Genomic DNA, 50,358 nt, shown 5'->3' with positions numbered 1-50,358 from the left:
AGCTAAAAGCAGAATATCCTAGTGCCAACATCTTCACCAGTCAAAAGCGCAAGCTCGACTACCTCTACATCGAAAGCCTCAATGACTTTGAGAAGGCCATTGCCCGAATGAAAGAAATCAGGAACGACACCCGATTCAAAAACAGCTGGGTGCATATTGTGAGATTGAGTAGGTAAAATAGGAACTTAACAGACACAGAGAAGGGGCTACGGCATTTTTGCCGTAGCCCCTTTTTATTTGATCATCCACAATGAATACTATAAGGGCATAAAAAACCCTGATCGGTTTAGATCAGGGTTTCTCTAGAAAATCGTCAGTGCAAGTTAATATTGCTGAGAGTCATTTTCTCAATAGTACTTTCTTTGGTTTCTTATTCAGCCTTACCTTTTTTAGCCTTAACGGCCTCTGCCAGTTGATAAACAGCCATAGCATAAAGTGGGCTGTGGTTGTAGCGCGTAATTACATAAAAGTTATTCATGCCAAACCAGTGTTCTTCTCCTTGTTCGTTTTCAAGAATAATCATGGTGGCAGGGCTGTTTGCATTTAACTTTTCGGCTGGCTGAAAACCAATAGCGGTATAGTCGCTTACTTTGTTTTTAGGCTTAAGTACCTGTTTATTTAAGTTAGTGATTTTGCGAGTCATGGTAGCCTTTGAAGTTATTGGTTCACCTTTCTCCCAACGATGGACTTTCAGGTAATTGGCTACGGAAGTAATGGCATCTTCTGGCGAATTGATTAAATCTCTTGTGCCGTTATCTTCAAAGCTTTTGGCATAAGCACGGTAACTAGTAGGCATAAATTGGCTGTAGCCCATAGCACCCGCATAAGAGCCTTTTGTGGTTTCAATATCAAGTTTTTCTTCTTTAGCCAATATTAAATAAGCTTCGAGTTCCGAAGCAAAAAACTTGGAGCGTTTAGGGTAACCGAAAGAGAGGGTATAGAGTGCGTCAAGTACTTTGTAGCTACCTTTAATTCTTCCGAAGTAAGTTTCTACTCCAATGATTCCTAAAATAATGTGTTCCGGAACGCCAGTGTCGGCACTCACTTTTGCTAAAGTTTCACTGTTTGCTTTCCAAAACTCAACACCTGCATTAATGCGTTCATCAGTAATGAATATTTTACGATAGCGCTCCCAAGTCATTGTACCCTCAGCAGGCTTCGATATTTTCTCAATAATATCGGCTTGATAAGTAGCCTTATTTAGAATGGCGTTGACTTCTTCAATCGGTACATTATTCTTTTCAGAAAATGACTTAGCGAAGTTGGCAACAGCAGAATCATCGATTTGTGCGAAAGCGCCAAAAGAGATGAATAAAAGAGTAGTGAAAGCAAAAGATTTGATCATGTTCGAATTTAGGCTTTTTCGAACTTCATTTACAAATTTAGAGCCAGAGAAAGATTTGAAGCAAGGCTTTACTTACCTGATCCCAACACCGATTCTAAATCGGCTAATAAACCAATGGTCAAATTGCTATCAGAAAAATTGTTAACATCCACTTGTCCGTCTTTATATTTAAATAGCGTTTTAAACGGTGATTTTGGAATGTCTACTCCTAAAGCAATGCTATAATTTATTTTTAACTTTTGGTCGGGATTAATGGCTTCGCTGAAATCGTAATAGGTGTTTGATTCTATAATGATGGAATAGTTATCGAACACGGGAATATTATAGTAGAGATTGGCAAATACTTGACCAGACAGTTCGTTGCTCGATTCTGTTCCAATCCTCATATTATCAAATTCTTTGTACACTTTTCCTCCTATATTCAGTACAGGCTTTAGTCTGAGCCTATTGCTACCGTAGGTGAAATCGACCAAATTGCCGATGAGTTTTTCATAAGAGAAGTTGAAAGCCATTCTCCCGTTAGTGAAAGTTTGATTGCCCTCTACTCCAAACCTAGCCATCATTTGAGCTTCACTTGCTCCCGAAATATCAAAGTTTAAAGGATAGATATATAGGTAATTCAGTGAGTCTTTGGCATTGGTGCTTACTCTTCCTTTGGCATAAAAAACTAATGGCTTCTCATTACCAGCCTTACCTTTTGAGAGGTGATACGACTGATGAAAACTGAAGTCTGCATTAAGCTCCATTTTATTGATATCGCTTTCGCTTTTAGGGGTAAAACTCCAATTGAATGAATTATTTGCATAAGCGTATTCACCACCAAAGGCACCAAAATAGGTTTCCATAAGGTCATTGGTAATTAAAATTTTCCCTAATGATTGGGACTCCAAACTGGTTTTAGGAATGACTAGAGAGCCCGAATTAAGGGTTAGAGAAATGTCGGAATTGGAACTTAAATAAACATTGCTTCCTAAATTTTGGAGTAACACTAAATCGGATTTACTCACCTTCGTTAACTCTACCTGTATGGCATTGTTTTGAAAACGAGTTTTCACTTGGGCATCAGGGCTGTTCACCAAAACAGGTTTTCCATTGGAGTAAAAGTTGATGGAGTTTTTGATAGAATCATAAACTACTAACGAACGAATTTGATTAATAGGCGAACCGTTTCCCAAGTTGGAAATTACAATATTCACGGAAGGGACTAAAGGAGTATTAACTACCGTATTAAACGAATATTGAGCTTGTAAACTAAGCCCAAAACATAGGAAGAGAAAAACAAAGAGCTTTTTCATGATTAACGAGGGCCAGTGCTGTAATTATTTGTGGTGTAATCGATGCAGTCTTTTATGGTTACCCAACCAGAAAAAATTGAAGGATTTAGGATAATATCATACATGTACTGAGGATAAGGAGTTCCTCCATCGGTTACGGGAATACCATTTAAGGTAGACTTTATCTTGTTGAGAAATACAGATTGGTGTGTGGGCTGGAAGTTTGTAAAGCTGAAATCTTCAATATCTCCAGTGAAATCGGCTACTGATAATAAGGCAGGCTGTATCACCTGACTTTTAATTAAATCCCTTGTCAATGACATTTTGGTTGAAGTTTGTGTGACACTAATGTATAAATAAATCGTTAAATTTTATTTATACACGGAATGTTTTAATCTTGTACAGATGCCGTAGAATGGCAAAGAAACTAATTGGTTACCTCAGCCCCACCAAAAATTGCGGTCCCGCGGATTACAAGCTCTTTGTTTCCATCAGCTTGTGGATCTATAAGCTTTCTTCTGTCCGACATTCCTCCAAAAATACCCGTGACGTTCAATTGTACACTCCAATCTTGAGGTACTCGAATTTTAGAACCACCAAACATATAGAACACATCTATTTCATTTCGGCCATCGGCCAGTTTGGCTTGGGTAAGATCTATTGTTGACCCTCCGAAAATTGCGGTTAAGGAGCCACCTTTAAAGTTGGCACTGTTTACTACTTTGTCTCCACCACCAAAAATAGCAGTATCGTTTATTTTGTTTGCGTCTAAATTCCCTGTATTTGGGTCGTATTTATCGTCTTTTGTTTCCTTATTTCGGTTTACAATGGCTATTCCTGCCACTACAAATACAAGCGGCCATAAGTCAAAAATATTAACATGTAGATTGAACCATTCGTCAAAATTCAAGAGAACACCAATACCCATCAGAATCCCACCAGTCTTCACATTCTCTTTGTTGAGAATAAGTACAGCACCTATAATAATGAGAATATTTTCCCACTGGAAAATATAGCGTCTATAGTGCCAAGAAATAATGTCTAGGTTGTCTAATAGAAACACGGTGCCAATCAAAATAAAGATTAGCCCTACAATGGCATTTCTGTTTAGGTTATTCATAAACGCGTTTTTAAGAAGTTAAATGTAGAAAGGTTCCTGTCTATTTACAATTACATTGGTAGTAAATGGTGTGGGTCAATGTTTGAATTCAGTCAAAACTTCTCTACTTTTGCCATCCCTAAATTGGATACCAAGCGCACGTGGTGAAATTGGTAGACACGCCACCTTGAGGGGGTGGTGCATTAAGTTGTGTGGAAGTTCGAATCTTCTCGTGCGCACAAAAAAGCTCCAGTAATCGGAGCTTTTTTATTTGCCCTACCCTTCTTATAAATCTCTTAGACACACAAAAGATATATTGGAGAATATACCGTTTTGTAATATCTGTAGATGGCTAAATTCAATAATCTTTTCTATGGAAAACAAGTGAAATGTACCCTTATAAAGACGCTTAATTACTAGAGTCGATTTAGTAGTTTAAAAATTTTCTGATTTTTACAGTTCTAAAAATGCAATTGGTAGTCAAAAATGCCCTATATACATTTTAAAGGCGTTTTTTAACGAAAAGGTAAGTGCTTTTATTGTAGGAATTTAGATAGAGTTTTATATCTTTGAACATTACCTAACACCAAACGTGCTAACTCAATTGTGATCAACTGCTTTCTCAGGCTGTGGAGTTATATCTCCGTTACTGTGATTGGCGTACTGTTATTAACTGTTTGTACTCATACAAACGCTCAAACTAACAGTGTAGTCGCCAATGGATTCACGCTAACCTTTGTGAATGGTGCTACTATTGGGTCAGTTGATGAAGTTGCCACTAATGTTCTCCGAGTTAAAAACGGAACTTCACGTAGAGTAAATTTTAGCTTAGATATATCATCCCCAGCAGGGTGGTCAACCCTTACAAGTCGAGATAAAAACTACACCGTTGCTGCCAACGATTCCCTTTTCATTCCTGTACGTATTATTCCACAGAAAAACTCAGAAGGTAATGTAAATTACTTTGTAAATGCCTCTGCTGTATCTAGTCAGAATATACCTTTGGCAAGCACTCCTTGGAATTTAGAGATTAAGAAGTTTTCGCAATGGAGAGCGAATGTATTGGATAAAGTAGCTTATTTTCCCTCAAGTGGGGACAGCACTAGCTTTAGAATAAACTTCACCAATACGGGTAACTCCAATGAGGATCTATATGTGTTGTTTTCTCCCCCAGTTAAAGTGACAATTGCAGATGGTCAAGGTAACCCGATAGCGGAAAATGCTTTCTCGATGAATTTGCCAGTTGGTATAGATACAACTTTAAGGTTTGTGGCAAGGCTGACTAATGGAAAGCAAAAGGACGATTTCTTCTCTTCAAAACCAATGCTCGAAAAGGAGGCGGAAGAAGGTATATATCGTTTACAAATTCAGGTGAAAGATAATTCGGGCGGAAGTTCCAGTTCTGGTGGTAGAGTGGAATTACTTCGACTAAGTAATGAAATTAAAGTGAAGAGCGAAGCAGGAAACTCAAGCATTCCGCTTACCATGGAGTTCAACTCTTACAATATTCTCTCTCAGTTTACAAACTTTAGTCTGGACCTTTATGGAGACACTGATTTAGGATTAAACAAAAATCTGAGATACTATTATCAAACAATCATTTCCAATAGTGCTTACACAGGAACTCAATTTTTAGGCTCTTATCGCTTTGTTCAATATAGTACTCCAAAATATCAGTTTGCAGCAGGCGATATAGGTGATAATATGGAAATTCTACTTAATGGAACTGGAGTAAAGGGAAATTACAATTATGGGAGATTTAATATTGGTGGAATTTATGTTAGACGTCAACAAAATGGAAACCTGATGAACTACCTAACCAATATTGGTGCTCGTGTTGGTTATAAAGATGGAAAGAGTCTTCAAGTAGAAGCAGAAGCTGTAAGCCGTAAAGATGAATTCAATGATATTGATGGAAGCTTGGTTACCGCAAATGGTAGTTACAGAATAAGCGGTAGTCAAATACTAAAAGTAAATGCTGGGTTTAGTCAAGAAAGGCATACTCAGAGCACTAATCCATTTGAAACAACGGGTTATGGTTTTGGAGCTCAATACAGTGTAACCCATAAGGGCATCAGTTTGGCATCACAAGCAAGATTGAACAGTCCCAATTTCTTATCACAGTACCGAGGAACAACCTCATTGAATCTAAATTTGAGATACCCTTTTAAAGACGGGCAGTTCTTTAGTTTAAAGACTGATATGAATACCCGAAATGCGGAAATTTATAGCAAGGGTTTTCTTTTTCCTCAAAATAAATTCAAAAGAAATGTGTACGAATTTCAATATGGCTGGAGTACTGACAACGGTAATTTCGTACTGTTCCCTAGAATTCATGACGATGAAGTTTTAGGTATAAAAACATTTACTACAGGGGGAGGAGTTCTTTTTTCTAGCAATAGACAATCGAAATTTAGAGTTTATAGCCGATTTTATACAGGCTTTACAAAGGCCTTAGATTATGACGTAGACCCTTATTTGGTAGCACGTTGGGAAAACACGATTCGGTACAAAAACCTAAATGTAACAGCCAGATACTACTATGGGCCATACAATGTTTTGGATAACCTCAGGGTGGTAGAAGATGGTATTAATCCGCAATCGGCCTTTATTTCGGCCTTTGCCACATTGAATTTTCGTAAGGCACGCCTTTCTGTACGACCAACTTTCAATGTTAGTTATGAGTCAGTTTTGGCACGTGTTCGAAGTAATTTCAGTCCACAGCTAACATTCTATTCTAAAAACGATTTTCAGTTTACCCTTACGGGTGAACTCTTTAGAATTAACCAAGGGGAAAGCCCACTACCGAGTGTAAATGCTCTAGGAGATGGTGTTTTCAATACTTATACTCAGAGTAATTTCTTATTGCGTTTTGGAATTAAAAAGACCTTCAATGTTAAACGACCCGGCAGTAAGAGTCATGATTTAGAGGTAGTTGTGTTTAAAGATCTGAACGGAAATAACAGAAGAGATGTAGGAGAAGAGTTTGTTAAAGACGCCTTAATTACCGTAAAAGATATGGCCTTAATGACCAATGAAGAAGGAGTGGTTATTTTCAAAAACCTTATACAGGGCGAATACAAAGTAAAATCAGATGTATTATCCAATGTAGAAGGGTGGTTTAAAGGCGATGGACAATCTGTGATATTAGATAATGACCGAACCGTGTTTATTCCGCTAAAACGTGGAGTACAAGTAAAAGGCAATATTATACTTCAACAAGCTCAGTATTCCGCACTTGGAGCTGGGGGGATGAACTTATCGGGTATTCGGGTAAATATGACCGACAATAGTGGGAACAGTTATACTGCCTTGAGCGGACAAGGTGGAGAATTTAATCTTTATGTTCCTTTCGGTCTTTATACAATCCAGGTAAACGAGCAAGCCGTAGACGAGCAATTTCAGTTTGCCCAAAGCAGTTACACGCTGAATGTGAATAATGTAAATGTAAACTATCAAGTAACTTTTTACCTCATAGAAAAATCTAGGAGGGTAAATATTAAGAAGTTTGACAATAAAGACGACAACAAATAAATTGATTAACTGATGAAAATTGAACCTAAATCAAGAAGCACCAAACTACTTACAAAGCTGGCATTGGCCTGCCTGCTAATGTTTGTTGTTTTTGAAGGCTATGGTCAAAAAATATCTACCTCCCCAACAAGGTTAAACTTTAAAGTTTCGCCTGGAGGGAGCGGAAGAGGCAGGGTTACTGTAGCCAATAACTCAGAAGAAACTCAAACTTTTCAAGTAGACTTTGGAGACTTTGATGCAACCCGTAAAGGTAAAAGTCAATTTTTACAGAAAGGAGAGTTGCCTCGTTCTTGTGCCAACTGGTTGAGCGCAGAGCCCTCTTTCTTCGAATTGGCTCCTGGCGAACAACAAGAAGTAATGCTGGCATTGGATGTACCTCAAGACTCTACCGCTCTAATGGCACGATGGGCCGTTACCTATATTCGAATTGCGAATGAACGTCAAGCCCAAGAAAAAGGGGCTGATGGCTTGATTGTAAATCTGAATCAGTCTTACCGATTTGGAGTGTATGTTTTTCAAACGCCTCCAAGCGTGACTTACTCAAAAGGAGAAGTGATTGATTTTACTCATCAAGGAGAAGATTTGGTGCTTAGATTAAAGAATGTTGGAGAAACCTTTCTTAAGTGTAACTCCTATGCCGAAATCACTAACCTTTCGAATGGAGAAACGAGAAGATTGGAATCGAAGAACTTTACCGTATTGCCAGCAAGCAACCGTGATGTACACTTTCAAGTGCCAAAAGATTTCCCTCCAGGAAGATACTCAGTACTTGGGGTGTTAGACTATGGCAATAGAGACGAAGTGGCTGCTGCAGAAATTGAAATTACAATACCCGAAAGGGGTAAATAATCTTTTCATGGAAAAAAAGTTCATAAGCAAAACAAGCCTTTCAACCTTTCAGAAGGCGATTCTATTAAAAAAAGTAGAAAAATTTCTTGTGAATAGTTTTAGATATGAAAATAAGTCCATATATTCACCTGTCAAAACTTTTAACCTAAACATTAAATACTCATGAAAAAAGTTGCACAACTGAGAGTGCTGGCTATTGCCGCATTACTCGCTGTTACATCCGCTTTTCAAGCGAATGCCCAAGTCCTACCGGACGACAATGAATTCGTTTATGTAGCTATGGATCTTCAAGGTGTTCTTGATTTAACATTGGCTACAGACCCTAACGTGGAATTCACGTTCAACACAATCCCTAGTTATGTTAATGGTATTATTAAGCCAAACGTTACTGAATTAAGAGTAGAGTCTACTGTGCCTTGGGATTTGTATGTACAAGCAGAAACTGTTAACTGGGCTCAGTTACAAGCTTTCTCTAGTGCTGGTACTTCAACTGTTCCTTCTACATTATTAGAAGTAAGAGTAATTGACGGTGCTGGTTCTTCTGCCCTAACTAACTTTACTGCCCTAACTGATACTAGATTAGATATCGTAGGAACAGTAGGTGCTGGTGATGGTATTGCTGCAGGTACTTATTTGACTACTCCTGATTCTCACTTTTTCAGAGTAGACTACAGAATTATTCCTACTTTGACTGCTCAGTATCAAGCTGGTTTCTATGGCTTGAACGTGATTTACACACTAGCAGAAGATTTATAATAAAGAAATTACTTTTTACTAAGACGTAGTAAAAGTTAGTTCGATTTATGTTGATTGGTTAAAAGAGGTAGCATATTGCTACCTCTTTTAATTTTATATACTTTTATGCATGGTTAGGGGCTGGTGCTTCATATTTTTTCTTTCGCTAATTACCTCTTTTGCTCGATCTCAAAGCCTTGACATCAACATTACAAGAGGGACAGACCTCAATTTTACTTTTAACACCATCCGGCAATACAACAATGGAATTATCATGGCCGGAGCTACAGAAATCACAGTAGAATCTTCAGCACAATGGGATTTATATGTTGGTGCTCAAACCAATATTGCAGGACGGTGGGACTTACTCAATTCCTACTCAAGTGCTGGTACTTCAAATGTTCCAGTTTCTATACTAGAATTAAGAGCTTCTAGCCCTGGCGGAACCTCGCAACAAACAGCTTTTTTTCAGTTACAAGATAACTCATCACCTATTTTTCTGATTGGTTCAGCAGCCGATGACCCACTAACTGCAGGTGGTGTAGGAGCTAACGCACCTGGCGACCCAGCCAATAATGCTTTTACGCATAGATTTAGAATTGACTATAAACTAACGCCTACAATGGGCTACACTCCGGGAGTATATTCCCTGACAGTGGTTTTTACCTTGGCCGAAGACCTCTAATTCTCTTTTTCCCCTTTTAATTTAGCTCTATATTCGTGCATAAAATTGTACATCATATGAGCATTAATGTATCCCTCCTTAAGAAAATCTGTGAAGAAGCTGGAGCACCCGGTTTCGAAAAGAGAATTCGTGATTTAGTAATCAAAGAAGTTACTCCTTTGGTAGATGAGTTGTCGGTAGATAATATGGGCAACGTAATTGCCATTAAGAGGGGAGCTAATAATCCTGAAGGGAAAAAGGCCATGGTAGCGGCTCATATGGACGAAATTGGTTTCATTGTAACCCATATTGACGATAATGGCTTTGTGCGTTTTCATACTTTAGGCGGTTTCGACCCGAAAACATTAACTGCACAACGTGTAATTATTCATGGGAAGGAAGATGTAATTGGCGTAATGGGCAGTAAGCCCATCCATGTAATGTCGGCTGAAGAGCGTACTAAGTTGGCCAAACTTTCAGACTATTTTATCGATTTGGGCAGGCCCAAAGAGGAAGTAGAAAAGCTTATATCAATTGGCGATCCGATTACCAGAGAAAGAGAACTGATTGAAATGGGCGATTGTGTTAACTGTAAATCTATAGATAATCGTGTTTCTGTTTTTATTTTGATAGAGGCTTTGAGAAACCTGAAAAACCAGCCTTATGACGTTTACGGGGTGTTTACAGTACAAGAAGAAGTTGGTTTAAGAGGTGCAAATGTTTCAGCTCATAGCATCAATCCCGATTTTGGTTTTGGTTTAGATACCACAATTGCTTTCGATTTACCAGGAGCTCAGCCACACGAAATGGTTACAGAATTGGGAAAGGGTACGGCCATTAAAATTATGGATGCTTCAACCATTTGCGATTATCGTATGGTGGAATTTATGAAGCAAACTGCCAATTCGGAGAAAATTAAATGGCAGCCAGAAATACTTACTGCTGGTGGTACAGATACTGCTGGTGTTCAACGAATGGGCAAGAATGGAGCGATTTCAGGAGCGGTTTCAATCCCCACTCGCCATTTACATCAAGTAATAGAAATGGCGCATAAAGAGGATATTCAAGGCTCTATTGACTTATTGATCGCTTGCTTAATGAAGTTGGATAGTTATGATTGGAGTCACTAATTATTAGTTCAACTCAATCTTAACAACCTTGGAACAAGTAATCATTTGGGGCTGGTTCTCATTGTAATCTTTTAGTTCTAGAGGAAAATATTTGGACAGAATTTGACGACTATATTCAATTGGATGATTCTTGGCAAGAAACTGATCCGTTACATACATTTCCTTAATTCTTCTACCAAAGAGCATCTCAAATTCTTCGTCATCCTCTTGTGGATATTTAACGGTGATTTTGAAACAATCATAGCCGAGGATATTTTTCCGATTATTTCTGTCTTCAGTAATCTCTATACTGTCTTCAATATTCTGCTCTATTTTACGCTCATTTGAAATATGCCCAGAAATGAGTCTTGATAAGGTGTAAGTTTTATTGTCTTTATAACTAGTAATTGTATAGTCGCTTTTAACCTCACCATCCAAAGTCTGATAATAGACAGAAGAATCGGGAAAATAGACGGTGTGATGAAGCCATTTTTGTTCACCAGAATTCATTTGACCAAAAACAGAGGCCAAGAATGACCCATAATTCTCAATTTCTTCCATTTGGTTTTTGCTTAGTGTGTCTCCGTCTTCTTTTAAACCCTCTACTGCTATTTGAGTGAAGTTATTAGATAGCTCTTTGGCTTTGTCGGCACTAACTTGGGTTGTTGAAAAAAAGACTATTTCTCCACTGGTAATAGGGCTTTGCCCCAACATAGGTTTCCAACATGTACAGAATAGGCTTATACAGAATATATACTTTAAAGCTCGCAGATAAAACATAGGTACTTCTTTAAAATGTGTTAAATTATTAATAGTAAATAGATTACTTAAGCCATCTTAAAAACCAATATCTTTCATTCCCGTTTCTATTGATCAATTGCTTTTTTGTATGACTGGAGTCACTAATCAGGTGTTCTGAATTACCAATAGGGCTTTACTGAAATCTTGAATCTCCAGATCATCTTGGTGAATGCCAAAATAAGCCATTCCATCCCCTAAATAATTTTGAATATCTAAATTTTCATTTTCAAGGTCTATTTGTAGCAAGAGGTGGAATTTCTTTTCCATCTCACACAACTCTGTCTTTTGCTTTTCAGAATAAGGCGCTGCAAATTTTGAGTGCTCGGCAGCCCACCAATATTTAACTGTTCCTTGAAGGGCCAAGGGTTGTCCTAATATTTGGTGACATGGAGTATCAACATTGCCAAGGAGTAATTCTCTAATTTCAAACTCATTTTCATCTATAAAATCATCTAATTCAATTCCCTTATGAGATAAAACTTCCATTTCATGATCTTGGTAGGATGGGAAAGTATAATGCTGGAAGAATTTAAGGTTTCGCTCGGAAAGCATTAGATCATTGGCCGATTGAGCTCTCTGTAGGTTCTTTTTTTCAACATCCTCGTACATCACTTTAAATTCACCAGTTTGCTCAGGAAATCTATCTTTTAAGGCTGTATGAGCAAAAAAGTATAAAACTCCCGTTTTGGGTAACAAATGTGAAGGCTCATAACCCGTGATTTCTTCAAGAACAATCTGACAAAGAAATGCCATTGGTTTTCCCTGAAAGCTTGGCCAATTAAAGCCATTGGGGATGTCTGGAGAACCACCAAATTTAGAAGTCGCTTCTCTTTCCTGAGTTTTTTCTCCTGCCTTTATGCCGATTGTGGGCTTTACGAATTTTAAAACCTCACTAAAGTCTTTGGGAAATGATGACAGTATTAAATCTAATAGTTGCTTGTTCATTATACTAAAGTTCTAGAAAATCTATGCCTGTAATGCCCGATTCCTCCAAATGATCCCTTAATCTTTGTGAAACATAGTAGCCAACCCCAGCGCTTACAGGCCTTAAGAAGAGTAAATCCTTACTGTTGGGCAAAAAACCTAATTTCTTGATTAGAAACGAAAAGTCTTCACCGTATTCATTTTGTACTTTCTCTCTTAAAGTACGTAATTGATCCGTACTATAAACATTAATTTCCTTTACTTCCTCAAATACATCCTTTGTCAAAATTATTTGCGAATTGGCTAAATCCAGTGCTACATAGTCGAAAGTGTAGATGCTCATTACCCAGTACTTTTTTGCAATGGACTTTTGAACCACCTCTGTGGCAAAGAACTCCATGCCTTCTACCCTGTACAGTTCAAATATTTCCTTTAACCGTTCACTCACCAATAATTTTAATGAGAAGCCAATAGTGCTTGCACTTATCAGGTCGGTAAACTTGGCCCTTGGGGCAAGCTTGGCCTTCGCCATAATGGGCTCAAACTGGGCTTTTTCATAACGTATTCTATCTATAAATTGGGGGTGGTGAACACTTACAGGAAAGATACCCTCTTCAACCTGAGGGTATCTACCGACCATTTTAAGGTCTATGGATGCTTTAATTTTATAGTACATTTTAAAAAACGATATCGTTTAAGTGTGTGTTGGGGTTGTCCAGTATTGCTTGTCTTATCCTTTGTATTAAAGGCTGCAATTTGTTGACAGCTTCATCAGGAGTCAGGTTTGGAAATTGATCATTGATTCTATCCAATGCGTCTTTGATTCTATTATTATACAAGGGGTGGTTATATTGGTTTCTCCATGAGGCAACAGGAATGCCGTTCAGGGCATCATTCATATGAAATGGATTGGTAGATGATGATGCCGCCTTTTGGATTAAAGGATGCTGCCTTTCAGCCCACACAAGAATATGGTGTGCCTGTACGGTTTTATCCCCGTCAGCTAGCCCTAATATTTTCCGGAGTTTTGAACTTCGCCCAAAATCTATATAGTTATCGGCCTTTAATACCCAGCGGAGAGACCCCTTGGTAGCAAACTTTGCCCCAGTAGAAAACCAACCAGCAATAGGAACGGCAGAACTAAAGCTGAAAGCAGCATTAACCCCGTCACCTCTAATTAAATAAATCCCTCCGTTGAATACATCAAATACCTCACCTACAACAGGAGCAAGTCCACCCAAGTCTAATAGGGTTTGAAAGGCATTTAGTGCGGCTTCAAAATAGAGTTTTCGCTTATTCCATACTCTGTTTGGGAAATCAGTAAACCATTCTGGATCGTTACCGTGTTCAGCAACTAAAAAGGCAACCTCTAAAGATAGGTAGGCTGTAAATAAGGAAGGGTCTTGCAATTTTGAAGTATAAGGAGATATTTTAGAGACATAGGTAGGAGTATAGTTTCCTTCCAACAACCCACTTCTTGTTAAGTCTAATAATGACTGTACCGTTAAGGTTGTGGCTTCCGTGATGAATCCATTCTCATCAAGGTCTCCATTTTCCAAAATCATTTGCTGCAGATCAAAGGCAGCGGCAGGGTTGTTTTGTAACCAGCTTATTTGAGAATTATTAAGGGGAATAAGTGAGCTAAGGAATTGGACAGGTTCAGATAAATCGGGTATAAGTCCAATCTGGTCGCCCCCCCAATTATCACAGTTGCCGGTATTGGCAGCTCCTAAATTGTCAAGTTGGTTGCAGTCTATAAGTAAGATGACTCCGTTGGGGGTGCCTATGTGGTCACCGCACTCTGCGGCAGTATGGGGTTTGGCAGAATATTCTTTTCCTCTTCTTCGCTCAACTGGGCATGGAGGGTAAACGGTCTGCCAAGTGCATTGCCCCCCACCAGTAAAAATTGGAGGGGCAGGATCCCAGTTATAATATGGCTCTGTGCCAGAGGTTGTTCCCCCAGGGTCATTATTGCCTCCAGGTCCATCAAAGCCAGTTCCTCCATCGCAATCATTGTTGCTTAGGCTTTTACCTTCAAGATTTGCTGTACCATCTCTGTTGTTGTCGCCTCCATATAAGAATTGTCGGGTAATGGTGCCTTTAAAGGTTTGGATTGAAAAACCATGCTTAACGTAATCTATGAAATAGCTGCTGTCCATCTCGTACTTCATTAAGTAAGGGATCCTGTGGTCGTTTACTCCCATTGGGACTATGAGATTCGAAAAAGTCAGATGATTATTGTCTTGGTCGTCAACACTGAATGTGTAGTTGTCATTTCCCAAGGTGTCAATCACCTGCATAATTTCATCCATTCTTATTAGACCTATTGAGCTTTTGCTCTGATTGGCAGCCCCTGTAGTTCTTTCTATGCCCAACGGAGATTGGATTTTTTCCAAAACTTGGGGGATATCGTTGGCTGAAAAGAAATTAACCTGTGTTGTTTTTACTTCTGGAGAAGTTTCGGTTTTAAAGTCGTTTGTCTGACAACCGAATACTACTAGAGCAATCAGAATGATAAGGTGGGTTTTAAAAATTTTCATTGTATTTACTGTGAGATATTAAATTGAGTTATGTGGCGTAATTATTATTGCTCAATAATAGCTATAAAATGAAAATATCAGAAGAATTAATTATGTTTTTTGAAATATTTATAAAATAACCATTTCCTACCCTCTCGTAAATTTATAACCTAAGTAAGCAGCAATCATTCCAACTACAACACTGGCGGCTATATACAATAGAGCTTGTAGTGGTTTGTTTTCAAGTAAGAGCGTATTGCCTTCATAGGCAAAAGTAGAAAAGGTGGTAAATCCACCACAGAACCCAGCAATAAGCAAAAGGTTGATTTGAGGAGAAAGGAGCTTTTCTTGCGTGGCCCAGCCCATCAATAGACCGATAAGGAGGCAGCCTGTAATATTTACTACAAAAGTACCGTAAGGAAATAAATTTGGGTATTTAGAATGAATGGTATTCTGAATTACATACCGTAAGGCACTTCCTACTGCGCCACCTAAAGCCACAATAAGTGCGTTTTTAATCATTCTTTTACTTCTTTTTTGGGAGCTTTCTTTTTTATGTACTTGTACACCTTATCGTAATCGCTGTTTTCTTGATTCGATATTTTTACATAGCCCTTATTTATAAAAACCAACTTAAGCTGCTTGTATTCGGTTTTATTGGTTTTAATGATTGTCTCTTGCCAAGCACCAAGCTCAGATATTTCTTGAACGGATTTAAAAAAGCGAAAAGGATAGTAAACATGAACCTGATCGTAACCAATTTTCAACACTTTATAATTGAAGATGAGTTTGTAGAGCATAATGGAGCAGACCACTAATAAAAACCCCAATAAAACATAACGCCAAGTATCAGAAGGCTCTGCTAAAACTTGACGCATAAAGTAGAGTGCTCCCAGAATTGAAATCAGGGTGAAAACCGTTAAGGAAAAAATGGTCTTTCGTTTGGGCTTTGAAATAATCATGTGTTACGAATTAATCAAATCTTCTCTGAATTCGCTAATGTGCGATTGAATGTCAGGAAAAAATAGTCTGAATTCTTGCTCAAAAAGAGTGTAGTGTTTTGTTAAGTCCTGAATTGACTCATCCATTTTTGAGTCGAACTTGGTTCTTCTAGATAATCCTGAAAGCGCTCTGTGAATGCCTTTTAACTCTGCATAGGCCAAAAGCCAATTATTAGCTACCATATAAGGCAGCATGTGCTGAGCCCTAGCAGGCATTTGGTTTTGAAAGGCTACCAAGCGTTTAAAATGATTTTCCGAAAATGTTTTTAAATCTTCAGGATGAAACTCACTGAAGTTTTTGGCCAAAAAGTGGTCATAGAACATGTCTACTATTACACCTGAGTAATGTCTGTATTTTTCTGAAAGTCTTTTTTTACTCTCACTTACCACCTCGTGTGAATCGGTAAAACGATCAATTTCGCGATGTAGCAGCACACCTTTAGCAATATCAGGTTCATAGTCTTGATATTGGTTTCCCTTCACAAAATCTCCTAAAAAATTGCCAATGGCTATTTTTGAATGTGACCCCGAGAGATATAAATGTGCTAAATAATTGATAACCTTTTTATTAGGTCAGTAAGGTAACTACTGAATCTATGAATTACAATTAGCCTTTAGTGAAGATGTTTTTAATATTCAGGTAGTCGATAAAGTAAACCATTCTAATGGTGATCGAGTCTGAGTTAGGTGCTCCAAAAGTACTATTGAAATTATCGATAAAGCGTAATTGAGTATTGTAATCATTTGTTCCAATACTTCGCTTCCAAATGGCTCTAATCTCGGAACCAGGAGCAAATTGCCAGTTGTATTCCATATCGATATTGAAAGCATTGTAGTTTCGATTGTCTACCATTTCACCCGTTTGGGCGTCTACGCCAGTGTAGGTTGTACTCACAAGTTCATCACCTTCTGTAAGCTCATAAAACTCTTTATAATCTACACGACTCCAGTAATGACGTGCTCTAAACGTAACCCCCATTCTGTTTGTAAATATGTAGCTTCCGTTTAGGGTGTTAGTAAAATTTCTTACCTCTCTTCTTCCAAAAATAACAGCTTCTAAATCACCATTAGTATCGTTGTAGAGCCTTCTAGCATAACCTCTTTCGTTATCTCTACTACTTACTTCAACATTATGGCTAATCTCTGCCCTTTCTCCAATTCTAACTCTTGCAGAAAGATTCATAGACTGGTCAGTCTGATCCCAATCTGGTCTTCTTCCAAACCTTAAGTTACCAGACATTCTCACTTGCTTGCGGCTGTCGGTGTTTAAATTGATTCTTCCGCTATAGCTACTTGGCTTTTTGAATACATAACCCGCAACTCTCGATTCAAAAAAGTCATTACTAATTCCTGGGCTACCGCCAAACTCAGTGCTGATGTACCAAAAGTTTTTTAACTGCCCACCAGTATTTACACTATATCGCCAAGAAGAGAATTCTTTTGGCTCATATAGCATTTCATGATTTGCGTTTAGCCGAATATTATAATTGTTGAAAATACCTACTGGCTCGAATTGGTTAAAGGAGAAATCTGCCCTATGCTCAATTTGATTTGACTGACGTAGAAAACCTAAATCGTTAATGTCATAAGTATCGCTCTCTACATTTCGGTTGATACCATACTGAAACTGTCCTCTGTTCTTATCAATTCCAATATTGTATTTAATCCCAGCCTTGGTGTCTTTAACCCCATTCTGATAAGAAGCTATGTTGCTATAACCAAAAAATCCAGTGGTACGCCAATTTCTATTTGCATCATTAAGAGAGAAATTGAACGCGGTTACATTGGCATCATCTCCATTTTTTGCTCTTGTTACATTAGTGTTTGTCAGCGTTACACTTGAATTGTTCTTAAGGTTTTGATCAAGTACTATTACATTAAAGTTAGTAAGCGGATCTGCTTCAACTTCCGTTTTTTCTCCCGTATCGGTGTTTTCTACTTCTAAATAAGTGGGCTTAGTAATGGCATTAAAAAAGCCAATTCCTAACCCTCCATTTGTTCGGCCTGTGATTTTACTGGCATTGATCAATTGGGCTGCATCGGGTGAGTAGGTAACCGATTCGTTCTTTTCCAATTGCCGTGTACGATTTCCAAAAGTGCCCCCAATTCTTCTGGAATAAAACAAACCAGCTTTATTGAATAGCTCTACGCCCTCGGTAAAAAAGGCCCTGTTCTCATCAAACTTTACTTCAAAAGGACTAAGGTTAAGTACTTGCCTGTCAGACCTTACTCCACTAAAATCTGGGATAAGTGTCATGTCCAAGGTAAAGGCATCATTGATTCCGTACTTTATGTCCATACCTCCATTTAGTCTCGGGTTGCTCGTACCAATTCCAGTAGCTCGGTTGATAACGGTAGATACATAGGGGTAAAAGAATAATCGGGTAGGAGGTGTAATGTTTTTAATATTTTTCACTACACCCGCCTGATTCAAATAACCAGAAATTTCAGGGTCGATTGGGCTCCAATATGAACTCTCGTTTAGGGAGGTGTTCTGACGCATAAAATTGATGCCCCAATTTTGAACATCTTGAGAGCTGAATCTTAATACAGCATAAGGAATCTTCATTTCAACCGTCCAGTATTCATCACTGATTTCAACAGCCGATAACCAAACCGCATTCCAGCCCGAATCATTCCTCCAAATATTTTCACGTCCACCATTTGAATAGCGGGTGTCATATTGAACTCCGGCAACGGTAACAAAAATGCCCACCCCGTTCAATCCTGCATTATAGGGGTCAAAGCTTACACCGAAGTAATCAGAGTTGCCAATATTATCTCGGTTGGTCAGTAAGTTAAATACATCATCCTTTTTGTCATAAAGCTGCGCAACTATGTATATCGCTTGATCATCATATAGCATTCTAACCTCAGACTTTCTTTGCGAGGGCATACCAGGGTTCGGGCTATTCTGAATAAAGTCCGTAACCAATGGAGCTTGGCACCATACGTCTTCATCCATCACTCCGTCTATTGTTATTTTCTCGCTGGTTCTGACCGCCTCAAACGATTTTCGTTCCTGCTGAGCACTTACACTAATTGACCAAACTAATGCTAGAAGTACGATTGTTAACTTATTGAAATTCAATGCTTTTTTGTTTGTATGTAATGACATGCAAAGGTGAGGATAGTTGACAGACTTATAAATTCAAATTATTTGCATACCTACTTTTTTAGTGTGAATGGTTTTGGTACACTAATTCCTAAATTAAGTTATATGTAACTATTGTACTCTAAAATATTGATATACGGGAGTATGCTTTTCAAAAATGAACCAATGACAGCCTGTATGTGTGGGTAAAGAAGAAGCAAACCAATTGTTTTTTATTATAGTGATCTGCCATAAATTCTAGCCTTTCATTTTCTTAATGTACTTTTATGGCATGGATGTTTACGGAAAAGCACTCAATGATTTTCATGCTGGAATAGAAGATCAATCACTTATGCTCAATACCTCTTATGGTGAGTCGGAAGAAATGCCCGTTTGGTATTTTTTTAGAAGCTATGAAGAGATGCCAGAAATGGAGCAAATGGCACTTTCCATTGCCGATGGCGACATCCTAGATGTAGGTGCAGGAGCAGGGTGCCATGCCTTAGTGCTACAGCAAATGGGTAAGGCCGTTACAGCCATCGATACCTCTAGCCATGCCGTTGATTTAATGAAAAAGGATGGACTAAAAAACGCAATTAAAGCCGATTACTTTAAATTCAACCAAAAGAAATACGACACCATCATTCTACTTATGAATGGTATTGGTATGGTGGGTAAACTGAACCGATTAAAAACTTTTTTAGATCATGCCAAAACCCTTTTAAAACCCGAAGGACAGTTGATTTTTGATACTTCAGACATTAAGTATTTGTATGAAGGGCAAGATCTACCAACAGACAAATACTATGGCGAAGTAAGTTTTCAATACGAGTATCAAGGTGAAAAAGGGGAGTGGTTTGATTGGGTATATATTGATGAAGACACCCTTGCAGATGTTGCCGAAGAATGCGGTTGGTTTTTATATTACCTCCATAAAGATGAAAGCGCTCAATATTTGGTGAGAATGATTCCGAAGGAGTACAAGTAAGCTTTTTTGTAGTCTTGAATTCTAGCTTCATAATTCCGTATCTTCCAATTATTATTAAACTCAAACCATGAAAAGATTATTTACCCTATCGCTTCTTGTTCTATTCTCTTTTGGCTTAAACGCGCAAAGAACAATTATTCATGCAGGAAAATTGATTGATGGAAAATCAGATCAAGTAATGACATCTATGTCTATTGTGATTGAAGGCAATAAGATAGTTGCGGTTGATCAAGGCTACACCAAAGGCAGAAATGATGATCAAGTGATTGATTTGAAGAACAAAACGGTGATGCCCGGACTCATGGACATGCACGTTCATATTGAATCGCAAAGCAGCCCTTCTTCTCAGTTGAATAAGTATGTAATGAATGAAGCCGATTTGGCTTATGATGCCCAAGTTTATGCCAACCGAACTTTAATGGCGGGATTCACCACCGTGAGAGACTTGGGTGGATCGGGCGTAAATGTGGCTTTGCGAAACGCCATAAATGCAGGAAAAGTAGTTGGCCCAAGAATTTATACGGCAGAAAAAACCATAGCTACCACTGGCGGCCATGGTGATCCAACAAATGGGGCAAGCAGTCATTTAATGGGCGATCCTGGGCCTTTAGAAGGTGTAGTGAACAGCGAAGAAGAAGCCAGAAAAGCTGTACGTCAACGCTATAAAAACGGAGCAGATGTAATAAAAATTACCGCAACAGGTGGAGTTTTATCTGTAGCAAAAGACGGGCAAGGGCCTCAGTTTAAAATGGACGAGCTCAAAGGAATTATTGAAACTGCCAATGAGTATGGAATGGTGAGTGCCGCACATGCACATGGTGATGAAGGAATGCGAAGAGCAGTAGAGGCGGGAATTACTTCTATAGAACATGGCACCTTTATGAGCGACCAAACCATGGACCTTATGATTAAGAAAGGAACGTATTATGTGCCGACAATTTCTGCTGGTGAGTTCGTGGTGGAAAAGGCAAAAATACCGGGCTTCTTCCCTGATGTGGTGGTGCCCAAAGCTTTGGAAGTAGGGCCGCAAATAAGTGATACTTTTAGTAAAGCGTACAAAAGAGGAGTGAAAATTGCCTTCGGAACAGATGCTGGTGTTTTTCCTCATGGCGATAACGGCAAAGAATTCATTTACATGGTAAAAGCAGGAATGAAACCCATGGAAGCTATCAAATCTGCTACCATGACTGCCTCGCAATTATTAAGAATCGAGAAACAATATGGCTCAATAGAACCTGGGAAAATGGCAGATATTATTGCTGTTGACGGTGACCCTATTCAAGACATTGCTACAATGACGGAAGTTAAGTTCGTAATGAAAGACGGACAGGTTTATAAGAAGTAAGCCATTTACTGGATGGAATTTTTATGAATGCTGGAGAGAATAAAATGCTTTTTCCAGCATTCTTTTTTTGAGTAAAAACAATTTTCATGTTGCTTGAACAGCAGACTAATTCCTAAATTCGACTATGCAACACATTTTGCAATCCTACCTTAGGCGATTGACAAACCTTTCAGCGAACAACCGCTCGCTGGTGTTGCTCAAGCTTTTGTCCGATCAGTTTATCGATCTCCACGATTTCGATCACATGGACTTAAAGCCTTCTTTTCGGATTATAGAAGACATTATTTCACAGAAGGCTTCAATTCCACTTATTCCAAACTCAGATGCAAGAGATGCCCGGTCTAATCAGCTCGCTACTCGATTGAGAAAAGTGAAAAGAAGGGAGCAGTTCCTTTTTGATGAAACAGGGGGAAAGGATTTGTATGTCGGTTGGCCCTTTGTGCACGGCATGTTCAATGATGGTTCCATCGTTCGAGCCCCACTTATTTTCTTTCCAGTTAATCTGGAAATGAAAGACAATGAATGGAGTCTAAAGCCAAGAACGGATGTGAACGTAACCCTCAACAAGAGCTTTTTAATGGCTTATGCCCATTTTAACAATGTGAGCCTTGATGAAGACTTGCTCGAAAGGTCTTTTGATGATTTTGAAAAAGGAAGTACAGTGTTCAGAACGAGCCTGTATGATTTGCTCGAAGAAAGCAAGATCAGTATCCGATTTGGAAGCGCTATTTATGCCGATAAACTGAACCCATTTGCTGAATTCTCAAAAGCTGGATTCGAAAAAAATAATGACCTCGGTAAGCTCAATTTGGTTTCAGAAGCGGTATTAGGCATTTTCCCTCAAGCCGATTCTTACCTTATGCCAGACTACGAACATATGCTGGCCAATTTAAAAGTGGATTCGCTGGAAGAGTTCTTCGCCCAGAAAAACCTTTCAGAACAAAACGACTTTGGAGCCGACTTTGATCCGTACCGATACTTTCTGGACAAGGTAAAAGAAGAGGAAACTTTCACTCCTTTCAGAAAAGATGTATTTCAAGAAAACGCCATCAAGGCAGTCAAAAAAGGAAATTCTATTGTAGTGCAAGGCCCTCCAGGTACAGGAAAATCCCAACTGATTTGTAACCTAATGGCCGACTACATGGCCAGAGGAAAGAAAGTACTTTTAGTAAGCCAAAAACGAGCAGCTTTAGATGTGGTGTATGAACGCCTAAAATCTAAAGACATCACTGATTTTGTGGGCTTGGTACATGATTTCAAAAATGATAGAAAGGAGATTTACTCGAAAATATCCAACCAAATTAGCCGACTGAATGAGTACAAAAGGAACAATACCAATCTAGATGCCATTCAACTCGACCGTGCTTTTAAGCAGGCCAGCCGAACCATTGATGATGTAACCGATACACTAGAAGATTATAAGAAGGCGCTGTTCGATGATACTGAAAGTGGGCTTTCTGTAAAGGAATTATACCTGACCTCCGACCCCGAGGCAGAGTCAATTTCTTTGGTACAAGAGTATAACCAGATTGATTTCCGTGGCAATCAATTTGAAAAGGAAATGACCCGCTATTTTGAGTATGCACAGAAATTAAATGTGGAGGGGCATCCTTGGTCCGAACGGGTTGACTTCTCTTCTTTTAAGATTCAAGACCTGAAGAAAATGCTGGAATATTTAGACGATATTCCAGTGGAGACGAGCCGTTTAGCAGCTGAAGTTTCGGCCATAGTAGAAGAGAAGGTGGACTATGACACCTGCCGAAGAATGGGTGAAAACCTAGAAAAGCTCAAGTCATTTAATGAGTACCTCAAAAACGAAGAAATTTATACGCTTTTAAAGCCAATGATTGGTGTTCCTAACCGCGATAGTGACTTGCTATGGTTAGCCAACAACAGGGTTTTGATCAATAAGTGTTTTGAAGGCGAGGGAATTGAAAGAAGCCTAGAAACCAAAGAGCTTGGAGAGGTTCAGGTGCTTTTGAAAAAGAGGGCGAGCGCTCGTAAATCACTGTTGAAATCATTAAAGTGGAGTTTTTCTAAAGAGAAAATCCGATTGGCGAGAATTCTTGTGGCAAATGGGCTTTCAAATACCAAAGAAGATTTTAAGACTCTAGACCAGAGAATTGACAATCGTTTGAATTTACAGCATCAGATCACAAAGATTAAATCCGTTGTTTGGATTCATGAAGTACCAAAAAAATTAGATCAGGAGGCCCTTAACCATTGGATTGATCAGCTTGAAATGGCGCTGAAAGCCAAGTTGATTTTCGCCTCTTTTGCTAATTTTAAAGAGTACTTTCCAGTCAAAAAACTCTCCGCTAAAGAATTAAAGTCACGGTTGAATAGTATTCGCGTTACTTTAAAAGATTTACCAAAAAAGAGAGAAAAGTGGAATCAATACATTCTTCCAATCCAGGTCGATCAGTTACTGCTTTCTACCGATTTTCTTTCCCAACTAAAGCGAACACTAAAGCGCGATTTCGATTCTATTTGTGAAATGGATCAAATCAAAAGCTCTTTAACAGAGGCTAGACTTTCTGGGCTTAAAAGGTTGGAAGAATTAGGGGCAAGAACCACCTCAGAATATATAGCCATTTTCGACAATAGCTTGCGCTTGGCGTGGATCGATCATATAGAAAGCAAGTACCCAATTCTAAGAACGGTCTCTACTTTAAAGTTCGAACAAATGGTTACCGATCTTCAAGATGCAGAGGCACAAAAATTAGAAAGCAGTACACATATTTTACTCCAAAAAGCGACAGAAAAAACCTATGAGCCTGCGGAATACAATCGACTGAATAATATGATCACCTACCGCGATCTTGAGCATCAGGTGAATAAAAAGCGACAGGTCTGGCCTTTGAGAAAACTGATCAACCATTTTTCAGAAGATATTTTTTCTTTAGTGCCATGCTGGATGGCTTCACCAGAATCCGTTTCGGCCATTTTCCCTATGGAAAGCTTTTTCGATTTGGTCATTTTTGACGAAGCCAGTCAGTGCTTTTCAGAAAAGGGCTTACCCACCATTTATAGGGGAAAACAATTGGTCATTGCTGGTGATAACCAACAGCTGAGGCCAAATGACCTGTATCGGGTAAAGTGGGAAGAGGAGTCAGAGGAGATGGCATTGGAAGTAGAGTCGCTTTTAGAGCTGTCGAGTAAGTTCTTAATGCAAGTGCAGCTTCAAGGCCATTACAGAAGTCAGTCACTGGCTTTAATCGATTTTTCGAACCAACATTTCTATAAAGGCAAGCTTCAGATGCTTCCTCACTTTAATCAAATTAATGACTCAAAACCTGCCATTGATTTTATCAAAATGGATGGGCTTTGGGAAAAGCAAACCAATATAATTGAAGCTGAAAAGGTAATTGAATTGCTACTTCAACTCATGAAGAACGAGACTTCAAAATCGGTAGGGGTGGTTACTTTCAATGTAAGTCAACAACATTTAATTCAAGATAAAATTGAAGAGAACGGACTGGGTGATTGGGAAGGGCTTTTTGTGAAGAACATTGAAAACGTTCAAGGGGATGAACGTGACATTATCATTTTTTCTACGGCTTACGGGCGTGATGCGAAAGGCAAAATCAATCTGCAATTTGGCAGCCTCAATATGGCTGGCGGAGAGAACCGATTGAATGTAGCCATTACAAGGGCGAAGGAAAAAGTAGTGATTGTAACCTCGCTGCTGCCAGAAGAAATGAAGGTAAGTCAGCTAAAGAATGAAGGCCCAAAGCTACTCAAGGCTTATTTGGAATATGCAAGAAAGGTATCAGAAGGAGAATATGAGCCCACTGTCAATGCCTCAAAAGCCTTTGGTCAAGATTGGTATTTGAAAAACAAACTGAAGGATTGGGAAAAAGACTTTCCTATAAAATTCACCGAAGAACTTCCTTTTGCCGACCTTTCTTTAAAGTGGAGGGGAAAATACAAAGGCGTGTTAATGACGGATGACAATGTGTTTTATGAAAGTGCCACTGTTAAGGACAGCTTTGTTTATAAACCATTTCTATTAGAGTCAAAAGAATGGAAGTATAGATTTGTTCATAGCCGAAACTTCTGGCAAAATCCACAAGTGGTAAAAGAGAACATAGGCCGTTTGGTGGAGGCGGTTCAAGAGCCCTCTTGAAATGTTTTGTTTGGTTGATTTTAGTAGAACGATAATATAGAATTCAGATATTTAAAGAAGAGACTACTCTTTTAGATATTATTAAAGTACTTAATAGATGTATAAAATACTGTTTACGTCTGCCTTTATGATCGGGGCTCTTTTTTTGATAAGAGCCCTTTTGGCACTTATGGTCTCTTCGAAGGCGAAAATTCCATTTAGGGAGCAGTTTGATTTTGATGTGATTGAACTTGTACTATTGATAATTTTCTTCATTTTTCCTGCATCCTCCATTTTATGGTTAGTAGAGACAGACTTAATCAGTGCTAACTAGATTTACCTGACATTGGCTCTACCCCTTATATTGCTCATCAACTTTAATTATATCATACATCCTTTGAGTTATTTGTTAAAAAACACAGAATATTCCAGAATGGCAGAGTATGAGGCAATATTGTTAGCGAAGCATAGAGCCCGGTTTAGCATCAGGTTAATACCAGGTAAAATCACAAATGCTTATGTCACAGGAATATTGCCTTTTTCAAGAGTAATTCTTGTTGGCGAAGAGTTACTAAAAATTATGACACAGAGACAGATAGAAGGAATATTAATGCATGAAGTTGGCCATTTCAAGCATGGTCACATGCGAAAACTCTTTTACATCAGCCTCTTGGTAAGCCCATTAGCCATTTCACTTTTTAATATAAGGAGTGAAATGGCGATTTTAAATAATTTTCTTATCCTAGATTTAGCCTCTGTTGGTTTAGCAGGCGGAGTGTTAGGTTTCTTGATGTTATACATTCCAGGAAGGTTTCAGAGAAAATATGAACTGCAAGCAGATTTGTTCGCAGCGAAAGCTGTAGGTGCTGAAACGTATTTGAGTGCATTAGACATTATGGATGAAGTATCCGGAGGGGAAGTTAGTAAGGGGGGAAATACTCATCCGAATCTCGTTTCACGGGTAAAACATATAAAGTCAATGATGCATGAAGAACAATAAATTGAATTTCTTTCTAGGCTTTATTTTTTTATCTCCTCCACCCGAATCCCCACAGAGGGAACTTCCTGTAAATCAGCTTCGCGCATATATTGGGCTACTTTTATTTTGTAGGCCCCTGTTTTGGGAAAGGTGTAGGCAGGAAGAATCTCTACTTCGTGTTGAAAAATGCTGTTGCCTTTGCCAGATGGCTTTCCTGTAATGGGATCAAACAATTGAATATTGATCAACTCAGACTTGATTTCTGTGCCTTGTTCGTTCAGCAAGTAATAAGTGAGGTAGAGGTTTTGAGATTTAAAGTCAATTGAATTACGAACGTTCAACAGTATCCTTTTGGGTTGGTTGTCATCGATGCTAAACTCGAATTCAGGGATGGTGTCCATATTCCATACGGCAGCCTCAAAATCATACACCTCTTCATAGATTTTGTGCCGATCACAGGCACTTATTGTAATCACCAAAACTAACAGACAAAGCCATTGTACTCCTTTCATTTCTCGGGCCTGTTATTTTTGTTTTTACGATTATTTCTATTTCTGTTCTTGTTGCTCCTACTCTTGTTTTTGGAATTGAGATTGCCCTTCTGTCCACCTTGATTTTGTCCCTTATCCTTTTGCTTGAACTTCTTGTCCATTTTCTCAAGATCACGATTGATGCCTACATCGCTCAAGTCTTTAATCTCAAGTTCGTCTAAGGTAAGGGTTTCAGGAATGACCCCTTTTTCATTCATCTCTTTTATTTCTGCCACTCTAAGGGCATCAATAGGATGCCAAGTGTTTTCACCATCATAGCCAAACCACATGATTTTTCTGAAAATGTCAGTTTTTTGAAGCTTGGCATCTCCTACCTTGGTTTTTAGCTTGGTCACTTCTGGAATATCTTCCAAAGCCTCCATATAAGTTTCAAGCTCGTAGTTGAGACAACACTTCAGTCGGCCACACTGCCCAGAAAGTTTACCTGGGTTTAAGCTTAGGTTTTGGTAGCGCGCAGCACTGGTGCTCACACTTTTAAACTCGTTCAGCCAAGTAGAGCAGCACAATTCCCTTCCGCAAGAGCCTATTCCACCCAAACGACCCGCCTCTTGTCGAAGGCTGATTTGTTTCATTTCGACACGGATTTTGAACTCACTGGCCAAAACTTTGATCAGTTCTCTAAAGTCAACGCGATCTTCTGCTGAATAGTAAAAAGTAGCTTTTGTATTGTCTGCCTGAAACTCGACATCGGTGAGTTTCATGCTAAGTTTTTGGTCTTGAATAATCTGGCGTGTACGAAACATGGTAGGCATGTCGCGTTTTCTTACACTGTCGTATTTCTCTAAATCTTTGAGCGTAGCCTTACGATAGACTTTTTTGATTTCATCGTTGTTGGCAATCTTCTTCTTTTGCATTTGAAGGCGAACTAGTTCGCCTTGCATTGAAACATAGCCTAAGTGATGGCCACTTGGCACGTCTACAATAACGGCATCGCCAGTAACAAAATCTATGTTATCGGTATTGCGGAAGAATTCTTTTCTGCCGTTTTTAAATCTAACCTCTACAATATCGAAAGTGTCTACAGCGGGCATGTCCATGTTGGACAGCCAGTCGAAGACATTCATTTTGTTACAACCTCCGGTTGAACAGCCTCCGTTATTGTTGCAGCCAGCTACCTCGCCTTCGGTACTTACTCCACAACTACTACAGCTCATAATGTATATTTAAGGCCTTTTGGCCGTTAAATCGTTATTTTAACAAATTTAGGATGTCTTGGCCAATATCTCTTCTGTGATATTGATCTTGCCAAGCAATTTTACTCACCCCATTATACGCATTTTCAAGGGCTTTTTCTACTGATGTACCCATGCCTGTAACTGCCAAAACACGACCTCCGTTGGTCAGTACTTTACCTGCTGGGCTTAGCTGAGTTCCTGCATGAAAAACAGTAGCCTCATTTACATGCTCTATTCCAGTAATTTCTTTGCCTTTTTCATAAGCCTCAGGGTAACCTCCAGCAACCATTACCACAGTGGTGGCAGTTTGTGAACTAACACTAAAGGTTTTTTCTTTAAGGGTACCATTTGCAGAACCTTCTAGGATTTCTAGTAAATCGGAGTCAATTCTGGATAAAACGGATTGTGTCTCAGGGTCGCCCATTCGGACGTTATATTCAATTACAAAAGGCTCGCCTTCCATATTCATAAGGCCAATGAAAAGGAATCCTTTGTAGTCGATGCCTTCTTGCTTCAAACCATTGATCGTTGGCTTAATTACTTTTTCTTCTACCTTGGCTAGAAATTCTTTGGTAGCAAAAGGAACTGGTGAAATAGCACCCATGCCTCCAGTATTTAAACCTGTGTCTTTCTCTCCAATACGCTTATAATCTTTGGCTTCGGGTAGAATTTTATAGTCTGAGCCATCACTTAATACAAAAACAGAAAGTTCGATTCCGTGTAAAAACTGCTCAACCACTACGCGACTTGAGGCTTCGCCAAATTTGGCGTCTACCAGCATTTCTTTTAGGGTTTCGCGAGCGTGCTCTGCTGTTTCAGAAATAATTACTCCTTTTCCAGCTGCTAAACCGTCTGCTTTTAAAACAATGGGAGTAGGGTGGCTCGAAACATAATTGAGGCCTTCTTCCAGTGTGTCAATTGTAAAGGTTTTAGATTTTGCAGTAGGAACTCCATGGCGATTCATGAAATCTTTAGAGAAATCTTTGCTGCCTTCTAACTGTGCACCATTTGCTCCAGGCCCAACTAGTAATACATTTTTTAGCTGATCATCTTTTTCAAAATAATCTCGAATACCATTTACCAATGGGTCTTCTGGCCCAACAACCACCAGGTCAATTTGATTTTTGATCACAAATTCACCAATGGTTTGAAAGTCGGTTACTTTAATATTTACGTTTTCGGCAATGGCAGCAGTACCCGCATTTCCAGGTGCTACAAATAGTTTTTTACATCGTGGGCTTTGCGAAATTTTTAAAGCAAAAGCATGTTCGCGTCCGCCACTACCCAACACAAGAATGTTCATGAAATTTGAAATTTTTGAAGCGGTAAAGGTAATTAATTTGCGTACTCTGAGTGGAATTTTATTCTCACTAAACGAAGGTCTTCTTCAGAAACATCTTCATCTTGAAACTCATCTAAAGCAAGTTGAATATCATCGCTTTCCGCGTTTAGGAAGTAGTCAAGAATGTCCTCCTCTCGGTCTTCATCCATGATTTCTTCTAAGTAATAATCAAGATTAAGCTTGGTGCCAGAGAAACAGATAATTTCCATTTCGTCCAGTAAGGTTTCCATGCTCCAACCTTTCATTTCGGCTACTTCCTCCAAATCTATCTTCCTATCAATCTGTTGAATGATATAGATTTTGTTTTTGGATTTTGAGCCAGAAGACTTGATTACTACTACATCTTCAATATCAATATCGTTGTCTTCAACATATTTATTGATAATTCTAAGGAATGGAGCACCAAACTTCTGAACCTTGCCCATTCCAATACCATTTACATTGCTCAACGCCTCCTCTGTGGTTGGGTAGGTGGTGGCCATTTCTTGAAGAGATGGCTCTTGAACAATAGCGTATGGAGGTAAATCATGCTCTTTGGCAACTTTTCTTTGCTCTGCTTTTAGGAGGTCGAAAAGTACTTTATCGAAAGATTGCCCTGTCGTGGTCTGATGTGTTACTTCATTGCCATCATCTTCACCTAAATCTACATCACTAAAATCATGATCCTTAGTGAGTTTAAATGAATACGGGTTTTTTAAGAAGTCTTTACCTTTTTGCGTAAGTTTTAAAACACCAACATTTTCAATGTCTTTGGCCAAGAATTCGTAAAGAAGGGTTTGACGAACTACAGATTTCCAGAAACTTTCTTCTTGCTCTTTGCCAGCTCCAAAAACTGGCAGTTTATTGTGTTTATAACTTTTAACGTATTGGTTTTGTGAACCACGAATCACATTTACAATGTGCCCTAAGCCAAACCTTTCGTCCGTTTCGGTTACTGCTTGAATGGTGGTTTTTATGTAGTCTTTTGCCTCGTATTCTTCACGCTCATAACGACAGTTGTCACACATGCCGCTTTCACGACATTGGGTGTCATCATATTCTTCTCCAAAATAATGGAGCAATTGTTTTCTCCTACATACTGTGGACTCCGAGTAATAACTCATTTCATCCAGTAGAATTTTAGAGTTTTCTTTTTCGGTAACGGGTTTGTCTTTGTTGAATTTCTCCAGCTTCATTATGTCTGAATAGCTGTAGAACATAATACACTGCCCCTCGAGCCCATCTCTACCCGCACGACCTGTTTCTTGATAGTAGCCTTCAAGTGATTTTGGTACATCGTAGTGAATAACAAACCTAACATCTGGTTTGTCAATACCCATTCCAAAAGCAATGGTGGCTACAATTACGTCTACTTCTTCGTTAAGAAAATCATCTTGGTTTTTGATTCGAACCTCAGGATCGAAGCCAGCGTGATATGGTCTGGCGTTGAAGCCGTTGACCTGAAGGAAGTTTGCTATTTCTTCTACTTTTTTACGGCTAAGGCAATAGATAATTCCTGATTTGCCTTTGTTTTCCCTCATGAACTTGATCAATTGCTTTTTGATCGATTTCTTAGGTCTAACTTCGTAATAGAGATTTTCGCGATTAAAAGACGACTTGAAAAGGTCGGCTTCTTCCATTTGTAGGTTACGCTGAATATCTAACTGTACTTTTGGGGTAGCTGTAGCCGTAAGCGCAATAATGGGTAAATCGCCAAGTTGGTCGATAATACTTTTAATTCTGCGGTATTCGGGCCTAAAATCGTGACCCCACTCTGAAATACAGTGCGCTTCATCAATAGCGGCAAAAGAAATATTTGCCTGCTTAAGAAATTCTACGTTTTCTTCTTTGGTGAGCGACTCTGGTGCAACATATAGCAGTTTTACTTCTCCAGCGAGCACTGCTTTTTTAAGTTTGTTGATCTGACTCTTGGTTAAAGTCGAATTCAAGAAACGGGCATTAATGCCCACAGCATTCATTTGATCCACTTGATTTTTCATCAGAGCAATCAAAGGCGATATTACGATGGCCGTTCCAGGTCTAACAATGGCAGGCATTTGATAACACATCGATTTACCAGCCCCAGTGGGCATAATCACGAAGGTATTCTTACCTGCTAAAATATTTTGTATTACTGGTTCTTGGTTGCCTCTAAAGGTATCGTAACCGAATACTTCTTTTAATTTTTTTCTTAATTCCTCCACACTTCCTATAAATATATCCAGTTCTTAAAAACGTTTGGGCGAATCCTTATCTTTGTTGCACATGTTTCAAACGCCATTAAGTTGAAATTAGCAAAAAATATTCAAACCACAGCCAAAAACACACTTCTCAAAGAAGCGGATGCGATTCGGCAAATTTCCGAATTTATTGACGATAGTTTTGAAGTTATCGTTTCATTAATTTTAGAATTAAAGGGAAGGGTTGTTATAACAGGTATAGGAAAGAGCGCAATTGTAGCAAATAAGATTGTAGCGACCCTAAATTCGACAGGAACCCCCTCACTTTTTATGCACGCAGCAGACGCCATTCATGGTGATTTGGGTATGGTGCAACCGAATGATGTAGTTATTTGTATTTCGAAAAGTGGAAATACTCCTGAAATTAAAGTATTGGTTCCACTGATTAAAAGAACGGGAGCTAAGTTGATTGCACTAGTGAGTAACTTAGATTCGGATTTGGCCAAACAGGCGGATCATGTGTTGAACGCAACAATTGATAAGGAAGCAGATCCAAATAATTTAGCACCTACCACTAGCACCACCGTGCATATGGCTTTGGGCGATGCCTTGGCGGTCTGTTTATTAGAGTGCAGAGGGTTTACCAGTAAAGATTTTGCAAAGTACCATCCGGGCGGATCATTAGGTAAACAGTTATACTTGAAAGTAGAAGACATTTACCCTAAGAACGAATTGCCAATTGTAAAGCAAACGGATTTAGTAAAAGAGAGTATTCTTGAAATTTCGAAGAAACGTTTAGGTGCCACAGCCGTTGTGGATAATAATGGAAAACTGACGGGTATTTTTACTGATGGGGATATTAGGCGAATGATCGAAAAAGATATGAGCTTTGAGCATCGAACCGTTGGAGAAGTGATGACTAAGAATCCAAAAACAATTGAGAAGGGCGAATTTGCAATACGCGCCATGAATCAAATGAGAGAGCATTCAATCAACCATTTGGTAGTTTTAGATCACGCTGAAAACATAGTTGGCTTTATCCATATCCAAGATTTGATAAACGAAGGAATAATATAGCATGAAACATCATTATGTAGTGATTATGGCGGGCGGAATAGGAAGCCGCTTTTGGCCTTATAGCCGTGCAGATAAGCCTAAACAATTTTTAGATGTTTTAGGAACAGGTCGTACTTTACTCCAAATGACTTATGATCGCTTTTTGACAATATGTCCAGAAGAGAACTTTTATATCGTAACCAACAAGCGATATTATAACTTAGTAAAGGAACAACTTCCAGCTCTTTCTGATGATCAAATACTCTTAGAGCCAGTAGGAAGAAATACTGCTGCTGCAGTTGCTTATCCTGCTTTTAAAATAAGGAAAAAGGATTCTAAAGCGATTATGATTATTGCCCCTTCTGATCATGTTGTTTTTAAAGAGAATCTTTTCACACAAAACCTAAATACAGCAATAAAAGCCTCAAGTGGCTCAGATAAGCTTATTACTTTAGGAATTGTTCCGACTAGGCCAGAAACAGGGTATGGTTATATCCAGTACCATTCTAGCCCTTTGAAAAAGGTGAAAAAAGTGAAAACATTTACTGAAAAACCTGAATTGGAGCTGGCTCAAAAGTTTGTCGAAAGTGGGGACTTCGTATGGAACGCTGGAATTTTTGTTTGGTCTGTAGAAACTATTGTGGCAGCCTTACATGAGCATCTTACTGATTTGGCAATGATTTTTGAAGAAGGGGAGGATGTTTATTATACTTCAGGTGAACAGGAGTTTATTAATGATGCCTACGCTCAATGCAAAAGTATTTCCATTGATTATGGTATTATGGAAAAAGCCAGCAATGTTTTTATGGTAAAGGGAACATTCGATTGGTCTGATTTAGGGAGTTGGGATTCTTTACATGAGATAAAGGCCAAGGATGACCATGGTAATGTAGTAGATGGAAAGGCGTTATTGTATAATGCCAAAAACTGCTTTGTAAAAGGGCCAAAAGACACCCTAATTGTGGTACAAGACTTAGAAGGCTATCTCATTACTCAATCAGATAACGTAATTCTTATTTGTAAAAAAGATGCAGAGAAAAAATTCCGTGAGTTTTTACACGATGCCAAAACCAAAGGAGAAGAATTTAGCTAGCCTTTAAATATGAAAATTAAGCAAAAAGGGAATTTTTCTAACAGAAAAACTCCCTTTTTGCTTCAGATTTTAATGGTTAACCCCTTTGTCTTACTACTTCATATAGTACCACAGAAGTTGCTACAGAAACATTCAATGATTCTATATTTCCCTTGATAGGAAGTTTACAAAGTTCATCTGCAAGTTTAAGGTATTCAGGCGAAATGCCGTCTTCTTCAGAGCCCATGAGCAATGCAATCGGCACTGTTAAATCTTGTTGATATACCAAATCAGTTGCTTTTTCGGTACAAGCTAAAACAGTTATGCCATTGTCTCTAATTTCTCTTAACGTAGTTTTTAAATTATCTGCCCTGCAAACAGGAATGAAGTTTAAAGCTCCAGCAGAGGTTTTCATCGCATCGCTGCCCACTTGAGCGCTTCCTCTAGAAGGAATGACAATACCATGAGCACCAACACATTCAGCAGTTCTGGCAATTGCACCAAAGTTTCTTACATCGGTAATACGGTCCAATACAATCAAAAGAGGGACTTCTCCTTTACTGTAAGCTTCGGAAATAATGTTATCCAAAGAAGCATACACCACAGATGAAACAAAGGCAATTGCACCCTGATGGTTTTTACGCGTAATCCGGTTTAGTTTTTCAACAGGTACTTTTTGAACTGGAATGTTAAAGTCACGAGCAGCCACCAACAGCTCAGTAGTCAACTCGTTTTTAATGTCTTTTTGAAGAAGTAGTTTGTCTATTTCCTTTCCCGCATTTATGGCTTCAATTATTGCTCGACTTCCGTATATGAAGTCGTCTTTTGGTTGGCTTATCATCATTCAATTACTTTTCCACTACGCCAACTGGTCACAGCGTCCATCCACGATTCTTTGTATTTACTTTCTCTTATTAGACTGTATTCCAAAAGATTACTCTCAGCCGAAACGACTGCGAAATTAAAGCGGATTCTCCCTCCGTTTGGAGCAGCGTATACCCATAGCTCTTGTTCTTCATTCCGAAATACCTGCAATGGATTCCCATAAATCTGATAAACCATTCCTCGGTCGGTTTTCCAGCCTTCCTTATTTGATGTAAAAAGATGGGCCGATTTCCGAACCCTTCTATAATAGAACTTTACAAAATCTTGTGCTACTTTTCCCCCATTTGAAATTCGAGTGGTAACAAAATCTTCAAAAGCCATTCGCGAATCTGTTGCTCTTCTTAGCGTTTTAAACTCATCGTTGGTTGATATGAAAATTAAAGGCTCAATCATTTTTTCAAACTGACCAAAATAAGGGTAGAAGGAGTCTGTCACCAGAATACCCATACTATTTGATGGTTCAGTAGAATCGTTAATCACATAGTAACCAGCGGTAGAAAATTTCATTATTTCACCCTCTACTGGCCCATAAAGCGTATCAATTTCTATAACGGTGGGAGCTTGTACCCTTCCTTCATCAAAAGTGGGGATAGCAACAGCCTGATTGTTAACAACTCCTTGAACTTGGTATTTGCCATCATTTCCAAAAACATTCACCAACCGAACGGCTTGGTCTAGATTAACAAATCGAGAGAAATAAGGTACATTTCGTTGTGCTTCAAAAATGAGGAAGGGCTGGTTTCTAGTATTTTTGTTTCTTTGAATGGGGATGTCAATTAAGAATTTTCTGTTGCGTAATATGTTGTTGACTTCCAAGACAATAAGGCTCTGGTCTGGAGTTTTTTCAAACTCGAATGAATAGATAAACTCGCGAAAACCAGTAGCAATTAGAGCAGCAGAATCTAACCTTGTAGCGGAGTTTACATGCTTTTCATCAATGTAACTATCACGAATATCGTATTGAATTTCGTAATCGCTGATTTTAACCACGCCACTATTCAGTATAAAGCGAACATATACTTTTACTTTGTTACCATCTTGGGCAAGCCTGTGGTCAATAAGAAATTCATGATCTTGGTTGTAAAGAAAGCTAACGTCTGCAGAACTCATTCGGCTTTGAGAAAACAGCCATTGAGCGCAAATGGTAAGAATTAATGTGAATACAAGCCTTTTCATCCGAAGCAAAACTGAGAACAAATGTAATCAAATTGTAGGGTAATGCAGCCTCGATTAGCCCATTGTAATCTAAATGGTTTAATTTTGGGAAAAAGTTAAACATGGCTACCTACACTACAGAAATTGCTTCTGATAAAATTGCTTCTGATAATCCTATACATCAAAGATTATTGAGGGCTTATTATTTGGCTATACCCTATATAAAAGGAGATTTATTGGAGCTCGGTTGTGGTGAGGGGCGTGGCGTTGAGCTTCTAGCGCCTTTGGCAGATAGCTATGTGGCATTGGATAAAATTCAGTCTGTAATTGATGAGTTGAAAAGTAAATATCCAGCTCTAGATTTTCGTCAGGCAGTATTTCCACCATTTTCTGATTTAGCTGATAATAGTTTTGATTGCGTTGTTTCTTTTCAAGTGATTGAACATGTAAAGAAGGATAAGGAGTTTTTGAAAGAAATCTACCGTGTATTAAAGCCTGGAGGCAAAGCCATACTGACTACTCCGAACATCAAAAAAACCCTGACCAGAAATCCTTGGCATGTGCGCGAATACACTGCTCAGCAATTAGCTGATCTAGCTTCTGAAATTTTTACTAAGGTGGAAATGAAAGGGGTAACGGGCAATGAAAAAGTAATGGCTTATTACGAGGAAAATAAACGATCGGTGCAGCGAATTACGCGTTTCGATATTTTCAATTTGCAATACAATTTGCCAGCGCCCTTGCTTAGAATTCCTTACGATATTCTAAACAGACTGAACAGAAACAAGCTCAACAGCGGAAACACTAAGCTTGTAAACGAAATCAGTCAGGAAGATTACCCCCTGACTGATGATGCAGATACTGCATTAGATTTATTTTTGATTTTAGAGAAATAACCGATTTCTAGGCCATTTCAATTCTCCATTTAGAAATTACTTCTATCGATGGTCAGCATAGTGTTCTGGCCATCAAGCATCTCTCTTAACCGTGCCGCTTGTTCTGGATAGCCATATTGGCTAAATATAGATTGTAAGTACTGAAGTCCGTTGAGGTACTTTCTAAACTCGTAATCATAACGCATTTTCTTTTGATGATAAGTGGCCATTTCGTTGAACATTTCGGCTATCTCCATGCCCATGGTCAAAGCTTTTTCTTCCTCACCAATGGTTAGGTAAGCTTGAACAAAGCTCACCGAAGCAATGTCGTAAGGAAGTGATTCTTTAGGCATAACCTCCATTCCATAGTCCAATACTGTTTTGGCTCTGGCAGTATCTCCTTCAGTAATTAGCGCATCCGCTAAGGTGGTAAACATAGATCTGTGATTTTGCGCAAAACCTCTATAATCCCCATTTAGATTGGCTTTAGGATTGTCTAATCCTCTAAACTGGAAGCTGTTCATCACGTTGTCGTACATCAAATCTGTATTTACCAGATCTCTCATACTACCGGGTTTTTGAACCGGAAGAAGTCGAGAAGTGGTGCCTTCTTGAACCAAGTAATCATCTAAATCAAAAGGTACAGAGCTTACGGAGGTGTAATTGAAATAGATTGGCCTTTCCCAATTATTGGTCGCAATCAAATCAAGCATCATCAAGTGCGCTTTCTCTAAGAAGTTCTCTCCTTGCTTAAAGGTGAATGTCATTCTATCTACTTGATATTTCTTTAAGCTATTCGGGATAATGCCTAGTTTTTCCACCTGTGCCGAATCAACATTAAGGAAAAGTGAGCGTGCAGGCACAGTATTAAGTATGGTGCCTGATGTAAGAGGTCGCTGTATTACCGGACTCTTGCGTTTTACCAAAGAAATATAATCCTTCAGGTCAATTGCTTTGCCTTTATATTGAGGGCGTTCGTCTACATACAAGTAGTCGTTTGTGCCTTGTCTATAAGTATCAATATCCAAAGAATAAGGGAAAGCGTCCGACTCATTCATCTTCATTTTGGTCTGGTCGATATACCAGTCCGTATTGTAATAGCTCAGTACAATTACGCGTACATCAGTTCTAAAACCTTCTACTTCTTGTACATACCAAAGAGGGAAAGTGTCGTTATCGCCACCAGTAAATAGTATAGCGTTTGGAGCACATGAAGCCAAGAAGTTTCTAGCAGAATCTACTGAGAAGTAACGACCAGTTCTGTCATGGTCGTCCCAGTTTTCAGCTGCTAAAATGATTGGGGAAACTAAACAAATGGCCAGCGCACCATAAGCTAGGGCTTTGCCACGTTTCATGGCAGCACTACCAATTGCCAATACCGCAAAGCCTATCCAAATAGCAAACGCATAGTACGATCCTGTATAAATATAGTCTCGCTCTCTTGGTTCTATTGGTGGCGAATTCAGGTAGATTACCAATGCCAAGCCAGTTAGAACAAAGAACATAAGTGTGGCCGAAAAACGTTTGGGATCTCGGTTAAATTGGAAAAAGAAACCAATTAGTCCCAGAATCAATGGAATCATATAATACTGATTTCTCGATTTATTATTCTTGATAAAATCGGGAACATCTTTATTGCCATCTAGCGCTGTTAAGTAATCTGCATCTTGAACATCGCTTTCCCTTCCAGAGAAGTTGAACATAAAATAACGGACATACATATGACCAATTTGGTGAGAGAACATGAAAGCCATGTTGTCTAAGAAAGTTGGTTTTTCACCTTCCCTCAGGCCAGTAATGGCCATGTATTTTTGTTTGTGGGCAGGAGAAGAACTATACATCCTTGGTAAAAAAGTAGACCAAGCATCGTCATAGGTTGTCTCTACTTTATAATCAGAGATTTTATATTCGTCTTTGTCTTTATAGTATACAGGTGCACCTTTTTTGGTTTCTGGTTGTGGTGCATTATAATATTGGCCATAAAGAAGAGGTCTGCTGCCATACTGCTCTCTTTTAAGGTAAGAGATAAAAGTCATTACATTCTCTGGATTGTTTTGGTCAATCGCAGGGTTGTCTTTAGAACGAATAAGAATTACAGCATAACATGAATAGCCTATTAGCACGAAAGTGATTCCTAGGATCAAAGTGTTTAGGGTAACGAATTCCTTTCTTCTGGTCCATTTTAACCCAAAAACAATGGCTGCTATTAGCAAGGCGATCATAAATAAGGCCCCAGAACCAAAAGGCAAACCAAAGGTATTTACAAAGGTAATTTCGAATTTACCTGCTAGCGTAGGCAGACCCGGAATAATGAAAGAGTTAATGAGGAGCACCAAGAACAAGGAAACACCCATTGCGGCAAAAGCTCCTTTCCAATTCGGGTTTTCGTATTTCTTAAAATAATAGATTAAACCTAGTGCAGGTAAAGTAACCAATCCTAAAAGGTGGGCTCCTGTAGAAAGACCAAGCATATAAAAGATCAACACGATCCATTTATTCCTTCCGCTTTCATCATCCACAATTTCCCATTTGAGCATAGCCCAAAACACAAAGGCAGTAAAGAATGAAGACATTCCGTACACTTCACCTTCTACTGCTGAAAACCAGAAGGAATCAGTAAAGGCAAAGCTCATTGCGCCTACTACACCTGCTCCAGCAAGTAATATTTTTTGAACATTGGTTTCGTTACCTAACTCAGCATTGATCAATTTTCTGCCCAACATTACGATGGTCCAATACAGAAAAAGCACTGCAAAAGCACTCGATACAGCACTTACCATATTAATCCAATAAGCTACCTGAGTTACATCTCCAAACGCAAAAAAGGAGAACATACGTCCGATAAGCATATAAAGTGGTGCGCCTGGGGGGTGAGATACCTCTAATTTATAGGCAATGGCAATAAACTCGCCCGAATCCCAAAAACTGGCTGTTTCTTCAATGGTCAAAATGTAAACAACCAATGAAGCTAGAAAAACAGCCCATCCGGTGAGGTTATTGAATTTCTTAAAATCTGTCATTTCAATATTTTTAGTAGTGGGCTCATTCGTTAAAAAGCACTAACGAACGGAACACCATTAGCAATTATAAACCTATTTGCAGGGCGTGAAATTAGTAAAATTTAGATTGTAGAAGGGTTAAATTTTATTAATGCGGTGAAAGGCCAAGTGAAATATAAAATACTGACCTAAATCAAGGTGGTTTGACACGGTCTACTTATACACTCCTAAGTAAAACCAAAGCCAAAGTAAAAAGAGCGGAACATAGGTAGTAAACACTATAGCATTAGCAATCGACTTCTTTTTTCTTGCCGCAAAATTCACCCCGTAAGTCAGCAGAATCCAATAGCCAATTTCAAAAACATTGAGGGCAGAGTTTACATACCAATATTTTTCTGGCACTTCTTCGTGGTTAAAAAAATTCATATACGATAAAGGTTCAAAAGCCTTTACATCCCAATAAGTTGGGTCAGTATCGATAAAAAAGAACCAGAGGATAGTCAGTATTTCAGGTATAAAGAAGATCATTTCGGCAAACATGGCTATTTGCCAACACTGCTTGTAGGTAACCCTGTATCCCCACAAAAAACAGCCTGTCCATAAAACGAAACCTATTAGCGTAAACTTCCAAGCATACACTATGGGTACTCCAATATATTTAAGCCCAGCAATCGCTTGAAACACAAGCGACTCCATGCCATCCATAAATTTGAAAGCGTTGATTTCACTAATGATAAATGTTTGCTGAATAAAGAGAAGTAGAAACGAAATGATACATATTAATATAAACACCATCGTTTTATTGATGGAAGTGTACTCCTTCATTTTAACTTCTAGTGGTGTATATTCCCTTGGCATAGCAAAACAATTTCAGACAAATCTACGATTAATGGCTAAATGCAATAATAAAATTAGTTAAGCGTATTGTGAATCGGCTGTGTGGCAGTACTTTTGCGCGTCTGTTGCACATAAATCAAGTTGAAGGTTTTGAAGAAGGTTATTATAGGTGTATTTGTGCTTTTTTTATTTGTGCCAAATGTGGTGAATGCGCAGGTGCAAAAGGACAAAGTTTTGGGCGATACTGCCAAGTATCTTTTGCTCAATATGAACCTTCAGAAAGAGATTACCGATGCAGTTGATTATATGTACAATTTCGACTTTCGTAAAGCAGAAGTTGAATTCAACTGGATCAAGTACAACTTTCCAGAACATCCCCTTGGCTATTTTTTATACGGAATTAGTACTTGGTGGCAAATGATGCCCAACTTAGAAAAGGAATCACCCTTAGGCGAAGAATTTTTAGCCTACATGGATACCGCAATAGTAAAGGCCGAGGCCATGATAGATATTGATAAGGACAATATTGAAGCTAACTTCTTCTTAGCCGGTTCTTATGGTTTTCAAGGTCGATATCATTCAGAAAAAAGAAACTGGGGAAGAGCCACTAACGCTGGAAGACTGGCCCTTAAATATCTAGAGAGAACACATGGCAACGAAAGTTTTAGCCCCGAAATTCTATTTGGTGACGCCCTGTTTAATTACTACTCCGTTTGGATTAGAGAAGAATATCCACTTTTAAGACCCGTTTTGTTTTTCTTTCCAAAGGGAGATAAAAAACTGGGTGTAGAGCAAATGCAAACTGTAGCAACAAATGCATTTTATACTAGGGTAGAGGCCATCTACTTTTTAATGCGCATTAAAGCTTTTGAGTTGAACGAAACTTTTGACGCGCTGAGATGGGCCGAATACATGAATGAACAGTACCCACAAAACCCATATTTCCATCGCTTTTATGCCCAAATGTTATACACAGCAGGGCAGTTTCAAGATGCCGAAAAGGTGTCGATAGAAATTATGAACAGAATAAATAATGGTGTTTTGGGTTATGAAGAAATGAGTGGCAGGTATGCAAGTTTCTTTTTGGCCGATATTAATAGAAAAAGAAATGATTGGGATAAGGCAGAGCCATACTATCTCCAAACCATTGCCTATTCAAATGCGTTGGAGCTTGAGGAGTCTGGATATTACATCTATTCCCTCCTTCACCTTTCAGAATATTATGTTAAAGAGCAGCGGTACGATGAAGCCTCACCAATGCTTGATAAAATACGAGACAACACTAAACGTAGAACGGAAACCAATAAGAAGGCTAGAGAGCTAGAAAAAGAAATTAAGAAGAATAGGCGTTGATTATACTCCGATTCAGTAATTTCATATTGTTTTTATTTCAATAAATGCTTAATATACAAAATATTATTTCGTCAAATACTTAACAATGGGTCAAAACGCTAAACTCGATAAAATTGACAAAAAAATCTTAGAGATTCTTCAGTCAAATGCAAAAATCACCAATGCGCAACTTTCTAAAGAAATAGGGCTTTCTCCAGCCCCAACCTTGGAGCGAGTAAAAAAGTTGGAAGTTTCAGGAATAATAAAAAGCTACCATGCTAAACTCGATACCGATAAGATAGGTCTTGGCGTGAGCACCTTTGTATATGCCACCCTTAAGGGGCACAACCGCGGGAACATTGATGTTTTTTTAGAAGAAATCAACAAAATAGATGAGGTGATTGAATGTCATCACGTTACAGGATCTGGAGATTTTGTTCTAAAAGTAATCGCTTCCGATATTGCAGCCTATCAAAAACTGATGCTAGAGAAAGTAAGTGATATATCTGTGGTAGATAACTTGCAGTCTATGGTCATACTCTCTACTTTTAAGGATAGCAAAGTAATGCCACTGTCCGCAGGAGAGTAGCTCAAAACTATATGTTGAAAGAGAAGCAGATTCTAAATAAAAGCCAGATTGAACAAAAAATCAGGCGGATGGCCTACGAAATCTATGAGCAGAACCATGAGCTCAAAGACATTATTTTGGTAGGAGTAGCGGAAAATGGGCTGAAAATTTCTTCAATACTGAAGAAGGAAATCGAGTCCATTTCTAGCATTAAAGTGCATGTGGCTAAATTGAGTGTAGAAAAGGATGCTCCAGTGCAGCCTCAGGTAGAGTTTTCAGACTTCCCAAAAATTGAACAGTTTACCATGGTTCTTGTTGATGACGTAATGAACTCAGGAAGAACCATGATCTATGCTCTTGATCCCTTCTTGAAAATGGGGGCGAAAAAAATACAAACTGCAGTTTTGGTAAATAGAAGTCACAAACGCTTTCCAATCTCGGTAGACTACAAAGGCTTTGAATTAGCCACTACCATTCAGGAACATATACAAGTGAGTTTGACAGACTCCGATTTCTCAGCATATTTGTATTAAATTTTAATATCAGGTCTGGCCTCATGTTAGGCCTACAAAACCTTAAACGATTAACTAACATGGAATCTGATTTACAAGAAAGTTTAAATGGCGTATTGGACCTTTTGCAAACCTATGTAGTAGGTTATGGGCTAAGTTTTTTAGGGGCAATTATTACCCTGATTATTGGCTCTTGGGTGATAAAGCGTCTTGTAAAACTGACCCATAAGACTCTTTTAAAGAGACAGATTGATGTAATCCTAATTCCAACTCTGGTTGGGGTGGTAAAGGTAGCCCTTTATGCGGCCCTAATTTTTGCAGTAATTGCTCAAATTGGTATTGAAACTTCAGGCTTCTTGGCAGTTTTTGGTGCTGCTGGTTTGGCCATTGGTTTAGCCCTTCAAGGCAGCTTGTCTAATTTTGCGGGAGGAATATTAATATTGACCCTTAAGCCTTTTAAGGCAGGAGATTATGTAGAAATTGATGGTACAGGCGGGGCTGTAAATAGTGTTTCTATTATGAATACAGTGCTGAAAACGCCTGACAATAAAACTATTTTTCTACCTAATGGAAAAGTAGCAGGTGCCAATATTACTAACTTCTCTATGGAGGAAAATCGTAGATGGGACAAAGTTTTTGGTATTGGTTACGGAGATGATTTTGAAAAAGCCAAAGGCATTATCTTAAAAATTATTGAAAGTGATAGCCGATTTTTAAAAGATCCAGCCCCAATGGTAAGGGTAGGTAATTTAGGAGATAGCAGCGTAGATATTACTGTGCGTGCCTGGGTAAATACTCCAGAATACTGGAACGTAAACTGGGACATGATTGAGAAGGTGAAAAAAGCATTCGATGCAGAAGGAATTTCAATTCCTTTCCCACAAAGAGATGTACACATCTTCAATGAAAAATAACCGTAGATAGCCATCGCTATACTTTGCAAAACAAGAAGGGGTAAATGTTTATATTTACCCCTTTAATTTTATCGACATGTCAATACACAAATCGGAAATAAAGAAAATTACTACACACCAGCTGCAAGCCATGAAAGACCGTGGAGAGAAAATCTCTATGCTTACGGCTTATGATTACTCAATGGCCTCTTTGGTAGATGAAGCAGGTGTAGATATAATCCTTGTGGGCGATTCAGCCTCTAACGTAATGGCGGGGCACGAAACTACTTTGCCCATTACGCTCGATCAAATGATCTATCACGCCAGTTCGGTGGTTCGGGCAGTAAAGCGTGCTTTTGTAGCAGTAGACATCCCCTTTGGTTCGTACCAAGGAAACAGCTCAGAAGCCTTACGTTCTGCCATTAGGATTATGAAAGAATCTGGTGCACATAGTGTGAAGATGGAAGGCGGAGCCGAAATTAAAGAATCAGTCACTAGAATTTTGAGCGCTGGTGTTCCAGTAATGGGACATTTGGGTTTAACACCTCAGTCTATTTATAAATTCGGAACCTATTCTGTAAGGGCCAAGGAAGAAGAAGAGGCTGATAAACTTATTGAAGATGCTAAGCTTTTAGAAGCATGTGGCTGCTATGCCATTGTATTGGAAAAAATTCCAGCAGAATTGGCCAAGCGTGTTTCAGAAGAAATTAATATCCCAACCATAGGTATTGGAGCTGGCCCACATGTAGATGGCCAAGTATTGGTAATTCATGATATGTTAGGGATTACCACCGAGTTTAAGCCGCGTTTTTTAAGGCAGTATGCAGATGTAGGAGCTACAATTAAAAGTGCGGTAACGAACTATGTAAAAGATGTGAAGGCTAAAGACTTCCCTAGTGACAAGGAGAGTTATTAAGGTGGCCTAGGCAGTGAATTTGAAATTGCCGGGAAAGTCCAAATTGTGGAACTTTCAACCTAGATAATTTCTTACCTTAGCACGATTAACTCAAATTACGAATCAAATAACCGTTTAACGAAATGAGCGAACAAAAAATAACCATTAGTAACGGGGTTCTAAATGTACCCAACAACCCTACAGTTCCATTTATTGAAGGAGATGGCATTGGTGTAGATATTTGGCCAGCCGCCCAAAAGGTTTTGGATAGCGCTGTAGAGAAAGCTTACAGTGGTGCAAAAAGCATAGTTTGGAAAGAAGTTTTGGCAGGAGAAAAAGCCTTTAACGAAACAGGCGAGTGGATGCCAGCCGCTACGCTAGATGCTTTTAGAGAGTATTTGGTAGGAATAAAAGGTCCATTGACTACGCCAGTAGGAGGCGGAATTCGTTCATTGAATGTTGCCCTTCGTCAAGAATTGGATTTATATGCATGTGTTCGCCCAGTAAGATGGTTTGAAGGAACACCTTCACCAGTAAAAGAGCCAGGGCTTTGCGATATGGTGATTTTTAGAGAAAACACCGAAGATATTTATGCAGGTATTGAGTTCGAAAAAGGAACTGAAGACGCAAAAAAATTGAATGACTTTTTGAAATCTACTTTCCCTAAAAAATTCGAAAAAGTAAGATTCCCTGAAACCGCGGGTTATGGTTTAAAACCAGTTTCAGAAGAAGGAACACATCGCTTGGTGAAAAGTGCCATCGATTACGCTTTCGAACAAAAAAGAGATTCTGTTACTCTAGTGCACAAAGGTAACATTATGAAATACACCGAAGGTGCTTTTAAAACTTGGGGTTACGAATTAGCTAAAGATAGCTACGGAGCTAAAGATTATGAAGGTGGCCCTTGGCAGATCATTGAAAAAGATGGACACAAAGTGATCATTAAAGATGTGATTGCCGATGCATTCCTTCAGCAAATCCTTTTAAGACCAGCTGAGTATTCAGTAATCGCAACATTGAACCTTAATGGCGACTATGTTTCTGATGCTTTGGCTGCTATTGTAGGTGGTATTGGTATTGCACCAGGAGCAAACATCAATTACTTATCAGGCAACGCGATTTTTGAAGCTACCCACGGTACCGCTCCAAAATATGCTGGTCAGGACAAAGTGAATCCAGGTTCAGTAATTTTGTCTGGTGCAATGATGCTTGAGTACTTTGGTTGGCAAGAAGCCGCTGATCTGATCTACAAAGGGCTTGAAGCTTCAATTGCTAAAAAACGAGTAACCTACGATTTCGAGCGACTTATGGATGGAGCAACACTCCTTAAATGCTCAGAATTTGGAGATGAAATCATAAAGAATATGTAAACAAAAAGCCCCGAAAGGGGCTTTTCTTTTTGTAAGCCTAAGATTTTGCCATGGAAGAATTTCTACCCTTTTTTCCCCTAAAACTTGTTGTCTTTCCAAAAGAAAAAGTCAACCTCCACATTTTTGAAGACCGATATAAGCAACTGATTGCTGAATGCGTTGCCGAAGACAAATGCTTTGGAATTCCAGTGTTTGATACAGGAGTTATGGAGTTTGGATCTGAAATGAGAGTAGAAAAAGTGGTTAAAACTTACCCTTCAGGAGAGATGGATATTACGGTTCGTTGTGAACGGGTATTTGAGCTAATTACCTTTCAAGAAATTGTTAGCGGAAAGCTATATTCAGGAGGCAAGGTCGCTTTTATTGACAACATTCAGGATGGAGATGTTGTGAGCTGGCAGCGTTTAAAAGATTTGGCCAGTCAGTTTGTTGAACTAATTAAAATGGACCATAAACTCAATGTTGCGGATTTGACGGAAGAATATGAGCTGGCTCATAAATTGGGCTTATCTTTGGAGCAAGAATATGATATGTTGCAGATGGAAAACCAGTCGCAGCGATACAATTACTTGATCAATCATATGGAGCGCGCCATACCCTTTGTGAGAGAGATGGAGCGTGCCAAGGAACGAATTCAAATGAATGGTCATTTTCAGCATATCGACCCATTGAAGTTTTAAATAAGAATGATAGAGCCTAACCTTACAGAATTCGGAACGGTATTGATTTTTATCTTGGGAGCCATCACATTCGTGTCGGTAGGGCTTATTGCAGCCAGTATTATTCGTCCCAAAAAACCCAATTACGAAAAACTGACAACTTATGAATCTGGTGAAGAGACCATCGGTAGTGCTTGGGGTCAGTTCAACATCAAGTTTTACATTGTGGCGATTATTTTCCTTTTATTCGAAGTGGAAATCATTTATTTATTTCCTTGGGCCGTTATTTTTGGTGATAAAGAATTGATACAGGGTACTGATTACACTTGGGCTTGGTTTGCTATTATCGAGATGTTCATTTTCATCTTTATATTGGCCTTGGGCTTGGCTTATGCTTGGCGAAAAGGATATTTAGATTGGGTAAAACCAGTGAACCGAGTTTCCGATTTCAAATCGCCAATCCCAAGTGAAGCATATCAAAAGTATAAGGACTAATGGGGCTTTTAGATCGAAACATACAGAAGGGGGGTATTGTCATTTCAAAATTGGATGACCTCATCAACTGGGCAAGGCTGTCCTCAATGTGGCCAATGGCCTTCGGAACGGCCTGTTGCGCCATTGAATTTATGGGTGCTCAATCTACCCCCTATGATTTAGACCGATTCGGTATTGTGCCTTTTGCTAGTCCGCGCCAAGCAGATGTTATGATTGTAGCGGGTACGGTAACGTTTAAAATGGCCGACCGCGTAAGAAGACTTTATGAGCAAATGGCTGAACCGCGTTATGTGGTGTCCATGGGCTCGTGTTCCAACTGTGGAGGCCCGTATTGGGAGCATGGCTACCATGTGGTAAAAGGAGTAGACAGAATAATTCCTGTAGACGTTTACGTGCCGGGTTGCCCACCAAGGCCAGAAGCTTTAATTGGTGGTTTGCTTAAGCTTCAAGAAAAAATAAGACAGGAAACCATTGTTGCGCCAAAAGCCATTGAAAAGTTGTTGGAAAAGAAAGCCAAAGTAGCATGAATTTCGAGCAAATCGTAGCCCATATTAAAACCAGTTTAGGAGAAGAAATCATTCTTTCTACAGATGAAAATGCTTCGCCAAAGGCCATTATTATTAAGGCTGAAAACTTGGTGGAGGTCATGGATTTCCTTCAGAAGGATAATCAGCTTTATTTCGATTCACTTTCCTGCATTACTGGCCTAGACAACGGCTCAGAAGCGAATACAATGGAGATGGTTTATAATCTCTATTCCATTCCTTTCGATCATCATTTGATGATAAAGGTGGAATTGTCAAGGGAAAAACCAGCCATCGATTCCCTTTGTGGTTTATGGAAAACTGCCGATTGGCAAGAGCGTGAAGTCTACGATATGTACGGCATCCACATCAATAATCACCCTGATTTGAGAAGGATTTTAATGCCAGCCGACTGGGACGGTTTCCCGCTCAGAAAAGACTACCAAGAGCAAGAATATTATCGCGGAATTAAAGTAGAGTATTAAGTGGCGAATCAGGTACAATATATCTTCGATCAGGAGAATTTGCGCAAGTCGGCTCCTCAAAAATTCAAGTCAGAAGATTTGAAAAGAGAGGAGATGATAATCAATATTGGTCCGCAACACCCTTCTACCCACGGGGTACTTCGTTTAGAGGTTTTGGCCAAAGGCGAAGAAGTAATTGAAGTAGTTCCGCATCTCGGTTATCTACACCGCTGCTTCGAAAAACATGCTGAAAATCTGCCTTATAATCAGATCATTCCTTTTGTAGATCGAATGGATTATTTGGCCGCGATGAACACCGAACACGCATATGCCATGGGTGTTGAGCGTATGTTGGGTGTCGATAAAATTATTCCAAAGCGGGTAGAATATATCCGCGTTTTGGTAGCGGAGCTAAACCGATTGGCCTCTCATTTTATTGCGCTAGGTTCTTACGGAATGGACATTGGTGCGGTCACCGCCTTTTTCTGGATGACCCGAGACAGAGAGCACATTGTTCGTTTGTTAGAGTGGGCATCTGGTGCGAGAATGCTCTACAATTACATTTGGGTAGGTGGCTTGTTTTATGATTTGCCCGTAGGTTTTGAAGAAAGATGCCTTGAGTTTACTACTTACTTAAAGCCTAAAATTATGGAGCTAGAAAGAGTAGTCATCGATAACAAAATATTCATTGACAGAACCGCCAATGTTGGGGTTTTGCCTGTCGATTTAGCGATTAATTATGGCATCACTGGCCCAATGCTCCGTGGTTCTGGGTTGAAGTACGATCTGCGAAAAGTAGATGGCTACTCGGTTTACCCTGAAATAGATTTCGATATACCAGTAGGTAAAGGCGAAGCGGGAACCTTAGGCGACTGTTGGGACAGGACTTGGGTGCGAGTACAAGAATGTTATGAGTCGGTGAAGATTATCGAGCAATGTTTAGAAAAGCTGACAGGCGAACACAAAAGAACTCGTGATTTTGACCCTCGCGCACTAGCGCCAAAGAAAATAAGGCCTAAAGCGCAAGACTTCTACATTCGAGCCGAAAACCCAAAAGGTGAAACTGGCTTTTTCTTCCGTGCCGATGGAAGATCTGATGTGCCGTTCCGTTGCAAAGCACGAGGTGCAAGTTTCGTAAACCTGTCTATTATCAATGAACTCTCAAAGGGAGGTTTAATCTCCGATTTGATTGCGGTAATTGGCTCTATTGATATCGTTTTAGGTGAGGTAGACCGTTAGACAGTCCTTGCAAATTTAAAGTGCAGTTTTAGATTTGCAAGGATGATTCATTGCCTCTAAGGCAATTTCTTAAGGTTGTTTTCTCTAATGTAAGCCCGGCCATTTTTCCATTTGATTTCAACCCAAATATCCTTTTGACCCACAATTTCCACTTTGTGGCCTTCACCCGTGATTTCGATTAAGTCTGCTCCAGCAGATGGCCCGCTCATTAAATAGGCATTGGCAGAAGTGATAATTCCTTTTGGAGCTAATTGCGAAAAGTTAATCAAATAAGTAGTGAGTAGAAGTGAGAAGGCTAAACCTATAGTTAATCCTAAAGAATTTTCTTCCAACTTTTTCTTTCGCTTTAAAATCATACTGAGAATTAGAACGCTCAGGGCAAAAAACGCCAGCACAAAGTAATTTCGGTTTTCATCAAAGAACTTCAAAAAGAGGTTGAAGTCATTTGTATCGTAGCCCTCCAGGTTATTTTGTTGAGCCATTTCATTCATTTTTACGAGCACTTTTTTATCTGAAGTGAGTTCGTAATAATTGTTTAAAGTGTAAAGCGCCTTCCCTAGGTCTTCTAGACTTTCATAAATAAAGGCCATCTTTAAGAGCATTGCAGGTGAGGCGACTTGTTCTTCACGCACTATTTTTTCGTAGAGGGTAAGAGATTGCGTATAGAGTTTCTTTTGAAACAATGAATCTGCAATTTTTAAGTCATTTGTAACTTCTTGAGAATAAGAAGGTTCTTGGAAATATAGGAGTCCCAGAAAAATGAATATCAGAATTTTAAAATTTCGGTCTTGCATTTAATTATTTACCTCTTACCTTTGCAGTCGCAATTAAGGAAAACGACCTTAATACAACAAGAAAACATTTTGATTTGGTAGCTCAGTTGGTAGAGCATCTCCCTTTTAAGGAGAGGGTCCTGGGTTCGAGCCCCAGCCA

General features: G+C 39.0%; 44 protein-coding genes and 1 tRNA gene. 24 read left to right on the top strand and 21 right to left on the bottom strand.

Annotated features, from left to right (window positions below):
- Positions 1-370: 370 nt before the first annotated feature.
- The 4 genes from mltB to AAC026_RS19205 all read right to left on the bottom strand — a co-directional run bounded on the left by mltB (position 371) and on the right by AAC026_RS19205 (position 3,739).
- Positions 371-1,345, bottom strand: coding sequence for a lytic murein transglycosylase B (gene mltB / locus AAC026_RS19220; RefSeq protein ID WP_339701558.1), 975 nt, complete (start codon positions 1,343-1,345; stop codon positions 371-373).
- Between the two features lie 68 nt (positions 1,346-1,413).
- A complete protein-coding gene (locus AAC026_RS19215) occupies positions 1,414-2,640 on the bottom strand; it encodes a hypothetical protein (RefSeq protein ID WP_339701555.1) in 1,227 nt (408 codons plus the stop codon).
- Between the two features lie 2 nt (positions 2,641-2,642).
- Complete coding sequence (locus AAC026_RS19210) at positions 2,643-2,942, bottom strand: hypothetical protein (protein ID WP_339605912.1); 300 nt, start codon at positions 2,940-2,942, stop codon at positions 2,643-2,645.
- A gap of 104 nt (positions 2,943-3,046) precedes the next feature.
- A complete protein-coding gene (locus AAC026_RS19205; protein WP_339605911.1) occupies positions 3,047-3,739 on the bottom strand; it encodes a DUF5668 domain-containing protein in 693 nt (230 codons plus the stop codon).
- Positions 3,740-3,873: 134 nt separating this feature from the next.
- Here AAC026_RS19205 and AAC026_RS19200 point away from each other — a divergent pair.
- The 6 genes from AAC026_RS19200 to AAC026_RS19175 all read left to right on the top strand — a co-directional run bounded on the left by AAC026_RS19200 (position 3,874) and on the right by AAC026_RS19175 (position 10,630).
- Positions 3,874-3,957 (top strand) — tRNA-Leu (locus tag AAC026_RS19200).
- 367 nt (positions 3,958-4,324) lie between these two features.
- Positions 4,325-7,252: a hypothetical protein gene (locus AAC026_RS19195; protein WP_339701553.1), complete on the top strand. Its 2,928-nt coding sequence runs from the start codon at positions 4,325-4,327 to the stop codon at positions 7,250-7,252.
- 12 nt (positions 7,253-7,264) lie between these two features.
- Entirely contained in the window at positions 7,265-8,101 is an 837-nt protein-coding gene (locus AAC026_RS19190) for a hypothetical protein (protein WP_339605909.1), read from the top strand.
- Positions 8,102-8,263: 162 nt separating this feature from the next.
- Positions 8,264-8,857: a hypothetical protein gene (locus AAC026_RS19185; RefSeq protein WP_339605908.1), complete on the top strand. Its 594-nt coding sequence runs from the start codon at positions 8,264-8,266 to the stop codon at positions 8,855-8,857.
- Between the two features lie 109 nt (positions 8,858-8,966).
- Positions 8,967-9,521 carry a hypothetical protein gene (locus tag AAC026_RS19180; RefSeq protein ID WP_339605907.1) on the top strand — a complete coding sequence of 185 codons (555 nt, stop codon included), beginning with the start codon at positions 8,967-8,969 and terminating at the stop codon, positions 9,519-9,521.
- 56 nt (positions 9,522-9,577) lie between these two features.
- On the top strand, positions 9,578-10,630 hold the full coding sequence (locus AAC026_RS19175; protein WP_339701551.1) for a M42 family metallopeptidase: 1,053 nt from the start codon (positions 9,578-9,580) through the stop codon (positions 10,628-10,630).
- A gap of 3 nt (positions 10,631-10,633) precedes the next feature.
- Here AAC026_RS19175 and AAC026_RS19170 read toward each other — a convergent pair whose 3' ends face one another.
- The 8 genes from AAC026_RS19170 to AAC026_RS19135 form a co-directional block, all read right to left on the bottom strand.
- Positions 10,634-11,389: a hypothetical protein gene (locus AAC026_RS19170; protein WP_339701549.1), complete on the bottom strand. Its 756-nt coding sequence runs from the start codon at positions 11,387-11,389 to the stop codon at positions 10,634-10,636.
- A gap of 126 nt (positions 11,390-11,515) precedes the next feature.
- Complete coding sequence (locus AAC026_RS19165) at positions 11,516-12,355, bottom strand: YwqG family protein (protein WP_339701546.1); 840 nt, start codon at positions 12,353-12,355, stop codon at positions 11,516-11,518.
- A gap of 4 nt (positions 12,356-12,359) precedes the next feature.
- On the bottom strand, positions 12,360-13,010 hold the full coding sequence (locus tag AAC026_RS19160; RefSeq protein ID WP_339701543.1) for a DUF1629 domain-containing protein: 651 nt from the start codon (positions 13,008-13,010) through the stop codon (positions 12,360-12,362).
- A 1-nt stretch (position 13,011) separates the two neighbouring features.
- A complete protein-coding gene (locus AAC026_RS19155) occupies positions 13,012-14,874 on the bottom strand; it encodes an AHH domain-containing protein (RefSeq protein ID WP_339701540.1) in 1,863 nt (620 codons plus the stop codon).
- A gap of 126 nt (positions 14,875-15,000) precedes the next feature.
- Positions 15,001-15,375: a fluoride efflux transporter CrcB gene (gene crcB, locus AAC026_RS19150; protein WP_339701537.1), complete on the bottom strand. Its 375-nt coding sequence runs from the start codon at positions 15,373-15,375 to the stop codon at positions 15,001-15,003.
- Positions 15,372-15,815 (bottom strand): hypothetical protein, encoded by a 444-nt coding sequence (locus AAC026_RS19145; protein ID WP_339701535.1) that lies wholly within the window; start codon positions 15,813-15,815, stop codon positions 15,372-15,374. Before AAC026_RS19145 ends, crcB begins: the two co-directional genes overlap by 4 nt.
- A 3-nt stretch (positions 15,816-15,818) precedes the next feature.
- Positions 15,819-16,337, bottom strand: coding sequence for an acyl carrier protein phosphodiesterase (locus tag AAC026_RS19140; RefSeq protein WP_339605903.1), 519 nt, complete (start codon positions 16,335-16,337; stop codon positions 15,819-15,821).
- 124 nt (positions 16,338-16,461) lie between these two features.
- Positions 16,462-18,972 carry a DUF5916 domain-containing protein gene (locus AAC026_RS19135; protein WP_339701532.1) on the bottom strand — a complete coding sequence of 837 codons (2,511 nt, stop codon included), beginning with the start codon at positions 18,970-18,972 and terminating at the stop codon, positions 16,462-16,464.
- Positions 18,973-19,225: 253 nt separating this feature from the next.
- Here AAC026_RS19135 and AAC026_RS19130 point away from each other — a divergent pair, with 253 nt between their 5' ends.
- From AAC026_RS19130 to AAC026_RS19115, 4 genes are all read left to right on the top strand, one after another.
- Positions 19,226-19,936: a methyltransferase domain-containing protein gene (locus tag AAC026_RS19130; RefSeq protein WP_339701529.1), complete on the top strand. Its 711-nt coding sequence runs from the start codon at positions 19,226-19,228 to the stop codon at positions 19,934-19,936.
- 67 nt (positions 19,937-20,003) lie between these two features.
- On the top strand, positions 20,004-21,281 hold the full coding sequence (locus AAC026_RS19125; RefSeq protein ID WP_339701526.1) for an amidohydrolase family protein: 1,278 nt from the start codon (positions 20,004-20,006) through the stop codon (positions 21,279-21,281).
- 124 nt (positions 21,282-21,405) lie between these two features.
- On the top strand, positions 21,406-25,410 hold the full coding sequence (locus AAC026_RS19120) for an AAA domain-containing protein (protein ID WP_339701524.1): 4,005 nt from the start codon (positions 21,406-21,408) through the stop codon (positions 25,408-25,410).
- Between the two features lie 412 nt (positions 25,411-25,822).
- Positions 25,823-26,389 (top strand): M48 family metalloprotease, encoded by a 567-nt coding sequence (locus AAC026_RS19115; protein ID WP_339701522.1) that lies wholly within the window; start codon positions 25,823-25,825, stop codon positions 26,387-26,389.
- Positions 26,390-26,409: 20 nt separating this feature from the next.
- Here the strand turns inward: AAC026_RS19115 and AAC026_RS19110 are convergent, their stop codons facing one another.
- The 4 genes from AAC026_RS19110 to recQ are packed head-to-tail and all read right to left on the bottom strand — an operon-like array spanning position 26,410 to position 31,619.
- Positions 26,410-26,880, bottom strand: coding sequence for a gliding motility lipoprotein GldH (locus tag AAC026_RS19110; protein ID WP_339701519.1), 471 nt, complete (start codon positions 26,878-26,880; stop codon positions 26,410-26,412).
- Complete coding sequence (ricT, locus tag AAC026_RS19105; RefSeq protein ID WP_339701516.1) at positions 26,877-28,073, bottom strand: regulatory iron-sulfur-containing complex subunit RicT; 1,197 nt, start codon at positions 28,071-28,073, stop codon at positions 26,877-26,879. Before ricT ends, AAC026_RS19110 begins: the two co-directional genes overlap by 4 nt.
- A 34-nt stretch (positions 28,074-28,107) precedes the next feature.
- Positions 28,108-29,397: a phosphoribosylamine--glycine ligase gene (gene purD / locus AAC026_RS19100; RefSeq protein WP_339701513.1), complete on the bottom strand. Its 1,290-nt coding sequence runs from the start codon at positions 29,395-29,397 to the stop codon at positions 28,108-28,110.
- Positions 29,398-29,429: 32 nt separating this feature from the next.
- Positions 29,430-31,619, bottom strand: coding sequence for a DNA helicase RecQ (gene recQ, locus AAC026_RS19095; RefSeq protein ID WP_339701511.1), 2,190 nt, complete (start codon positions 31,617-31,619; stop codon positions 29,430-29,432).
- An 81-nt stretch (positions 31,620-31,700) separates the two neighbouring features.
- Between recQ and AAC026_RS19090 the strand changes: the two genes are divergently transcribed.
- Together AAC026_RS19090 and AAC026_RS19085 are read left to right on the top strand one after the other, a co-directional pair.
- Positions 31,701-32,672: a KpsF/GutQ family sugar-phosphate isomerase gene (locus AAC026_RS19090; protein WP_339701508.1), complete on the top strand. Its 972-nt coding sequence runs from the start codon at positions 31,701-31,703 to the stop codon at positions 32,670-32,672.
- A gap of 1 nt (position 32,673) precedes the next feature.
- Entirely contained in the window at positions 32,674-33,744 is a 1,071-nt protein-coding gene (locus AAC026_RS19085) for a mannose-1-phosphate guanylyltransferase (protein WP_339701505.1), read from the top strand.
- Between the two features lie 76 nt (positions 33,745-33,820).
- On the opposite strand, the gene rlmB is transcribed toward AAC026_RS19085, so the two are convergent.
- Both rlmB and AAC026_RS19075 read right to left on the bottom strand, forming a co-directional pair.
- Entirely contained in the window at positions 33,821-34,567 is a 747-nt protein-coding gene (rlmB, locus tag AAC026_RS19080) for a 23S rRNA (guanosine(2251)-2'-O)-methyltransferase RlmB (protein ID WP_339605892.1), read from the bottom strand.
- Positions 34,564-35,784 carry a GWxTD domain-containing protein gene (locus AAC026_RS19075; protein WP_339701502.1) on the bottom strand — a complete coding sequence of 407 codons (1,221 nt, stop codon included), beginning with the start codon at positions 35,782-35,784 and terminating at the stop codon, positions 34,564-34,566. The genes rlmB and AAC026_RS19075 overlap by 4 nt, the downstream gene beginning before the upstream one ends.
- A gap of 101 nt (positions 35,785-35,885) precedes the next feature.
- Here AAC026_RS19075 and AAC026_RS19070 point away from each other — a divergent pair, with 101 nt between their 5' ends.
- Positions 35,886-36,659 (top strand): methyltransferase domain-containing protein, encoded by a 774-nt coding sequence (locus AAC026_RS19070; protein WP_339701499.1) that lies wholly within the window; start codon positions 35,886-35,888, stop codon positions 36,657-36,659.
- A gap of 29 nt (positions 36,660-36,688) precedes the next feature.
- Here the strand turns inward: AAC026_RS19070 and AAC026_RS19065 are convergent, their stop codons facing one another.
- Positions 36,689-39,658: a DUF2723 domain-containing protein gene (locus tag AAC026_RS19065; protein WP_339701496.1), complete on the bottom strand. Its 2,970-nt coding sequence runs from the start codon at positions 39,656-39,658 to the stop codon at positions 36,689-36,691.
- A gap of 192 nt (positions 39,659-39,850) precedes the next feature.
- Positions 39,851-40,495, bottom strand: coding sequence for a hypothetical protein (locus AAC026_RS19060; RefSeq protein WP_339701493.1), 645 nt, complete (start codon positions 40,493-40,495; stop codon positions 39,851-39,853).
- Between the two features lie 129 nt (positions 40,496-40,624).
- On the opposite strand from AAC026_RS19060, the gene AAC026_RS19055 reads away from it, so the two are divergent.
- The 11 genes from AAC026_RS19055 (at position 40,625) to AAC026_RS19005 (ending at position 49,425) form a co-directional block, all read left to right on the top strand.
- Entirely contained in the window at positions 40,625-41,827 is a 1,203-nt protein-coding gene (locus AAC026_RS19055; protein WP_339701491.1) for a tetratricopeptide repeat protein, read from the top strand.
- Between the two features lie 85 nt (positions 41,828-41,912).
- Entirely contained in the window at positions 41,913-42,395 is a 483-nt protein-coding gene (locus tag AAC026_RS19050; RefSeq protein ID WP_339605886.1) for an Lrp/AsnC family transcriptional regulator, read from the top strand.
- Positions 42,396-42,406: 11 nt separating this feature from the next.
- Entirely contained in the window at positions 42,407-42,907 is a 501-nt protein-coding gene (locus tag AAC026_RS19045; protein ID WP_339701488.1) for a phosphoribosyltransferase family protein, read from the top strand.
- Positions 42,908-42,966: 59 nt separating this feature from the next.
- Positions 42,967-43,800 carry a mechanosensitive ion channel domain-containing protein gene (locus AAC026_RS19040; protein ID WP_339605884.1) on the top strand — a complete coding sequence of 278 codons (834 nt, stop codon included), beginning with the start codon at positions 42,967-42,969 and terminating at the stop codon, positions 43,798-43,800.
- A 76-nt stretch (positions 43,801-43,876) separates the two neighbouring features.
- Positions 43,877-44,695 carry a 3-methyl-2-oxobutanoate hydroxymethyltransferase gene (gene panB, locus AAC026_RS19035; RefSeq protein ID WP_339605883.1) on the top strand — a complete coding sequence of 273 codons (819 nt, stop codon included), beginning with the start codon at positions 43,877-43,879 and terminating at the stop codon, positions 44,693-44,695.
- A 122-nt stretch (positions 44,696-44,817) separates the two neighbouring features.
- Positions 44,818-46,044, top strand: a complete 1,227-nt coding sequence (gene icd, locus AAC026_RS19030) for an NADP-dependent isocitrate dehydrogenase (RefSeq protein WP_339701486.1) — start codon at positions 44,818-44,820, stop codon at positions 46,042-46,044.
- A 50-nt stretch (positions 46,045-46,094) separates the two neighbouring features.
- Positions 46,095-46,724: an LON peptidase substrate-binding domain-containing protein gene (locus tag AAC026_RS19025; RefSeq protein WP_339701484.1), complete on the top strand. Its 630-nt coding sequence runs from the start codon at positions 46,095-46,097 to the stop codon at positions 46,722-46,724.
- Positions 46,725-46,730: 6 nt separating this feature from the next.
- Complete coding sequence (locus AAC026_RS19020; RefSeq protein ID WP_339605880.1) at positions 46,731-47,198, top strand: NADH-quinone oxidoreductase subunit A; 468 nt, start codon at positions 46,731-46,733, stop codon at positions 47,196-47,198.
- A complete protein-coding gene (gene nuoB / locus AAC026_RS19015; protein ID WP_053223883.1) occupies positions 47,198-47,725 on the top strand; it encodes an NADH-quinone oxidoreductase subunit NuoB in 528 nt (175 codons plus the stop codon). Before AAC026_RS19020 ends, nuoB begins: the two co-directional genes overlap by 1 nt.
- Complete coding sequence (locus AAC026_RS19010; protein WP_339701482.1) at positions 47,722-48,207, top strand: NADH-quinone oxidoreductase subunit C; 486 nt, start codon at positions 47,722-47,724, stop codon at positions 48,205-48,207. Before nuoB ends, AAC026_RS19010 begins: the two co-directional genes overlap by 4 nt.
- Positions 48,208-49,425 carry an NADH-quinone oxidoreductase subunit D gene (locus tag AAC026_RS19005; RefSeq protein ID WP_339701479.1) on the top strand — a complete coding sequence of 406 codons (1,218 nt, stop codon included), beginning with the start codon at positions 48,208-48,210 and terminating at the stop codon, positions 49,423-49,425.
- Positions 49,426-49,481: 56 nt separating this feature from the next.
- On the opposite strand, the gene AAC026_RS19000 is transcribed toward AAC026_RS19005, so the two are convergent.
- Complete coding sequence (locus AAC026_RS19000; RefSeq protein ID WP_339605877.1) at positions 49,482-50,219, bottom strand: hypothetical protein; 738 nt, start codon at positions 50,217-50,219, stop codon at positions 49,482-49,484.
- Between the last annotated feature and the right edge of the window lie 139 nt (positions 50,220-50,358).

The sequence above is a fragment of the uncultured Roseivirga sp. genome (genome assembly GCF_963973945.1).
Lineage (GTDB): Bacteria > Bacteroidota > Bacteroidia > Cytophagales > Cyclobacteriaceae > Roseivirga.
Note: the sequence above shows the minus strand (reverse complement) of the source record. Positions and strands in the feature narration are given on the sequence as shown.

Excerpts from the sequence above, each read along its gene's own strand:
- AAC026_RS19180 (WP_339605907.1), top strand. The coding sequence starts at position 8,967 with ATGGTTAGGGGCTGGTGCTTCATATTTTTTCTTTCGCTAATTACCTCT.
- AAC026_RS19185 (WP_339605908.1), top strand. The coding sequence starts at position 8,264 with ATGAAAAAAGTTGCACAACTGAGAGTGCTGGCTATTGCCGCATTACTC.
- AAC026_RS19190 (WP_339605909.1), top strand. The coding sequence starts at position 7,265 with ATGAAAATTGAACCTAAATCAAGAAGCACCAAACTACTTACAAAGCTG.
- AAC026_RS19175 (WP_339701551.1), top strand. The coding sequence starts at position 9,578 with ATGAGCATTAATGTATCCCTCCTTAAGAAAATCTGTGAAGAAGCTGGA.
- ricT (WP_339701516.1), bottom strand. The coding sequence starts at position 28,073 with ATGAGCTGTAGTAGTTGTGGAGTAAGTACCGAAGGCGAGGTAGCTGGC.
- AAC026_RS19010 (WP_339701482.1), top strand. The coding sequence starts at position 47,722 with ATGAATTTCGAGCAAATCGTAGCCCATATTAAAACCAGTTTAGGAGAA.
- AAC026_RS19075 (WP_339701502.1), bottom strand. The coding sequence starts at position 35,784 with ATGAAAAGGCTTGTATTCACATTAATTCTTACCATTTGCGCTCAATGG.
- AAC026_RS19170 (WP_339701549.1), bottom strand. The coding sequence starts at position 11,389 with ATGTTTTATCTGCGAGCTTTAAAGTATATATTCTGTATAAGCCTATTC.
- AAC026_RS19025 (WP_339701484.1), top strand. The coding sequence starts at position 46,095 with ATGGAAGAATTTCTACCCTTTTTTCCCCTAAAACTTGTTGTCTTTCCA.
- AAC026_RS19120 (WP_339701524.1), top strand. The coding sequence starts at position 21,406 with ATGCAACACATTTTGCAATCCTACCTTAGGCGATTGACAAACCTTTCA.
- AAC026_RS19155 (WP_339701540.1), bottom strand. The coding sequence starts at position 14,874 with ATGAAAATTTTTAAAACCCACCTTATCATTCTGATTGCTCTAGTAGTA.
- nuoB (WP_053223883.1), top strand. The coding sequence starts at position 47,198 with ATGGGGCTTTTAGATCGAAACATACAGAAGGGGGGTATTGTCATTTCA.
- AAC026_RS19060 (WP_339701493.1), bottom strand. The coding sequence starts at position 40,495 with ATGCCAAGGGAATATACACCACTAGAAGTTAAAATGAAGGAGTACACT.
- AAC026_RS19130 (WP_339701529.1), top strand. The coding sequence starts at position 19,226 with ATGTACTTTTATGGCATGGATGTTTACGGAAAAGCACTCAATGATTTT.
- AAC026_RS19085 (WP_339701505.1), top strand. The coding sequence starts at position 32,674 with ATGAAACATCATTATGTAGTGATTATGGCGGGCGGAATAGGAAGCCGC.
- crcB (WP_339701537.1), bottom strand. The coding sequence starts at position 15,375 with ATGATTAAAAACGCACTTATTGTGGCTTTAGGTGGCGCAGTAGGAAGT.
- panB (WP_339605883.1), top strand. The coding sequence starts at position 43,877 with ATGTCAATACACAAATCGGAAATAAAGAAAATTACTACACACCAGCTG.
- AAC026_RS19040 (WP_339605884.1), top strand. The coding sequence starts at position 42,967 with ATGGAATCTGATTTACAAGAAAGTTTAAATGGCGTATTGGACCTTTTG.
- AAC026_RS19205 (WP_339605911.1), bottom strand. The coding sequence starts at position 3,739 with ATGAATAACCTAAACAGAAATGCCATTGTAGGGCTAATCTTTATTTTG.
- AAC026_RS19215 (WP_339701555.1), bottom strand. The coding sequence starts at position 2,640 with ATGAAAAAGCTCTTTGTTTTTCTCTTCCTATGTTTTGGGCTTAGTTTA.
- AAC026_RS19115 (WP_339701522.1), top strand. The coding sequence starts at position 25,823 with ATGGCAGAGTATGAGGCAATATTGTTAGCGAAGCATAGAGCCCGGTTT.
- AAC026_RS19070 (WP_339701499.1), top strand. The coding sequence starts at position 35,886 with ATGGCTACCTACACTACAGAAATTGCTTCTGATAAAATTGCTTCTGAT.
- AAC026_RS19145 (WP_339701535.1), bottom strand. The coding sequence starts at position 15,815 with ATGATTATTTCAAAGCCCAAACGAAAGACCATTTTTTCCTTAACGGTT.
- AAC026_RS19050 (WP_339605886.1), top strand. The coding sequence starts at position 41,913 with ATGGGTCAAAACGCTAAACTCGATAAAATTGACAAAAAAATCTTAGAG.
- AAC026_RS19135 (WP_339701532.1), bottom strand. The coding sequence starts at position 18,972 with ATGTCATTACATACAAACAAAAAAGCATTGAATTTCAATAAGTTAACA.
- AAC026_RS19020 (WP_339605880.1), top strand. The coding sequence starts at position 46,731 with ATGATAGAGCCTAACCTTACAGAATTCGGAACGGTATTGATTTTTATC.
- AAC026_RS19065 (WP_339701496.1), bottom strand. The coding sequence starts at position 39,658 with ATGACAGATTTTAAGAAATTCAATAACCTCACCGGATGGGCTGTTTTT.
- AAC026_RS19125 (WP_339701526.1), top strand. The coding sequence starts at position 20,004 with ATGAAAAGATTATTTACCCTATCGCTTCTTGTTCTATTCTCTTTTGGC.
- purD (WP_339701513.1), bottom strand. The coding sequence starts at position 29,397 with ATGAACATTCTTGTGTTGGGTAGTGGCGGACGCGAACATGCTTTTGCT.
- AAC026_RS19160 (WP_339701543.1), bottom strand. The coding sequence starts at position 13,010 with ATGTACTATAAAATTAAAGCATCCATAGACCTTAAAATGGTCGGTAGA.
- AAC026_RS19000 (WP_339605877.1), bottom strand. The coding sequence starts at position 50,219 with ATGCAAGACCGAAATTTTAAAATTCTGATATTCATTTTTCTGGGACTC.
- AAC026_RS19210 (WP_339605912.1), bottom strand. The coding sequence starts at position 2,942 with ATGTCATTGACAAGGGATTTAATTAAAAGTCAGGTGATACAGCCTGCC.
- icd (WP_339701486.1), top strand. The coding sequence starts at position 44,818 with ATGAGCGAACAAAAAATAACCATTAGTAACGGGGTTCTAAATGTACCC.
- AAC026_RS19165 (WP_339701546.1), bottom strand. The coding sequence starts at position 12,355 with ATGAACAAGCAACTATTAGATTTAATACTGTCATCATTTCCCAAAGAC.
- rlmB (WP_339605892.1), bottom strand. The coding sequence starts at position 34,567 with ATGATGATAAGCCAACCAAAAGACGACTTCATATACGGAAGTCGAGCA.
- AAC026_RS19110 (WP_339701519.1), bottom strand. The coding sequence starts at position 26,880 with ATGAAAGGAGTACAATGGCTTTGTCTGTTAGTTTTGGTGATTACAATA.
- mltB (WP_339701558.1), bottom strand. The coding sequence starts at position 1,345 with ATGATCAAATCTTTTGCTTTCACTACTCTTTTATTCATCTCTTTTGGC.
- AAC026_RS19045 (WP_339701488.1), top strand. The coding sequence starts at position 42,407 with ATGTTGAAAGAGAAGCAGATTCTAAATAAAAGCCAGATTGAACAAAAA.